The 57671-nt window shown below is 32.8% G+C and carries 61 protein-coding genes and 1 tRNA gene (1 of these 62 cut by a window edge); 32 read left to right on the forward strand and 30 right to left on the reverse strand.

All coding sequences use genetic code 11. The features are described 5' to 3' along the window. On the forward strand, window positions 1-64 hold the 3' portion of the coding sequence (isaB, locus tag P7F85_RS00725) for an immunodominant staphylococcal antigen IsaB family protein (RefSeq protein WP_002466691.1). The gene continues 479 nt to the left of window position 1, outside the view; the window shows 64 of its 543 coding nt (coding positions 480-543); its start codon lies beyond the left edge, outside the window; the stop codon is at window positions 62-64. Window positions 65-240: 176 nt separating this feature from the next. Here isaB and P7F85_RS00730 read toward each other — a convergent pair whose 3' ends face one another. The 6 genes from P7F85_RS00730 to P7F85_RS00755 all read right to left on the reverse strand — a co-directional run bounded on the left by P7F85_RS00730 (window position 241) and on the right by P7F85_RS00755 (window position 6317). Further along, window positions 241-1164: a hypothetical protein gene (locus P7F85_RS00730; protein ID WP_002466696.1), complete on the reverse strand. Its 924-nt coding sequence runs from the start codon at window positions 1162-1164 to the stop codon at window positions 241-243. A gap of 24 nt (window positions 1165-1188) precedes the next feature. After that, the gene (locus P7F85_RS00735) at window positions 1189-1863 is read right to left on the reverse strand and encodes an ABC transporter ATP-binding protein (RefSeq protein ID WP_015364620.1); all 675 of its coding nucleotides are present in this window, start codon (window positions 1861-1863) and stop codon (window positions 1189-1191) included. Between the two features lie 15 nt (window positions 1864-1878). Then, window positions 1879-2799: an ABC transporter permease gene (locus tag P7F85_RS00740; RefSeq protein ID WP_002466701.1), complete on the reverse strand. Its 921-nt coding sequence runs from the start codon at window positions 2797-2799 to the stop codon at window positions 1879-1881. Continuing rightward, window positions 2796-3962: an ABC transporter permease gene (locus P7F85_RS00745; RefSeq protein WP_015364621.1), complete on the reverse strand. Its 1167-nt coding sequence runs from the start codon at window positions 3960-3962 to the stop codon at window positions 2796-2798. Before P7F85_RS00745 ends, P7F85_RS00740 begins: the two co-directional genes overlap by 4 nt. Window positions 3963-4116: 154 nt before the next feature. Further along, on the reverse strand, window positions 4117-5601 hold the full coding sequence (locus P7F85_RS00750; protein WP_015364622.1) for a DUF6583 family protein: 1485 nt from the start codon (window positions 5599-5601) through the stop codon (window positions 4117-4119). Between the two features lie 104 nt (window positions 5602-5705). Further along, on the reverse strand, window positions 5706-6317 hold the full coding sequence (locus P7F85_RS00755; protein WP_002466693.1) for a DUF5067 domain-containing protein: 612 nt from the start codon (window positions 6315-6317) through the stop codon (window positions 5706-5708). Window positions 6318-6626: 309 nt separating this feature from the next. Between P7F85_RS00755 and P7F85_RS00760 the strand changes: the two genes are divergently transcribed. The 4 genes from P7F85_RS00760 to P7F85_RS00775 are packed head-to-tail and all read left to right on the forward strand — an operon-like array spanning window position 6627 to window position 8473. Beyond that, window positions 6627-6956, forward strand: coding sequence for a cystatin-like fold lipoprotein (locus tag P7F85_RS00760; RefSeq protein ID WP_270251645.1), 330 nt, complete (start codon window positions 6627-6629; stop codon window positions 6954-6956). A 17-nt stretch (window positions 6957-6973) separates the two neighbouring features. Further along, window positions 6974-7363 carry a DUF4064 domain-containing protein gene (locus P7F85_RS00765; RefSeq protein WP_002466690.1) on the forward strand — a complete coding sequence of 130 codons (390 nt, stop codon included), beginning with the start codon at window positions 6974-6976 and terminating at the stop codon, window positions 7361-7363. Between the two features lies 1 nt (window position 7364). Beyond that, a complete protein-coding gene (locus P7F85_RS00770) occupies window positions 7365-7757 on the forward strand; it encodes a DUF5084 family protein (RefSeq protein ID WP_002466689.1) in 393 nt (130 codons plus the stop codon). A gap of 50 nt (window positions 7758-7807) precedes the next feature. Then, entirely contained in the window at window positions 7808-8473 is a 666-nt protein-coding gene (locus P7F85_RS00775) for a DUF5079 family protein (protein ID WP_019236139.1), read from the forward strand. Between the two features lie 209 nt (window positions 8474-8682). Here the strand turns inward: P7F85_RS00775 and P7F85_RS00780 are convergent, their stop codons facing one another. Beyond that, a complete protein-coding gene (locus P7F85_RS00780) occupies window positions 8683-10146 on the reverse strand; it encodes an alkaline phosphatase (protein ID WP_046464460.1) in 1464 nt (487 codons plus the stop codon). A gap of 353 nt (window positions 10147-10499) precedes the next feature. Here P7F85_RS00780 and P7F85_RS00785 point away from each other — a divergent pair, with 353 nt between their 5' ends. The 4 genes from P7F85_RS00785 to P7F85_RS00800 all read left to right on the forward strand — a co-directional run bounded on the left by P7F85_RS00785 (window position 10500) and on the right by P7F85_RS00800 (window position 14265). Beyond that, window positions 10500-11480 carry an amidohydrolase family protein gene (locus P7F85_RS00785; RefSeq protein ID WP_015364625.1) on the forward strand — a complete coding sequence of 327 codons (981 nt, stop codon included), beginning with the start codon at window positions 10500-10502 and terminating at the stop codon, window positions 11478-11480. 15 nt (window positions 11481-11495) lie between these two features. Next, window positions 11496-12092 (forward strand): isochorismatase family protein, encoded by a 597-nt coding sequence (locus P7F85_RS00790; protein WP_002466692.1) that lies wholly within the window; start codon window positions 11496-11498, stop codon window positions 12090-12092. 143 nt (window positions 12093-12235) lie between these two features. After that, the gene (locus P7F85_RS00795) at window positions 12236-13930 is read left to right on the forward strand and encodes an ABC-ATPase domain-containing protein (protein ID WP_002466703.1); all 1695 of its coding nucleotides are present in this window, start codon (window positions 12236-12238) and stop codon (window positions 13928-13930) included. A gap of 71 nt (window positions 13931-14001) precedes the next feature. Further along, complete coding sequence (locus P7F85_RS00800; protein WP_002466695.1) at window positions 14002-14265, forward strand: hypothetical protein; 264 nt, start codon at window positions 14002-14004, stop codon at window positions 14263-14265. A 68-nt stretch (window positions 14266-14333) separates the two neighbouring features. On the opposite strand, the gene P7F85_RS00805 is transcribed toward P7F85_RS00800, so the two are convergent. The 3 genes from P7F85_RS00805 to P7F85_RS00815 form a co-directional block, all read right to left on the reverse strand. Next, a complete protein-coding gene (locus P7F85_RS00805; RefSeq protein ID WP_002466697.1) occupies window positions 14334-14693 on the reverse strand; it encodes a hypothetical protein in 360 nt (119 codons plus the stop codon). 203 nt (window positions 14694-14896) lie between these two features. Beyond that, on the reverse strand, window positions 14897-15247 hold the full coding sequence (locus tag P7F85_RS00810) for a DUF4064 domain-containing protein (protein WP_002466687.1): 351 nt from the start codon (window positions 15245-15247) through the stop codon (window positions 14897-14899). A gap of 179 nt (window positions 15248-15426) precedes the next feature. Beyond that, on the reverse strand, window positions 15427-15600 hold the full coding sequence (locus P7F85_RS00815) for a hypothetical protein (RefSeq protein ID WP_023374294.1): 174 nt from the start codon (window positions 15598-15600) through the stop codon (window positions 15427-15429). Between the two features lie 151 nt (window positions 15601-15751). Between P7F85_RS00815 and P7F85_RS00820 the strand changes: the two genes are divergently transcribed. From P7F85_RS00820 to P7F85_RS00835, 4 genes are all read left to right on the forward strand, one after another. Further along, entirely contained in the window at window positions 15752-16420 is a 669-nt protein-coding gene (locus tag P7F85_RS00820) for a response regulator transcription factor (protein ID WP_002466597.1), read from the forward strand. An 89-nt stretch (window positions 16421-16509) separates the two neighbouring features. After that, window positions 16510-17418, forward strand: a complete 909-nt coding sequence (locus P7F85_RS00825) for an ABC transporter ATP-binding protein (protein ID WP_002466591.1) — start codon at window positions 16510-16512, stop codon at window positions 17416-17418. A 1-nt stretch (window position 17419) separates the two neighbouring features. After that, entirely contained in the window at window positions 17420-18175 is a 756-nt protein-coding gene (locus P7F85_RS00830) for an ABC transporter permease (RefSeq protein WP_002466576.1), read from the forward strand. 17 nt (window positions 18176-18192) lie between these two features. After that, window positions 18193-19101, forward strand: a complete 909-nt coding sequence (locus P7F85_RS00835) for a sensor histidine kinase (protein ID WP_002466577.1) — start codon at window positions 18193-18195, stop codon at window positions 19099-19101. A gap of 67 nt (window positions 19102-19168) precedes the next feature. Here the strand turns inward: P7F85_RS00835 and P7F85_RS00840 are convergent, their stop codons facing one another. Beyond that, complete coding sequence (locus P7F85_RS00840) at window positions 19169-19846, reverse strand: hypothetical protein (RefSeq protein WP_002466588.1); 678 nt, start codon at window positions 19844-19846, stop codon at window positions 19169-19171. A 190-nt stretch (window positions 19847-20036) separates the two neighbouring features. Here P7F85_RS00840 and P7F85_RS00845 point away from each other — a divergent pair, with 190 nt between their 5' ends. After that, complete coding sequence (locus P7F85_RS00845) at window positions 20037-21404, forward strand: YqeG family HAD IIIA-type phosphatase (RefSeq protein ID WP_002466592.1); 1368 nt, start codon at window positions 20037-20039, stop codon at window positions 21402-21404. Between the two features lie 56 nt (window positions 21405-21460). Here P7F85_RS00845 and P7F85_RS00850 read toward each other — a convergent pair whose 3' ends face one another. Both P7F85_RS00850 and P7F85_RS00855 read right to left on the reverse strand, forming a co-directional pair. After that, window positions 21461-22123 (reverse strand): ABC transporter ATP-binding protein, encoded by a 663-nt coding sequence (locus tag P7F85_RS00850; protein ID WP_023374288.1) that lies wholly within the window; start codon window positions 22121-22123, stop codon window positions 21461-21463. A 14-nt stretch (window positions 22124-22137) separates the two neighbouring features. Continuing rightward, the gene (locus P7F85_RS00855) at window positions 22138-23187 is read right to left on the reverse strand and encodes an ABC transporter permease (RefSeq protein WP_002466593.1); all 1050 of its coding nucleotides are present in this window, start codon (window positions 23185-23187) and stop codon (window positions 22138-22140) included. 210 nt (window positions 23188-23397) lie between these two features. On the opposite strand from P7F85_RS00855, the gene P7F85_RS00860 reads away from it, so the two are divergent. After that, window positions 23398-24426 (forward strand): SDR family oxidoreductase, encoded by a 1029-nt coding sequence (locus P7F85_RS00860; RefSeq protein ID WP_002466584.1) that lies wholly within the window; start codon window positions 23398-23400, stop codon window positions 24424-24426. 62 nt (window positions 24427-24488) lie between these two features. Here the strand turns inward: P7F85_RS00860 and P7F85_RS00865 are convergent, their stop codons facing one another. Beyond that, window positions 24489-25346, reverse strand: a complete 858-nt coding sequence (locus tag P7F85_RS00865; protein ID WP_447158552.1) for an SDR family oxidoreductase — start codon at window positions 25344-25346, stop codon at window positions 24489-24491. Window positions 25347-25424: 78 nt separating this feature from the next. After that, entirely contained in the window at window positions 25425-26480 is a 1056-nt protein-coding gene (locus P7F85_RS00870; RefSeq protein ID WP_026088946.1) for a HoxN/HupN/NixA family nickel/cobalt transporter, read from the reverse strand. 190 nt (window positions 26481-26670) lie between these two features. Here P7F85_RS00870 and P7F85_RS00875 point away from each other — a divergent pair, with 190 nt between their 5' ends. Both P7F85_RS00875 and rarD read left to right on the forward strand, forming a co-directional pair. Next, window positions 26671-26880: a zinc ribbon domain-containing protein gene (locus P7F85_RS00875; protein ID WP_002466596.1), complete on the forward strand. Its 210-nt coding sequence runs from the start codon at window positions 26671-26673 to the stop codon at window positions 26878-26880. Window positions 26881-27073: 193 nt separating this feature from the next. Next, window positions 27074-27976, forward strand: a complete 903-nt coding sequence (gene rarD / locus P7F85_RS00880; protein WP_002451384.1) for an EamA family transporter RarD — start codon at window positions 27074-27076, stop codon at window positions 27974-27976. Between the two features lie 67 nt (window positions 27977-28043). Here the strand turns inward: rarD and P7F85_RS00885 are convergent, their stop codons facing one another. Together P7F85_RS00885 and P7F85_RS00890 are read right to left on the reverse strand one after the other, a co-directional pair. After that, window positions 28044-29462 carry an anion permease gene (locus P7F85_RS00885; protein WP_002466590.1) on the reverse strand — a complete coding sequence of 473 codons (1419 nt, stop codon included), beginning with the start codon at window positions 29460-29462 and terminating at the stop codon, window positions 28044-28046. 219 nt (window positions 29463-29681) lie between these two features. Beyond that, window positions 29682-30152, reverse strand: a complete 471-nt coding sequence (locus P7F85_RS00890) for a DinB family protein (RefSeq protein ID WP_002466600.1) — start codon at window positions 30150-30152, stop codon at window positions 29682-29684. A 197-nt stretch (window positions 30153-30349) separates the two neighbouring features. Between P7F85_RS00890 and P7F85_RS00895 the strand changes: the two genes are divergently transcribed. Genes P7F85_RS00895 through P7F85_RS00905 form a run of 3 tightly spaced genes read left to right on the forward strand, consistent with a single transcriptional unit; the run spans window position 30350 to window position 32047 of the window. Then, entirely contained in the window at window positions 30350-30676 is a 327-nt protein-coding gene (locus P7F85_RS00895; protein ID WP_002466587.1) for a PadR family transcriptional regulator, read from the forward strand. 2 nt (window positions 30677-30678) lie between these two features. After that, a complete protein-coding gene (locus tag P7F85_RS00900; protein ID WP_002466582.1) occupies window positions 30679-31458 on the forward strand; it encodes a hypothetical protein in 780 nt (259 codons plus the stop codon). Between the two features lie 25 nt (window positions 31459-31483). Next, entirely contained in the window at window positions 31484-32047 is a 564-nt protein-coding gene (locus tag P7F85_RS00905) for a tubby C-terminal domain-like protein (RefSeq protein WP_002466589.1), read from the forward strand. Window positions 32048-32099: 52 nt separating this feature from the next. Here the strand turns inward: P7F85_RS00905 and pcp are convergent, their stop codons facing one another. Next, the gene (gene pcp, locus P7F85_RS00910; protein ID WP_002466586.1) at window positions 32100-32738 is read right to left on the reverse strand and encodes a pyroglutamyl-peptidase I; all 639 of its coding nucleotides are present in this window, start codon (window positions 32736-32738) and stop codon (window positions 32100-32102) included. A 111-nt stretch (window positions 32739-32849) separates the two neighbouring features. Beyond that, a complete protein-coding gene (gene trhO, locus P7F85_RS00915) occupies window positions 32850-33812 on the reverse strand; it encodes an oxygen-dependent tRNA uridine(34) hydroxylase TrhO (protein WP_002466585.1) in 963 nt (320 codons plus the stop codon). Window positions 33813-34145: 333 nt separating this feature from the next. On the opposite strand from trhO, the gene P7F85_RS00920 reads away from it, so the two are divergent. Continuing rightward, the gene (locus P7F85_RS00920) at window positions 34146-35117 is read left to right on the forward strand and encodes an SMP-30/gluconolactonase/LRE family protein (protein ID WP_002466583.1); all 972 of its coding nucleotides are present in this window, start codon (window positions 34146-34148) and stop codon (window positions 35115-35117) included. 59 nt (window positions 35118-35176) lie between these two features. On the opposite strand, the gene P7F85_RS00925 is transcribed toward P7F85_RS00920, so the two are convergent. Continuing rightward, on the reverse strand, window positions 35177-35692 hold the full coding sequence (locus P7F85_RS00925) for a YceI family protein (protein WP_002451375.1): 516 nt from the start codon (window positions 35690-35692) through the stop codon (window positions 35177-35179). Between the two features lie 225 nt (window positions 35693-35917). Between P7F85_RS00925 and P7F85_RS00930 the strand changes: the two genes are divergently transcribed. Beyond that, complete coding sequence (locus P7F85_RS00930) at window positions 35918-36448, forward strand: VOC family protein (protein ID WP_002466578.1); 531 nt, start codon at window positions 35918-35920, stop codon at window positions 36446-36448. Between the two features lie 49 nt (window positions 36449-36497). Beyond that, on the forward strand, window positions 36498-37310 hold the full coding sequence (locus P7F85_RS00935) for an alpha/beta hydrolase (protein ID WP_046464459.1): 813 nt from the start codon (window positions 36498-36500) through the stop codon (window positions 37308-37310). A 59-nt stretch (window positions 37311-37369) separates the two neighbouring features. On the opposite strand, the gene P7F85_RS00940 is transcribed toward P7F85_RS00935, so the two are convergent. Continuing rightward, on the reverse strand, window positions 37370-38935 hold the full coding sequence (locus P7F85_RS00940) for a YfcC family protein (protein WP_002466598.1): 1566 nt from the start codon (window positions 38933-38935) through the stop codon (window positions 37370-37372). A 246-nt stretch (window positions 38936-39181) separates the two neighbouring features. Then, complete coding sequence (locus tag P7F85_RS00945) at window positions 39182-41440, reverse strand: ATP-binding cassette domain-containing protein (RefSeq protein ID WP_002466595.1); 2259 nt, start codon at window positions 41438-41440, stop codon at window positions 39182-39184. Between the two features lie 383 nt (window positions 41441-41823). On the opposite strand from P7F85_RS00945, the gene lip reads away from it, so the two are divergent. Next, window positions 41824-44064 carry a YSIRK-targeted triacylglycerol lipase gene (gene lip / locus P7F85_RS00950; RefSeq protein ID WP_031464099.1) on the forward strand — a complete coding sequence of 747 codons (2241 nt, stop codon included), beginning with the start codon at window positions 41824-41826 and terminating at the stop codon, window positions 44062-44064. A gap of 302 nt (window positions 44065-44366) precedes the next feature. Then, window positions 44367-44693: a hypothetical protein gene (locus P7F85_RS00955; RefSeq protein ID WP_002466171.1), complete on the forward strand. Its 327-nt coding sequence runs from the start codon at window positions 44367-44369 to the stop codon at window positions 44691-44693. 109 nt (window positions 44694-44802) lie between these two features. Here P7F85_RS00955 and P7F85_RS00960 read toward each other — a convergent pair. From P7F85_RS00960 to P7F85_RS00970, 3 genes are all read right to left on the reverse strand, one after another. Then, window positions 44803-44892, reverse strand: a tRNA-Ile gene (locus tag P7F85_RS00960). 120 nt (window positions 44893-45012) lie between these two features. After that, the gene (locus P7F85_RS00965) at window positions 45013-45144 is read right to left on the reverse strand and encodes a hypothetical protein (RefSeq protein WP_002466168.1); all 132 of its coding nucleotides are present in this window, start codon (window positions 45142-45144) and stop codon (window positions 45013-45015) included. Window positions 45145-45194: 50 nt separating this feature from the next. Beyond that, window positions 45195-45338, reverse strand: coding sequence for a hypothetical protein (locus P7F85_RS00970; RefSeq protein WP_002466174.1), 144 nt, complete (start codon window positions 45336-45338; stop codon window positions 45195-45197). Between the two features lie 381 nt (window positions 45339-45719). Here P7F85_RS00970 and P7F85_RS00975 point away from each other — a divergent pair, with 381 nt between their 5' ends. Beyond that, the gene (locus P7F85_RS00975; RefSeq protein WP_015364632.1) at window positions 45720-46889 is read left to right on the forward strand and encodes an MFS transporter; all 1170 of its coding nucleotides are present in this window, start codon (window positions 45720-45722) and stop codon (window positions 46887-46889) included. A gap of 51 nt (window positions 46890-46940) precedes the next feature. Here P7F85_RS00975 and P7F85_RS00980 read toward each other — a convergent pair whose 3' ends face one another. Beyond that, entirely contained in the window at window positions 46941-48476 is a 1536-nt protein-coding gene (locus P7F85_RS00980) for a bifunctional metallophosphatase/5'-nucleotidase (protein ID WP_015364633.1), read from the reverse strand. A 219-nt stretch (window positions 48477-48695) separates the two neighbouring features. On the opposite strand from P7F85_RS00980, the gene P7F85_RS00985 reads away from it, so the two are divergent. The 6 genes from P7F85_RS00985 to P7F85_RS01010 all read left to right on the forward strand — a co-directional run bounded on the left by P7F85_RS00985 (window position 48696) and on the right by P7F85_RS01010 (window position 53666). Then, window positions 48696-49652: a phosphate/phosphite/phosphonate ABC transporter substrate-binding protein gene (locus tag P7F85_RS00985; RefSeq protein WP_002466175.1), complete on the forward strand. Its 957-nt coding sequence runs from the start codon at window positions 48696-48698 to the stop codon at window positions 49650-49652. Between the two features lie 147 nt (window positions 49653-49799). Continuing rightward, a complete protein-coding gene (gene phnC / locus P7F85_RS00990) occupies window positions 49800-50573 on the forward strand; it encodes a phosphonate ABC transporter ATP-binding protein (RefSeq protein ID WP_002466170.1) in 774 nt (257 codons plus the stop codon). Between the two features lies 1 nt (window position 50574). Further along, a complete protein-coding gene (gene phnE, locus P7F85_RS00995; protein WP_447158553.1) occupies window positions 50575-51375 on the forward strand; it encodes a phosphonate ABC transporter, permease protein PhnE in 801 nt (266 codons plus the stop codon). Next, a complete protein-coding gene (gene phnE, locus P7F85_RS01000; protein ID WP_002466167.1) occupies window positions 51372-52187 on the forward strand; it encodes a phosphonate ABC transporter, permease protein PhnE in 816 nt (271 codons plus the stop codon). Before phnE (P7F85_RS00995) ends, phnE (P7F85_RS01000) begins: the two co-directional genes overlap by 4 nt. A gap of 238 nt (window positions 52188-52425) precedes the next feature. Continuing rightward, window positions 52426-53193, forward strand: coding sequence for a tyrosine-protein phosphatase (locus P7F85_RS01005; protein WP_002466169.1), 768 nt, complete (start codon window positions 52426-52428; stop codon window positions 53191-53193). Between the two features lie 131 nt (window positions 53194-53324). After that, window positions 53325-53666, forward strand: coding sequence for a hypothetical protein (locus P7F85_RS01010; RefSeq protein ID WP_002466177.1), 342 nt, complete (start codon window positions 53325-53327; stop codon window positions 53664-53666). A gap of 55 nt (window positions 53667-53721) precedes the next feature. On the opposite strand, the gene P7F85_RS01015 is transcribed toward P7F85_RS01010, so the two are convergent. The 4 genes from P7F85_RS01015 to P7F85_RS01030 all read right to left on the reverse strand — a co-directional run bounded on the left by P7F85_RS01015 (window position 53722) and on the right by P7F85_RS01030 (window position 57527). Beyond that, window positions 53722-54048, reverse strand: coding sequence for a cysteine protease inhibitor staphostatin B (locus P7F85_RS01015; RefSeq protein ID WP_002466176.1), 327 nt, complete (start codon window positions 54046-54048; stop codon window positions 53722-53724). A gap of 36 nt (window positions 54049-54084) precedes the next feature. Beyond that, entirely contained in the window at window positions 54085-55275 is a 1191-nt protein-coding gene (locus P7F85_RS01020) for a C47 family peptidase (RefSeq protein ID WP_015364634.1), read from the reverse strand. Between the two features lie 88 nt (window positions 55276-55363). Continuing rightward, window positions 55364-56314, reverse strand: a complete 951-nt coding sequence (locus P7F85_RS01025; protein ID WP_002466998.1) for a trypsin-like serine peptidase — start codon at window positions 56312-56314, stop codon at window positions 55364-55366. Window positions 56315-56597: 283 nt separating this feature from the next. Further along, the gene (locus P7F85_RS01030) at window positions 56598-57527 is read right to left on the reverse strand and encodes a hypothetical protein (protein WP_031464097.1); all 930 of its coding nucleotides are present in this window, start codon (window positions 57525-57527) and stop codon (window positions 56598-56600) included. Window positions 57528-57671 lie beyond the last annotated feature (144 nt).

Here is a 57671-nt window from a genome sequence, read left to right on the forward strand (position 1 = left end):
ATTTGTAGTTAAAAAGGGCTATGTATCAACTGTAACAGTCGGTCAAGTGAATACAGAAGGATAAAGTAAGGGTAAGTGTGCGGTTTGTCTAAGGGTAGATAATTATACTTTTAAAAGAAATCTAAATGAAGAAACATAAATATAAAATCCTCAACTTGTGGTATCAACACTATTGAAAAGTGTGAATCAATCATCACTCTATATTCAATGGTGTTCATCCATTTAAGTTGAGGATATTTTTTATAATGCTTCTTTGAGTGCTTCTTTCATAGCGACATAAGCATAGTTACCAAAGTCTGCTTGTGCACTTTCAAACGGAGCGCCATTAACACTCACTACTTCATGATTTTTATCTTTATCATACTTAACAGGTGAGAAATTAAAATAAGCTAAATAGTTAGAATCGGCTTTTTCGTCTTTTTCCTTTTCACCTTTAACTAATATTGACACATTAGTAACTGGAAGTGCTTCATAATTCATTTGAGCTACACTATATGGTACAGGTTTTGATTGGTTAAGTTTTAATAATTGGTTTAAATTTTTAACTTTAGTGAAATCTTTATTTTCTACAGCATCACTGAAACTTACATGATATAGACCTGGTTCAACAGAAGCATAAATAAGTTTACCGTCTTTATATTTAGTCATGATTTCAGTATAATATTCTGGGTAATTAGTGTTGCCGACTTTTTTACCAGAGCCAGTGACATACCAATAATTAACTTGCTTAATACCATCTTCGCCTGCATCCATTTTTTGACGTTTTACATCTTTTTTATCTTTGAAAAATGCATCAACATCGTCTAATGAAGAACCCTTAGATTCTTTAGTATATTTATAATCAGCAAGCTTTACTTTATCCATTAATTTCTTATAATCTTTCCAACCTTGTATTCCTTTTTGATTAGTAAAAGTTTTATCTGTCATTATTGGATCTAATTTATTAAGCATAGAGATTGGTTTTTGTTTATTATACTTTTTCTTAGCTTCTTCATACGCTTCACTATTGTCATCGTATTCTTTAAAACGTTCACTTTTACTTTTAGCTTTAGATTCTGATTTTTTCTCATCATTTTTATGTGAATCTTTATCATTATTACTATTGCTACAACCTGCTAAACATAATACTAAGGCTAAAATAAATACACTAATTAATTTTTTCATAATAAATTCTCCTTTAACTATGTTTTAAGTTAATGCATTATTATATTTTTCATAAGCCATCCCTTTGTCTTCAAGAACATGACGATAAAAAGGATTTTGACCGATAATTTTAATGTGGTCAGCTAACACTTCAACCTCATCCAAGTGATGTGTGGTCATAATAATTAAACATTGAGATTTTAATTGTTCTAATAAATGATGGATATCATATCTAGATTCGAGATCGATACCTACAGTTGGTTCGTCTAGAATTAAAATCTTAGGTTGGCTAAGTAGTCCGATTAATATATTGATTTTTCTTTTATTACCACCAGATAGCTTCGAAACTTTAGCTTTGGTTTCATCAAAATTAAGTTGTTTTAAATAACTTTGAATCGTCTCTTCTGATATTGGATGTTCACATAATGATTTGAAAAATTGAATATTCTCTTCAACAGTCATATGTTCAAATAATGCGATGTCTTGTGGTACATAACCCACTAATTGTCTGATTTGACGCTTAGTTAATGACTTTCCAAAATATTGAATACTACCTGCATCGACTTTTTCAATACCAGCAATTAAGCGCAATAACGTAGACTTACCGGCACCATTTTCACCTAATAGAATCGTGATGAGATTGTTCTGAAATGACATATTTAGTGAATCGAAAATGTGTTTCTTCTTATAATGTTTTGCTACGTCTTGAATGTCTATCATGTATATCACACTCCTTTATAATTGAATCCATATATAAATCACACTTACTACCATGGCATACACAATCGCCATAAATAGACGATGACTTAAGACATTTACTTTAAATAGAAGTAATGCCATACCGAACTCGTAAACTACTAATATAATGATTGATTTCAAGTAAAACCATATACTCAAAGGTTGGTGCATGCCTATACTAATGAGCACTAATATACAAAATAGAATAATGACATGTGTAATGATATAGGTACTATAAAGTTTGAGTTGACTATGATGAGTCAGAAATAATCGATGAAGTGGTGCATCTTGCTTAAGACGTTGATGTAATAGAATTTGAATCACACTGACCCATATCACAACGGCAAATACAATGCCGATAGAGATAGATTGATTGGCATTATGATTGATTGCATGCGTAGTCATTTGTGATTTGGGTGTGTCTTTGTTGTATTGCTTTTGAATGTCTGACATTGTTTTAGGTTGTTTTATATCACTTAAATGTTCATATATAATATTTGGAATTTGTTGTTCATATAAGGAGCGACTTATGATTTCAATGGCTATACTACCTATGAAATCATCACGTCCATATAATGGCAGGGCAGCCTTTAAATTGTTGTCTTTAAGTTTACGATCAAAGTCTTTAGGAATTTGTAGGCTTGCCATGACTTCCTTTTTCTTTACTAAATCATCGATATAAAAGTCGTCTTCAGATAATTGACGAACATCAACATATTTACTTTGATTAATTTGATGTATGAGTTGCTTAGAGGATTGGGTATGACTCATATCTTGTACTGCTATTGGAATTTTAAACGTTTGGTTTGCAGATTTTTGACCTAACCATAAGGCAGTTAATGTTAAGACAATCGTCAATATCAAGATCAAATAAGCTAGCCATTGATTTTTAATCACAAGTTGAATATAAGGTTTCATCGGCGGTACCTCCAAACAAGTACAAGTATTAACATCACAATCAATACAACCAAACTAGAATAAAAAGCAGGGTGTGTATCTAAAATATAATTATTTAATGTAATTTCTAGCATTTGATTAGTGACTAAACTAAATGGTTGACCGACTATCATATTGTTAAATATATGTTGGAAGAAAATGGTTGGGACAGTGATACCAGAAAATCCAATAATTATGATGCTTAAACCGACTTTTAATAGTAGATTCAACCATGATTTAGCTAATAAATCGATTATGATTAAGCATAAGATCATCATTGTTACAAAGTATAGTAATTCAATAGTTACGGTAGGCCAATTGTAATTTCTAAAGGGACTATCTAGTGCATGATGAATCCAAATAAATCCTATAGCTGACCATAGTAACGTGTAAAACCAAGCGATAAACCCACGGACAAGTGTGAGTTTCTCATAGGAAAAGTGAAACATTTGTAATCGCTCTTTTAATGCAGATTCTTGGTTCATTTTAAGTACAGTATAGAGTGATAGACATAGGATATATATTGAAAGTAAATAACCAGTCACCACATAATAACTACCAGTGTCATAGATATTGATAGGTTCATAATCGAAGGCACCAGTACGATTGAGACCTGTAAATAGCATGTCAGTCATTGTCATTAATGTCTCATTGTCAGAAGGTTTATCCGCAAGATGACTGAAACTCAAAATGCCACCCATCGACAACATTAAGCGATCATACACAGAATGAGTGAGTTGGTTAATGACTACACTTTTAGTGGACTGTTTGTCATATGTATAAACTGAAATAGGAAGACTACCGTTTTTATAAAAAGCCTTTGTCATACCTTTATCAAAGACGAAATAGCCCTGTAATTTCTGTTGTTGCAACAATTGATGCGCTTGATGTTCATCATATTTTTTCAAAGAGACGTTTTTTCCTAAGTGACTCCCTTTACCGACAGACCCTAAAATAAGTTGAGTTTCTTTGGAGTGATCCTTGTCGACGATACCTATCTTGAAAGATGATTGATCTTGGTTAAGTTGTTGTAGAATTGTTAGTGTCGTGATTAAAGCCATAATCATCAGTAATAAATATAAAAATAAATACCACTTCTTCAATAAAAAAGAGTGGTAGATGTGAAACAATTTTAGTATTTTCAAATAACCACTCCTATTAAATGATATGAAAAATGGGGTGGAAATTATGTCCCACCCCATATGGTTGTAATGGCTACGATATCCTATATTGAAATGGATAGGGGTATGAGCCAATCAATAGTTTGAAAATGTATTTGATATATCATTCTCTAGCTACTTAATCTTCTAATTTTTTAGTTATTTTTTTGAAATTATCTTTATAACTTTTATTGATTTCTTTGGCTAGTTTTTCTTTGTCTTTTTCAGATAAATCATTAAAATCTTTAGCACCTTTTGTATCAAAGTCAATTTTTTCTTTTAATTTGGTATCTGCATTTAAAATGATGTTAATAGGTTCATTTTCTATTTTAAACTCTACATTAAGCTTCTGTTTTTGTTGATTATTCTTTGTATCAGTATCTAAATTATTTTCATAGTCAATATCATAGTTATCTGTACCATCATCTATAGTTACAGTACCAGCATCTTTTCGTTTTGAATCGCTTTGACTTTCCTTATTATCGATATCAACTGTATAACGATCATAATCTATACTGCTTGTTAATGTGTATTTATCTTTGTAGTTATCATCTTTCTTTTTAGATGTACCATTAATCTCAAATGTATTATCATTACCAGACACTTTGTAATCCACTTTTAAATCATCATCAATTTTATTTGTACCTTTGATAGTGATTTTTTTGTCATCTGAATCAGTAATAGTAATATCTCGTTTTAATATTTGGTGCTTTTCTTGATAAATTTTAGATTCGATTTTAGGGAAATCTTTATCTTGAGCATCCTGTACATCTTTGAGTGCATCTTTAATTGATTTGTTATAATCTTTTTCATTCATATTTGAAAGACGCAAAAGTTCATTGTCATTTTTAGCTTTTTTTAATGCTGCTACTGTTATTTTCTTAGCTTTTTCTCTACTGATAGTTAATGTAACAGGTTTAATCTTTTTAGATTCGCCGTCAATTTTGACCTTTTTTTTATCGCCTTTTTTAAAGTCATCATCATCTAATTGATCTGTGATTAAATCAGTATAACGTTCAGTTACTTTATCCATATCATCTTGACGTGTGTGTAATACGCCTAGTTGATTGTTCAAATTGAAATTAACATTTGAATAGCCTTTATCTTTAAGTTCAGATGGGTCAACACCTTGCAATTCAGCTAATCCATCAATAATTTCATTATTTTTGATACTATAAATACCTTTGAAGTAAGGTGATTGGTAATATTGATTTTGATCATCGGCACTGGCTTGGAATTTACCGATTTCTTCATCTACGATTGTAGGTGACATATTGACGATACTTTTCTTACTTTTAGGATCGTGGCCAATGGTACCTTCAAGTTTTGTACCATCTACTACAGATTTAGGTAAGCCAAGATCTTCGATAAAATCTTTAGAGGCATCTGCACTAATTTCGAATTTAGATAAGAATGAATTATCGTTATATTTTTCTTGGAATTTCATTTCATTTTCAAAACGATCATTTACATATGAATTTAAGTTTTTAGCTGTTTTCTTTTCACTTAATAAATATGTATTTTTGGGTGTGTTAGTAATAAATGCATATACACCCCAAGCTATTCCCAGTACAAGTAATAATCCGACCACGATAGGTAAGATGATTTTAAGTTTTTTCGACATATCGTATCCTCCCAAAATTTGCTATAATCCCCCAATTAGAATTGAACTATTTAACAAAAGTGACTAAATAATTGCGAACAATTTATTCAGCCACTTTACTTGTATTATTTTAACTTGATTTCTTTTTTAGCAAGATTATCGTTGCTATAATCGTTAGGATCTTTAACCTGTAATGTTACTGGTGTTTTAGTATCTTTTAATTTAAAGAATTTAACTGCTTTAACTTTACCACCTTTATTGATTTCGTCAGTATCGTTATCGCCGTATTTTCTATCTAATTTACTATCATAAGCATCCCCAGTTTCTAATTTTCTTTTTACATCTTTAGAATCTTGGTATGCTTCAAAGCTTTGACTGAATGCTGATGATGCTGTTACATCTTCTTTATCAGTTTTCTTTTTAACACCATAAACAATGGCAATATTTGGTTTATCATCATCTGCATATTTACTTGCATCAACGATTTCAGTATCTAAAATTTCAATGTCAAAATCTTTACTCGTTAATTTATCATTTTCGAATTTAGAGTCAGATTTCTTTTTATCATCGTCAGAAGAATCAACTTTAACAGAATCAGTATTACCAGAATCTTTCTTGCTTTCAGATGATTTGTTTGATGAATCACTATCTGATGAGTCTTTAGAAGAATCATCTTTACTACCACAAGCGCCTAAGATTAAAACTGACGCAAATAGTAAAGCTAATAATTTTTTCATAGTCACAACCTCCAAAATTTTATAAAAGTAAAAGTATGTAATAAAACATTCAAGTTTTAATATTAAATGTATATTAAAATAATGAATATTTATGGTAAATAGTATAGCATTTATTAGATATAATAGTAATACTTTTATTTGAAAATATTTAGTTTAAAATATATAGATGAACAGTATATTTACATGGATTATGATTAATTAAATTTTTGCATAGTTGTAATACCAAATTGTTTTAAAAGCACAATTATCTAATAGAGTTAAATTGAATTTTGTCTAATAATATTAAGAGTTAGTAAAAAATAAAAAGTAATGCAGAGGAGAAGTAATGAAAAACATAAAGAAAATAAATATCAAAGTCACATTGATAAAGTAATGGAAATACAACAAGAAACACATAAAGAAATGGTAAAAAAAGATGATGAATTCATACCAGAATTTGATAAAGATAAAGTAAACACATACGTATTTGATGAAGGTAAACTTATTATAATAAGTTATAAAGCATTCAAAAATAGTGGTAATCTGTTTTTTATACCTTATGTATTTAAAGATGACAAAATATACTATAAAGAGCACTTCGACGCAGAAACATATGTTAAAGAACATAAAGCTGATTATAAAGATATCAAAGTAAACTGAATTATAGGAGAGAGAAAATGGAAAAATTAATTAAAGTGACGTCTTTAATTGGCGTTATCATTCAAAGCTTTTTAACATTATTGTTTTTATTATTTTTAATTTTATCAGCTACAGGCATTATACAACCGGATTTAACTACAACAGTTAATGGAAAGGTAACAGTACAAAGTCCAGAAACAGCTCAAGCAACATTCGTTACGGTATTTGCCATTTTCTTTGTAATTTCATTAGTTTCAGATTTATTAGGTATTTTCGCTATGAAAAAGTTATTTGTGAATAATAAAATGAGTGGTATTTTGCATATTATTGGGGCAGTTATCAGTGCTAATTTATTAACATTTATTGCTTGGTTAATCAGTGGTATTTCTATTTTAAGATATAATAAAACAGGAAAAGAAGTGTCGTAGAATGAAATATGTTTGGTGGATACTTTTAACAATTGCTGGAATTTTAAGTTTAATAAGTGTTTATGGATTTATTCTATGTGTAGGTAGCTTTGGAATGGTAGCACTGAATGTCATGTGGTTATTTGTCTACACACCACATAAAAATTCAAAAGCACTTGAATCTGTTTCAAAACCAACAATATATTTGTCAATCATTGGAACATACGCTGTCATAACGTTGATGTCTATTCTATTTTACTTTGTAATGAAAACTGATTTTATGGAAATAGGTTTAAAATTATATGGAGAAACATTTAATATAATAGGATTACCATTATTTATCATTGGCATTGTTTTATTTACTATTGGTACATGGTTTGTATATAAAATACAACAATCACGATTAAGACAATAAAATGAATAGAATGTGAATTAGGACGTTACATAGCATAGGGATGGAGAGAGATGGAAATGAATTTACAAAAAAGATCAATAGAATCAATTCAACATTCACATTTAATAGGATTATCATTAGTGAATTTCATTATTTTTGCATTGTATTATTTTATATATGCAGGTCCAGGTATAAAAGGGAATATACCTTTATATATGAAAATATATTTAATAGGTTCGTTATTATTATGGTTGATTCTTTATTTACAAGAGCGAGAATATATTTTTAAAAATTTTAACCGGAGTAATTATAAAATCAGAGTCGTAACATATATGACCATCAACCTTCTTTCAGGGTACAACATTCCATTTTTAATTAGTTCCGCTTATGCTTTTTATTTTGGAGATTCTCGAGAAGACACTTTTACTTATTGGTTATTAATTTGCGGACTCATAATAGTTTCTGCTATAGGTCTATTCTTCTTTTGTTTAGGAGAATTTGAAATGTTTGGTATCCAAAGCGGTAGTTTTATTAGAATGTTTGGAATTCTAGTTATCTTATTATCATTTGGACTATTGTTATATGTATCATTAATTGTTCCGGTTGATTCTGAAGAAAATAGAACGATTTGGATGGGGATGATAATGCTCTTTTGTAGTCATTTGTTAATTGGACGAACATATTTTTATCTTGGTCTGTTAGAATATGATATTAAGGAAGAAGGATTAAATTTATAGGTATTATAATTATTAAATTTTGAATTCTCAAAGCTTTAAAGGTTAAAAATAGAGTTTTTTAATTAATACATTAACCCTCATACAATAAGAACGCCAACTACCTCAATAAATCAATGGTAGTTGGCTTTTTTGATATTTAGCAATAGTAATTAAGACAGATTTCTCAATGATATGATGGCATATGGGGATGACATGTTGCTTTATATTATTTATGATGATGTGACGTCGCTGCTAAAGAAGGCGAATAGGTTTTTAGGTTGATCTGTGTTATCGACATTGCCTTCTAAGAAGTCTGAACCTGGTCCGTATGCGTATGTGTTAACGTCTTCGCCAGTATGACCGTATGTTGTCCAACCTGTTCTTGATTTATCGTTAATAGGTTTTTGGATAGCGTCTTGAAGTTTGCCTTGTTGTTTTTCAATTTTAGGATCGTCTTCATTTTTGGCTTTATCTTTTACATCTTTTAATTTATCTGCTTCGTCTTTGATTTTATCTATTTGTTTAGACTTCACGTCAAAGCCATATCCGTTCTTAATGACTTTTTCTACATCTTCACCCTTTGCAATTTGTTCTGTCATATGTGCACCTGATTTTTTCATTTTATGGATAGCATCTGGGTTCCATTTATATTCCTCGCCACTACCAATTGTCATACCACCAGTTGAATGGTCTGCCGTTGCGATAACTAAAGTATCATCACGATTTTCAGCGTATGACATCGCATTTTCAAATGCTTTGTTGAAACCGTCCATTTCTGACATGACACCTGTGACATCATTAGCGTGGGCTGTTTTATCGATTGAAGCACCTTCTACCATTAAGAAGAAGCCGTTATTATTTTTCTCAAGTTTATTTAATGCACTTTGTTGCATATCAGCTAACATTGGATTTTTCTTAGGTGCATCAATTTGTAGTGGCATATTTTCTTCCGCAAATAGACCTAATACTTGGTCGCTCTTAGAATTAGCTAATTCATTTTTATTTGATACGACGTCATAACCGTCTTTTTTGAATTTTTTATCTAGGTTTCCATTTTCTTTACCAAAGTATTTAGAGCCACCACCAAGAAGTACATCTACTTTATGTTGGCCGTTGATTTTATCATTGTAAAATTGTTTAGCAATTTCATCTTTTTTATCACGGTCGTCAACATGTGCAGCATATGCAGCGGGTGTAGCGTCAGTAATTTCCGCAGTCGAAACTAATCCCGTAGACTTACCGCTTTCTTTTGCTTGTTCTAATACTGTTTTTTGAGCTTGTTTGTTATTATCTACACCGATAGCACCATTAAATGTTTTCTTACCAGTACTAAGTGCTGTACCAGCAGCTGCTGAGTCGGTAATATTTTCTTTATCATCATCGTTATGTACGCGCATTGTTCCTTTAAGATAGTTGTCGAAAGCTGTTTTATCCATCTCTTTAGTTTTAGGATTATCAGCGTAGTAACGGTAGGCTGTATTAAATGATGGTCCCATGCCATCCCCAATTAAGAAGATTACATTCTTAGGATTTTTAGTATTACCCATGGCAATGGCTTCGCTATTGTTAGTATTTTGACTATCGGGTGCTTGACCACCTGCTGAAGCTAGTGTTGGATGACTTGTGCTAAATAAAGTCGTCGTTAAAATTGAACCTGCGATAGTCATCTTTCCCCATTTTGAATTTAAAAACATATAAACGTTCCTCCCAATATTATATATAATTGTTACATTAATAGAATAAAATAATTAAATTGATTTGAAGTAATTATTAAGTTAATGTTTTGTAAATTTATATTAAATTCTAGGAGTGTAAATATACATTTATATTAATGCATCATTTTATATTTGGTTGTTTTATAAATGATATCAATTGTTATAAATATGATTTGACCAATAATATGAATTACTATCATTTAGTAAAGTATTGAAAATTAAATCAACCCAATTATTCGCGTTATCATTGGGTAAGCGTTATAATTCATTTGATTTAAATATAAATGTAGTTTGAGATGCTTTATATCTCTTGCTGTAAGGAGGCTTTTTATATGACTCAATCTAAACCAGTCATTGCTGTTGAAGAACATTTTGTTATAGAGGAATTAGATTCTTTTAAAGATGAAGATCCTAATGGTCCACATGCGAAAGCGGTAGCACCTATCATGAACCGTTTGAAGAACTTAGGTGACAATCGTATTGCTGAAATGGATGAAGCGGGAGTGGCAAAGCAAATTGTGTCTCTAACTGCACCTGGCACACAACAATTAGAGAGAGATGAGGCAATCCAACTGTCTACTAAGGCAAATAATTTACTTGGTGAAGCAGTTCAAAAGCATCCTGAAAGACTTGCTGGATTCGCAACGCTACCCACCATTGAGCCAGAATTAGCCGCACAAGAATTAGAGCGTACTGTGAATGAATTTGGATTTAAAGGTGCGATTATAAATGGTCATACGTTAGGAGAATATTTAGACCATCCTAAATTTGAAATAATCTTTGAAAAGGCTGAACAATTAAATGTACCTATCTATTTACATCCAGCCATTCCGCCTGACAATGTAATCGATACGTATTACAAAGGTAATTATTCAAGTGATGTGGCAATGCAATTTGCTTCTGCTGGATGGGGTTGGCATATTGAAACAGCTATTCACTTAATTCGCATCGTGTTGAGTGGTACATTTGATAAGTATCCCGATTTAAAAATAGTGACAGGACATAATGGGGAAGGTGTATTATACGCACTTCAAAGATTGGATACTTTAATTCCACCACAATTGTCTCATCTAAAGAAAAAAGTCAGTGATTATCTTAAAGAGAATATTTATTATTCAATTTCTGGTTATACTTATGCACCACCATTTATGCAAATGTATGAACAAATAGGTGCTGATCATATTTTATATTCTAGTGACTATCCATATGTTTCTATGAAGGATACATTAGATTTTGTTAATCAATTAGATATCAGTGAGGAAGATAAAGATAAGATTTTATACAAAAATGCACAGCAATTATTTAATTTATAGAGGAGTATGATATTAATGGATAATCAATTAGAACCACTTAATCCTAAAAAAGTAGCATTTATAGCTGTAGATTTACAGAAAGATTTACCGATGACGTATCATCCCTATCCATACGCTACAATCACTGAAAATGCGGGTAAATTAGCACGTGCATTTGAACAAGCAGGTGCATTGAATGTCTTTTTCAAAGTTGGTACTACAGATGGTAAGGATATGTTAAATCCAATTGCCGATAGAAGTATGGTGGCTAAAGGAGCTGCTGATATGGGTGACCGTCAAAAATTTGATCAGTTAACACCTGAATTAGATTGTATTAAGCATGCACTCCGTATTACAAAACATCAATGGGGTAGCTTTTATGGTACGGAATTAGATTTACAATTAAGACGTCGTGGTATAGATACCATTGTCTTAAGTGGTGTTGCGACAGGTTTCGGTGTAGATACAACAGCTAGAGAAGCGTATCAACATGGGTATCATATTATTTTTGCTGAAGATGCGATGGGCGCATTATCAGCACAAGAATATGAGTATGAAGTAAACTATATATTCCCGTTCATGGGGCGTGTACGTAAAACAGACGACATTATTAACGCAGGTTGGTCAGAATAACGTCAGTCTAAAATAGAATAATGGAGTCAAAACAAAAGTCATTTTTAGTTTTATAGCTAAAGATGGCTTTTATGTGTTTAGTGGAAAATGGCTATCGGGTAGTATGAATGAATAGATGATTCAAATACTAAGGAGAATGATTAATGAAACAAGCACAAGACTTAAAAAAGACATTATTTCAATTAGATGGTCAAAAGTACGGTGCTTATAAACGTATTAAAAATGTCTATGATTTAAATGACTTTCAATTAGCCATTGATCATATACAAGTGGATCCATATGCGCCGCCATCTAAAATAAGATTAATCATTGATAGAGATATTGTAGAGATACCAGATAAATATTTAGATACTGAAGAAAAGCGTGTAGCTGTTGCTGACTTTTTAACAAGAAATGTCACACATGTATTGAAATCGTTAGTTTCTAAATCAAAGGGACAACACAAGCTATTGATCGATCGTTGTGGTCAAGAAATGTTGAAAAGAACATCAGTAGTAATTAACAACAATAATATAGAGGTGCGTCTCGAGGTAGGTCTTCCAGCTGCAGGACGCAAAATATTAGGCAAAGCTGCAGCAATAACACTGACCGAACTATTACCTCAGCTTGTATCTCAAGCACTTAACTATCAACAAATTGATCAAGCATCTTTAAAACAACAGGTTGAATTAAAATTAAATCAAACTTATATTAGAGCGCAACTCGAGCAACAAGGACTTATCGCATTTGTAGCTAATGGTGCCATATTACCGAGGAAAAGTGGTATATCTGATGGACCAATGTCCAAGGCTAAATCATTTATAAGTCCTAAGTCATTTGAGACGACTATGCATGTGCCGTTTGGTGAAGCGGTGAAGGGTATGGGAATACCTAAAGGCATTACTCTTATTGTGGGTGGTGGCTATCATGGTAAGTCAACATTATTACGAGCATTAGAGAGAGGTGTCTATGACCATATTGCAGGTGATGGACGAGAATATGTTATTACCAACGACAGTGCAATGAAGATTCGCGCTGAAGACGGTCGTAGCGTTGAAAAAGTGAATATACAACCATTTATTGATCACCTACCAGGTAAAAAAGACACAAGTCAATTTTCAACAGATAATGCAAGTGGTAGTACATCACAAGCCACCAATGTCATGGAAGCACTTGAAGCACAATCAAAAGTAATGTTAATTGACGAAGATACCTCGGCTACGAATTTTATGATTCGTGATGGCCGTATGCAAAAGTTAATAGCACCCGAGAAAGAACCGATTACACCATTTTCAAATAAAGTGAAGCCATTATATGATGACTATAATGTATCGACTATTTTAATTGTAGGTGGGTCAGGCGATTACTTTGAAGTGGCTGATCAAGTACTGATGATGGATGAATATGTACTCAAAGATGTCACTGAAGAAGCTAAGGCAATAGCACATTCCACCGGATATGAACGTGATGTGATTTCACAACAATCATTTGGTAACATCCCGTCAAGAGTCCCACTTACGTCAAGTTTTACTAAAAAGGGTAAAGACGGTCGATTAAAAGCAAAAGGCCAACATGCAGTGATGTATGGTAAAGAGGCGATTGATATATCTGGGTTAGAACAATTAGTAGATGATAGTCAGACTAATTGTTTGGCAATGATGTTAGATTATATGCAACGTTATAAGGTGAAAAACGAGCAGACGATTGTAGAGATAGTCGATGCAGTTTATCAATTGATAGACGAGCAAGGCTTAGAGGCGATGTCACATCATCAAGGTCATCCAGGTAATTTAGCTTTACCACGTAAACAAGAATTGATAGGTACGTTGAATCGCTATAGAGGGTTGCATGTGAAATGATATAAATGTAATGATGAATAAAGAGATGAATGAAGTATTTTTAAATTTTAACGAAAGGTCGGAATAACACGTTGAAATTTTTGAGTATTTTCTTTCCTGTTATTATTTATGTCATCATTTTAGCGTTGCAATATTTTTTATCTCGAACAGGTAGTAAAATATTAGGTTTAATTATGCCAGTTGTATTAGTTGTAGGTGTCACATATGGTTATATGATGAATTATTTTGAATTAGGATTAATGCCTATCATCTTCTTAACAATTATGGGATTATTTATGTTATTAGGAGAATGGCAACGTGCACAACAAGCTAGAAAATCAAAAATGAAAGAATAATGAGATGCGCATGTATCTAGGAATACGTGAAGTACTTAGATAACATGCGCATTAATGTATGATAGATGTTATTTAATAAAAGGTTTGTTGTCATTATATTCTGCTTCAGTCATCAATCTACTTTTTCGTTGTATACCGTAATCTTCTTTAAAACAGTGCTCTCCTACTTTTAAATAGGGTACTACAGTTGCTCTAAATTTTACTTTTTTATAAAGCAGTGAAAAACTAATGTCATAATATTTTTGCCTCTCAAAAAGCCATATATGGTCAATCATAGCGCCATTAATTTGGACATCTTTTAATAAGATTTTGACATTGCGCAAATATGGAATATCGCGATTCAATTTATTTTTATAACCTACATATTCAACTCTACCAGTGACTACGACATTTTTATTACGAAATGGTCTTAATTGTTCCCTGATCATCTATGTTCCCCTTAAAATATCACTTATTAATGAAATAATATCACAAAATTATAAAAAGTGACCAAATATCATTTGGTATAAATAAAAAAGTAGTGCTATTGAAGTGATTTGTGCTATTGATTACATTTGATGTTGTAGGGGATATTAATTTAATATAAAAAATAAAACCTTCATCCGATAGAATGATGAAGGTCAGTGCGTTGCTATTTTCGAATTAAAGCCAGAATACCAGCAACTAAAATTAAAATACCTGATAAGATACCAAAGAAACCGATAAAGATGAAGTTTAACAGGCCACCAATAACTAATAAAACACCCATTAAAACTCTTTTCTTATTGATGATACAACTTAAGATTAAAGTGATAATACATGTAAGGATGACAGCGACACCTAGTCCGAAAACTTGTCCACTATCTGATGCCTCAAATTCATTACCGATACTACCCACCATAATCGCAAATAATCCACCAAGCATACCGAAAATACTTCCCATAATGCCTAGAATCATTTCCGCAACTCGGTTTGTTGGTCTTTCAAACTGATAATTATTCATTATGTCACCTCGTTATTATTCATAACTTTAATATATACTATTAAACAAATTAAATAAATAGTTTTGTAGCAACTTATTAAAATAATAATACTTAATTGATGTAAAAACATTTAATATACAAAAAGAAGTTGAACACACTTTAATGATGTGTCCAACTTTTATATGAAAAATGATTCGTTTTAATTATGATTGTCCTTAAACGCTCTAACAAAATAATAAATACTAATACATGCGATAATAAGAAATGGAATAAATACAGATAAACTAAAACCATGGATGATATTCCAAACAATCATGACAATTGCTAATAAACAAACGACCACACACGCTAACATTTCAATTGTACGTAGCATGATGTATAACCTCCTATGTATTTAAAACATGGTATTGTAAATATATAATGATTCTAATAGTTTAATTATAAAGTAATTTATAATGTTGTTAAAATAATTTAATATGAAAGATTGCTTATTAAAAAGTTATAAAGAAAAGGAAGGTCTTATTATGTCATATTACGCATTAATCGTTGAAGATGATATAGATATAGCACATATTTTATCTTTAACTCTTACAAAGATGACGGTACATACAACAATTAATTATTCCGGTCAAGAAGCGCTTCAAACATTAAAAAATAATCAATTTGATTTAGTGATTTTAGATTTGATGTTACCAGAATTAAGTGGTGAAGAAATACTTCCTTTTATAAAAGATAATACATATAGCAAAGTTATAGTTATATCTGCTAAAACTGATGTAGAAGAAAAAGTAAAATTATTAAATTTAGGTGCAGATGATTATATGACTAAACCCTTCGATGCTAAAGAAGTAACAGCTCGTGTTTCAGTTCAACTGAGAAATTTAGATAGCAAACCTCAAATGGAGCAACTTAAATGGAAAGATCTTACTTTGGATATTAGTAAATATCAAATGTTCTATAAAAATACTGAAATTAATTTAACTAATTCAGAGTTCGAGATTATGAAGTTGTTAATGCAATATCCTGAGAAGGCATTTTCAAAGCAAAAGATTTATGAATCCATACAAGGTATTTATTTAGGTGATGACAATACCATCAATGTACATATATCTAATATTAGAAAGAAGATAGCGCTGCAGACAACTGAAACATATATACAAACAGTGTGGGGGATTGGGTTTATGTTGATCTGAAATCTTTATGATTTCTTTATATTTTACTTAAAGGAACTTAAGGAATATTTCGTTATGTTAAGTGTAAGAATAGCGAAGGAGATGATTAAATGAATCCAGTCATACAAACAAAGCAATTATCTAAAAAGTTTAAACATGACTATGGGTTACAACCTACCGATTTTAATCTTTATGAAGGAGAAATATGCGCGATTATCGGACGAAATGGCGCAGGTAAATCGACGTTATTTAAATTAATTGCGAATCAAATTCATCCTACGAGTGGTAGTATCAAATTGTTTGGAGAAGATGGCTATAATATTAATAATCAGGGGCGAAAAAGAGTAGGATTTATGATTGAAACACCAGAATTTATATCTAATTTTACGGCTTATCAAAATCTATATTATTTTAGTATTCAACGTGGTGTTACGAACAGTGAAAAAATAGAAGAAGTATTAACTCTAGTAGATTTGAAGAATATCACTAAAAAGGTAAAGCAATATTCATTAGGAATGAAGCAAAGGCTTGGTATAGCGTTGGCTTTATTGACAGGGCCAGATATATTAGTACTAGATGAACCGATTAATGGATTAGATGCTCAAGGTATTAAAAGTTTTCGAGATTTAATTTTAAAATTAAATGAAGAAAATGGAATTACAATATTAATATCTAGCCATATTTTAAATGAACTACAACAACTTGCTTATCGATTTGTATTCATTGAAAATGGTGAAATTATTGAAGATATAAGCAAAGAACAAATGCTTAGTAAAGGAAAGCGTCAACTGATAATCAAAGTTGATAAGCCTGAAAGCGCAGTAAGAATATTAGAAGAACATATTGAAAATATTAACTATAAAGTATTGCATAATAAAGAAATTGTTATAGAACCACTCAATATAGAAAGTAGTGATATTAATAAGTTACTACTTAATAATAATATCGAAGTTGAAGAATTCAAGATTGAAACAACGAATTTGGAAGATTATTTCTTAAATAAGGGAGTGGGAAATTAACATGATTAATTATATGAAAAGTGAACTTTATAGAATATTTCATAGTAAAGGATTATATATATACTTAATTGTTTGTAATGTTCTAATGATACTTGCGGCACTCACATTATTTTATTTTGATAAAACGGAAAATAATTTTCCTTATGGTAATGCTAAGTTTTTCTATACAAATGTAATTACAGCTGGATTACTCATCTTGGTTATTGGTGCATCCATGAATATGTTAGTGAATAGTAAACAAAACAAAGCATTAAACAAAATTTCAATTTCTTTTGATACAGCAGTTTCATCTATTTATTGGGGCAAATTTATAGTTTATATCTTGAGTTTCTTAGTTTTATCTCTAATTAGTACTGCAATAACAGTTATATTAGGTATCACATTATTTGATTTTGATCAAACAGCACTCACGAATTATTTAATAGCTTTAGTTAATATGGCCCCTATTGTATTTGGTGGTCTCGCTCTAGCCCATGCTATTAATAGTTTTAAAGCTAATCTTGCAATAGTTATCATTATTATTAGTATTTTTTACTATCAATCGGCAATGATATTACAAGTATTGACGATGATCAGTCATAAATTTGATGTTATTTATGATAATTCTCCAACAGAGCTATTTAATCAAAATTTCAAAGAATTTATGCAGGAGTCAAGTCAGTTTGGGATTCATTATTGGTTGATAGGTGTATTATTAGGATTGATGTTTTTAATAGTAGGTTATTTAATTTATAGAAATAAAGAGTTTATAGACTAATTTAAGGAAGTTATTAAATGATAATCAGTATGATATTAGCACTCATTCTTGTTGTTATAATTTATAAATATTTATTGTTGAAATATGATATGACTCAATTAACGAAACAATTAAAATATATAAAACATCATATTACTTCGAATCAAATTATTCGAACTAATACTCATCATAAACACTCAGTTAACCTGATTAATGAAATCAATGATGTGTTAAATGCAAAGAGAAAAGAAGTTGTGAAATATAAGCAACAGGAATTACTGTTAAATCAAGAAATTACCAATATATCTCATGATATTCGAACACCTTTAACAGCTATTAAAGGATATGCTAACTTAATGCAAGAGATTGAAACAATAGACGAAATCAATCGTTATGCTAAGGTGATTAATAGTAAAACAGATAACCTTATCAATATGGTGGATCTATTTCATGAAATGACCAAATTAAATTCAGGTGATTATGCTTTAAATATACAAGAAATTAATATTGATGAATGTTTAAAAGAACAATTTTTATCGTATTTCAACCAATTTGATAACAAGTCTATTAATGTATTATTTAATGAGGATGGTACACACTTAGTCAAAGCTGATCGAGTATGTTTAGAACGGATTATCAATAATTTAATATCGAATATTCTTAAATATGGTAAGACATATGCGAAAATTAAAGTTTTCGATAACAAAGACAGGGTGCTTATTGAAATACAAAATGATACTGATGAACCATTAAGTGATGGTGATCAAACTAACTTATTCAAAAGATCTCAAACACTTGATGCCAGTAGACATAATGGTAGTACGGGATTAGGTTTATACATGGTTAAGCGATTAGTAGAAGTACAGAATGGTAGAATTACAGCTGCTTACCAAAATAATCAGTTCAATATATCTATTGAATTGCCAAGAGTAAATAGACAAAAATAATGATAAGATGTCAAAATAAATTAAAACCTGTTCTCAACAGCGTCGGTGGGAACAGGTTTGTTATTGTTTAAATAATTTTTTCTTTATCCATGTATTCATGTACTTTGTTGATTTGTTCTAAAAATGAGCCATCAAATTTGTTATCGAAGAAAGCACTGCCTATAGTGAAGGACCATGGTGACGCATTTTTAATAAGATCTAATTTATCGTAATTATCAATACTACCAGCTACGCATACAGGTCCGCTTACATTTTTAACAAACGTTGTAATTAATTCATCAGCATCACCAATATATCGATAACCTAATAAATCTATGCCATATACACCTTTGTTTAAATAATCATTGGCTTCTTGTACCATATCATCAATGTCTCCCTCTAATAGGGAAGGTCTGCCACTAATTTTTCCAACGAATGGCATATATTTTAAATTATTTAATTTACAGAAATTATGAATAGAATCAAAATATGTTGTCCCCATTAAAATATCACAACCACATTCAGCTGCAATCTGTGCCCCTTGTAATCCCTTTTCTTCATCGTATTCTACAACTTCTAAAAATGTAGTCTTACCACATGATTTCATATAAGAATAAAGTTGTTTCATTTCTTCTTTAGGTATGCCTTGTTCTTTAAATCCCCAAAATTTAGCTTGTGAATATTTACATGATTCAAAAATATCTGATGCATTTTTTACTGTAAAATCATTGTGAGTCAACATAACTGTAAGTTCGCTTCTATTCATTTTATTTCTCCCACCATTTATTTATTAACTATATTAATATTTGTTATTTTAATGTTAATACTAGTAAATAACAATATTTACATATAATATTAGATTGACTTACAAAAGAGTATCAATTATCATTTGTTGTGTTATTATTAAAATGTATTGCAATATAAAAACAAAATGATTATTAGTGAGGTTGAAAATATTGAATATTTTATTTCCATCAGTATATTTAGATAGTGTTTATGCGATAGATTATGAAAAAGTTAAAGAATTAGGCTATAAAGCTATAATTTTTGATATAGACAGTACTTTAGTCCCTCATGGTGATGACACATCTGACCAAGTAGATGAATTATTTGCACACATTCATGATGTAGGATTAAAAACATTGTTATTATCTAACAATAGCGATGAACGAATTGCGCTTTTTAACAGAAATATTCAAACTTTGTATATCCCTATGGCGAATAAACCTCACAAACCTAATTTTTTTAAAGCTATCGATATGTTAGGTGTTAATCGCTCAGAAGTTTTACTTGTTGGCGATCAAATCTTTACAGATGTTTTAGGGGCAAATTTATGTGGCATTGACAATGTATTGGTTAATTTCTTAAAACATAAAGAAGATATCAATATAGGTAAAAAACGCCAAGTAGAAAAACTTATTTTACAAGTTTATACACTTTTATATAAAAAGAGAAAGCATAGACTATCAGATATAGTAGTAGGAGATTATAAAAAAATGGATAAAAAGAAAAAATTGTTCTGTGAAATTCATCCCGCTTTTTATGCGATTTCAGTACGCAAAGGTATATTGAAAAGACACGTTGATAATCTAAGACAAAAAACAAAGTTTGCTCGTACATTTAAAAAAGAACAATTGCCAAATGTGGTTCATAGTTATTCGACACACTTGATTAAAAAAGGTAAAGATATTGATCCTGAATTACAATACAATAAAGCATATAATATTCAACTAGCTTCTTCTAAAATGGATGGGATTATAATAAAACCTGGTGAAGAATTTTCATTTTGGAAGCTAGTGGGTAAGATTAATAAGAAAAATGGTTATAAAGATGGCAGAGTCATTATAAATAACAAAGTACAACCAGGTATGGGGGGTGGACTTTGTAATTTAGCCAATTCAATCAATTTACTTATACAACATAGTCCATTAGTAGTTACTGAATTACATACGCATTCCGATGCTTTATCACCAGACCATGGCAAGCGAGTACCATTCGGAACAGGCACGTCTATCACGTATAACTACATTGATTATCGTTTTAAAAATACAACGGATCAAACGGTTCAGATTAATTTATGGGTTGAAAATGAAACCTCTTATGCAGAGTTAAGAAGTGAAAAGCCGTTTCCAGTCAAATTTAATTTGATTGAAAGAGATCATCATTTTACTAAAGTGGATGGTAAATTTTACCGTAAGTCTAATATTTATAAAGAAACAATTGATAAGAAAACGAATAAAGTCATAAAAGAAGAGTTAGTATATAAAAACAATTCTGAAGTATTGTTTGATTATGATTTAATACCGAAAGATTTAGTAGTATAAATTAAACAAATTAAAACCTGTTCTCAACAGCGTCGTTGGGAACAGGTTTGTTATTGTTATTGCTCTTTCAACACACCGTCTTGCATGTGATAGACTTTGTCGCAGAATTGGGTTAATCGTTCGTCGTGGGTAACGATGATGCATGTTTTGTTTCGTTGCTTTGTTTGATGTTCTAAGATTTTCATAACGGCCATCGCGTTGTCTGTATCTAACGAAGCAGTGGGTTCATCGGCTAATATAATAGATGGATTAGTGTAGATTGCTTTGGCAATGGCAACACGTTGCTTTTGACCACCTGATATTTCGCTAGGAAGTTGGTTCTCTATTTCGGTCAGGCCTAATTGATTTAGTAAATCTTTATATTCATCTTTATTGAGTACATCTTTTTTATACTTTTTAAGTAACTGAAATTGTTGTTTAACCGTTAAAAATGGCACTAAATTAGTGGATTGTAGAATAAATCCAATTTCTTGAATTCTAATACGGGCAAGGGCCTTTTGTTTTAATTGGGTAATATTTTGATGATTAATCCATATGTCACCCGTAGTAGGTGTTTGTAATGCGCCTGCCATTGTTAAAAAAGTGCTTTTCCCAGAACCAGATGGCCCTACAATGGCGATGAGTTCGCCTTGATTAAACGACAAATCAGTTGATTTAACAGCTTCTATGGTTTGGTTACCATCTTTAAATGATTTCGTGACAGCTTTAAATTGTAACATTTGCATACTCCTTTCTATCCAATTGCTTTCAATGGATCAATTTTTCTAATAGATAAGACTGAAAATAGACTTCCTAATAATGAAATAATGATGAGTACTATACCAAATATAAGTAGTGTGATGATATTAAACTGTATTGGAACAGCGTCAGGCAGGATAGTGCTCGTTAATAATGTTAGTCCCAGTCCAATTGCCGTACCAATCAGTGACAATATAAAGGTTTGTGCTAATACCATTTTAGCTAGATAGGTATTAGTGAAGCCTTGTGCTTTTAAGACGCCGAATAGATTAGTCTTTTGTAGCGTCATGACGTATAAGAACACACCGATAACCGTTGCTGAAATTACAAATAAGAAAGAAATCATAAAGTTTAAAGTTAGATTTTGCGCTTTATAACCCGGTAAATTTTCAATAAATGCATTGATAGATACGCCTTCTAAATCACTATCGAGCTTATGATCCTTCCAATTTTTATCTTTCACGACAATGGCATTGGTTTTATCTTTTGATAGCGCTGGATTGATCTTTTCAATCGTTTTGTTATTAGAAAAAATCACTGGTGATGCATTGTACTTCGCACTTTCTGTAATACCAACGACCTTCAATTTCTCATCTGATTGTGACAATGATAATGTATCGCCAACTTTGAATCCTTTATCTTTGAGGGTTTGGTCGATTACTACATCATTGGTCTTTTTTACTTGATGCCCGTCAACTAATTTTGGCACTAAAAATGAATGAGATGTCACACCGAAGAGTAGGGCATTTTCTTCTTTTTGTTTATTAGAAACGATGACACCTTGTTGTTTCAATGATGTTGCTTTTTTGAAGTTGTCTTTCACTTTGGATTGATCAAATACAGATTGTTCTACGGTTTGATTGGCATCTTTGTTTAAAATAATAGCGTCAGCATGCCACTTTTCAATGCCTTCTGTATTCATTTTGATTAACCCATTTGCAAGTCCAGATAATAAAAATAATAAATAGCTAATGAGTACCAAAATCCCAATAATTAAACTGAACTTAAGTTTGTTTCTTTTAATTTCATTCCAGGCTAAGAACATTAGGTTGTATCCTCCTTTGAAAATAGATAAGACCGTTATATAACTTATCGTGATTAGATTACTTTAAGATACCATTTTTTACGCTTATTTCATAAAATTTCGGTTGATTTAAAATGATAACAAAGCATTGGTAATATTCATATAATTAGTTGAATGTCATATAACCTGTTATAATCAAAGCTCAAATAAGTTAACCTGAGGAGGTTAAATATGAATGAACAAGTCTTGGTCACAGGTGGTAGCGGGTTTTTAGGAATGCGTATCATTAGTGAATTATTAAAAGATGGCTATGAGGTACGTACGACGTTACGTTCTTTAGATAAAAAGAAACAAGTAATTAAAACATTAAATGATCATCACATAAAAACTGAAAAATTATCATTTGTAGAAGCGGATTTATCGAAGGATGAACATTGGAATGAAGCGATGAAAGATTGTAAATATGTATTGAGTGTCGCTTCACCAGTATTTTTTGATATTCCGGAAGATGAAAAGGAAGTCATTAGACCAGCAATTGAAGGTATTCAACGAATTTTGAGAGCAGCGGAGAAAGCGAATGTGAAACGTGTAGTGATGACGTCAAACTTTGGTGCTGTTGGTTTTAGTAATAAAGATCAATCTAGTGTCACTACCGAAGAAAACTGGACAAACCAAGATGAACCGGGATTGTCAACTTATGAAAAATCTAAGTTATTAGCAGAGAAGGCGGCATGGGACTTCGTTAAGAATAAGGATAATGATTTAGAATTTGCGACGATTAATCCTGTAGCAATGTTAGGGCCATCATTAGATAGCCACGTATCGGGAAGTTTTAATATTATTAAAAATCTCGTGAATGGTTCATTGAAACGTGTGCCTAATATCCCATTAAATGTAGTTGATGTCAGAGATGTGGCGCGTTTACACATTTTAGCGATGACTACACCTGAGGCCAATAACCAACGATTTATCGCCACGGCAGACGGACAAATTTCAATGCCAGAAATTGCCCAATTAATTAAACATCAACGTCCTGAATTAGCTACTCATACATCTACAAAGAAATTGCCTAACTTTGTATTAGGTTTAGGTGCGAAGTTTAATAAAGAGGCTAAAGAAGGCAAATTGTTACTTGATATGAATAGAAATGTAAGTAACGAACACGCTAAATCAATACTTGGTTGGCGCCCAATTGGAACACAAGAAGAGGCAATTCTAGAAGCGCTTGATAGTATGGCTAAATATAACTTGATTAAATAAATTAAAAAAGCAGTAGTAGGTCAGTGTTTAAAATGACTTACTACTGCTTTTATGTTGTAAATCTATTTTCCTAATAATTTAACAACGCGACGTTGTTGTTCTTTACCCGTTGGATCAGCTTGTGTTTTAAGTTCAGTAAATGCTTCAGACCAGTCTGATGTACGAGTACGAATAGGTGGTTCTTCCATTTCTAACGTATTAAGTATGACGGTAGCGACTTCTTCAGAAGTTTGAGATGACCCCGCGCCATAATTCTCTTTAAGACCACCTAAGTATGAATCAAGGATTGGCTTGTACTCATCATCTTTAAGACCATCCGTAGACTGTAGTTGTGCCATCACATTGTTTGTGAATTCTGATTGAATGCCACCTGGTTCAATGAGAGTAAATTTAATATTGAATTCCGGTTGAACGTAACTAGCCATCGCTTCCGTATAACCTTCTACACCGAATTTAGTTGCACAATAAATTTCGTTAAATGGTTGACCTACAAGACCGCCAACAGAAGATATATTAATGATACGACCTTCTCTTTGATTTCTCATATATGGTAAGACTGCTTTTGTCATACGTATGACGCCCATTAAGTTTAAATTCAATTGCCACATGATTTCATCATCTGTTGCGAGTTCCGTTGTTTTAACAAAGCCAGCACCTGCGTTATTAATAAGGATATCAATACGACCTTCAGTATTGATAATGTCAGTAACGACTTGATTGATATGATTTAAGTTTGTAACATCTAGTTGTTTGACTTCTAAGTCTATACCGTCTTGCTGTGTTAATTGTATGAGTGCATCTTGCTTTTCTAAATGACGCATCGTTGCGTATACTTTATATCCATTTTTAGCAAGTAGTGAAGCAGTTTCTAAGCCTAAGCCTGTTGAAGACCCAGTAATTAATGCGATTTTTTTATTCATGAACGAATACCCCGATTATAATTATTTAAATCATTAGTTGCGATAAGTTTACGTGGTTATCAATGGAATAGCAAAGATTTAAGACCAACGTTGCTCAACTTTTCCGAATTTCCAAATCAATGTTGAAATCAACCATGTGATTAAGAACAAACCAACCAAAATATAACCTAAATAGTCAAATTGAATGGATTGAATTAGTGACCAAAAGCCACCAGATAACGCCAATTTATCAGCCATAATTTGTAACAACTCTATTAGGCCAATAATTAAAGCTGCGATAACTGAAATGGTTGTAATTGTAATGTTGTAATAGATTTTACGAATAGGATTAAAGAATGCCCAGTTGTAGGCAGATTTCATCACTACACCATCTAAGGTATCTAATAAACTCATACCTGCTGCAAATAAAATAGGTAATGATAAGATACCTATAAATGAAATAGCTTGTTGAGAAGCACCAGATGACAACGCGAGCAATGCAATTTCGCTTGCTGTATCAAACCCTAAACCAAAGAGGAAACCTAATGGTAATACGTGCCAACTTCTACTGATGACTTTGAAGTAAGGTCCTACAAATCGAGTGATAAAGCCTCTAGATTCTAAAAGTTCATTCACTTCTTCATCATCAATGCCTTTTTGTTTACGTAATTTCATAAATAATTGAACTAGAGATACTAGAATAATTAAATTTAAGATACCAATTAAAACTAAGAAAAATCCGGAAACTAACGTGCCAATCGTACCACCTATGTCTTGGAAATGGGGTAATTCACTTTTAGCCCATTTGACTGATATGCCTAGTAATACAGCCATTAAAAATACGACGGTAGAGTGACCGATTGAAAAGTAGAAGCCGACACCTACAGGATCGCGACGTTGTTGTAATAACTTTCTAACTGTATTATCGATAGCAGCGATATGATCGGCATCGAAAGCGTGACGTAAACCTAACGTATATGCCAATATACCCATGCCAAATAAAATATGATGATCTTTACCTGCAAACCATAAAAAGCTAAATCCAATAATGTGTAGTAAGATGACAATGCTTATGTATGGTAACCAACTTAATGATTGTCGTTGCATTGATTTCAAAATAATACCCTCTTTCTGATAAACATAATAATTAATCATACTCCGATTGATGATAAACGCATAGAAAATTTTATTGGTGTAACAAAAATGTTATGCCGAAAATAAATTAGTTTTAATTATTATTTAATTAATATTGCAATTAAATAAGGTTAATAGATTAAACGTTTGAATGATTATATTGTCAGGTATAGATTAATGACAAGTTTTTAAATAAAGGGGGAGATGACAAATGGTTGAACATCAAGGGTGTGTTAAATGCGGACATACTGAAGTCGAAGAGGGCACACTTTCTGCAACTGGTTCAGGGCTCTCAAAAGTTTTTGATTTACAACATAATAATTTTATAACCATTACTTGTAAAAATTGTGGTTATACGGAATTTTATAAAGATGATAAGAATAGAAAATCAGATATCATTGATCTCTTTTTCGGTGGCTAGTGACTGACTATGAGTCCTTAAATATACTATCTTTAATCGTTGATAATGAGTATATGAATGAACATCCCAATTGTTGAATTAAGCGTTCAATATGTTGGGATGTATTTTTATAAACAAACTATTGTTTTTCTGATTCATTTATTAGTAGACTGATATTATTATAACGATTGAGACGTGTGAAGGGAGGACTTTGATGAATAATGAATATAAAAAAGGCATATTTTTCGCACTAGGTGCATATGTTTTATGGGGCATTTTACCTATATATTGGGAACTGATTCATCATATTGGTGCATTTGAAATTTTAGCATTTAGAATTATCTTTTCAGCGATATTCATGATTTTTATTTTAATCATTGGCAAGAATCAGAGGCAAGCATTTATTCGAGATGTGAATCAATTGGTGACACATCCTATACAACTTGTAGCCATCGTCGTTGCTGGTTATGTGATAACGATTAATTGGGGGACGTTTATATGGGCGGTGACGAATGGACATGTATTACAATCTAGCTTAGGTTATTATATTAATCCGTTAGTGAGTATCTTATTAGCACTCATTTTCCTAAAAGAAAGATTTAATAAATTTGAATGGTTAGCGATACTATTTGCATTTATTGGCGTACTTTACATGACATTGAAAGTAGGAGAATTCCCAATCGTGTCACTCATGTTGGCATTTTCATTTGGGATTTATGGATTATTGAAAAAGGTTGTCCATATCGATGCGATTAGTAGTATTACAGTAGAATGTATTGTCACGGCTCCTGCAGGTTTAATTTATGTAGGTTACTTATGGCAACAGCACCAACTTAGCTTTGGTATGAACATGTCATCGTTCTGGTTATTATTCTCTGGTGCGATTACAGCGATTCCTTTAATACTATTCTCAGCAGGCGCAAAACGTATTCCACTATCTTTAACAGGGTTCATCCAATATGTTGGACCGACCATTATGTTTGTTTTAGGTATCTTCTTATTTAACGAACCGTTTGATATCAATCAGTTGATAACGTTTATCTTTATCTGGATAGGTATCGTGTTATATAGTACATCTCAATATTTAAAAATGAAAAGAAGACCAATTACAGAATAAGAAAAATCATCACCTTTACCCAAGAATAAGTGGTATAGGTGATGATTTTTTATTGATATTGAATTGATTAAAATATACCGATTAATTTCATCCATAATGAGCCTAAGCCAATCCAGATGATAAAGTAGACGAATCCTAATACGATATTCATTGTCCACCAACGTTTTTGTGTGATGTAGCCTGAGCCATAAAGAATAGGCGCTGGACCACTACTATAGTGTGTTGTTGACGCTAATAAGTTACCGAAGAACCCAAGAATTAAAGCACTGAATAATGGAGGTGCTCCGGCTGCGACTGCCACACCTAATAATGCAGCATACATCGCACTGACATGTGCAGTTGCACTTGCGAATAAATAATGTGAATAGAAGAAAAATAGTATAAGTAGCACAATGACAATTGGCCAACTTAAACCATGTAAGCTATGTGCAATCAATTGACTCAACCATGGAATAAATCCTAGTTGGTTTAACTGATCTGCCATGAGTACAAGTACTGAGAACCAAACTAATGTATTCCATGCACCTGTTTCATTTAAAATATCTTTCCATGTTAAGACACCGGTAAGTAACAGTAATGCTAACGCAATAAACGCTGTTAATGTTGCATCAACATGGATAAAGCTACCTGTTACCCATAATGCTAATGCCACGATAAAGATACCTGTCATGAATTTTTCAGCAATGGATATAGGTCCCATATTGGCTAATTCATTTTCAGCCCACTGTTTGGCATTGGGTGTTTCCTTTACAGTAGGTGGATACATTTTATAAATAATAAATGGAACGACGATTAAGGATACTAGTCCAGGTACAAGTGCAGCTAAAAACCAATTCATCCACGTAATATGTACATGCGCAGTTTTTTCCGCTAAGTTTTGAGCTAGTGGATTACCTGCCATTGCAGTTAAGAACATTGCTGCTGTAATGAGGTTACCTTGGAATTCAGTGAAAATGAGAAAGGCACCCATTTTACGTTCTGTACCATCTTTAGGGCTTGAACCAAATGATTCAGACAATGATTTAATAATAGGGAACATAATACCACCAGCACGTGCAGTATTACTTGGTGTTGCAGGGGCTAATATTAAATCGACGCCTACTAATGAATAGGCTAAGCCCAAGGTCTTTTTCCCAAAAAGTTTGACGAATTGCAGTGCGATTCGACGACCTAAACCCGTTTTAACAAAGCCTCTTGAAATGAAGAATGCCATAGCGATAAGCCATATACTATTATTACCGAATCCTTGGACAGCGGTCTTAATATCTACAACACCAACCAAAACGGTTAATGTAAATCCAATAATAGATACGGCACCAATGGGCATAGGTTGCGTGATACAGGCGATGATTGTAGCGACAAATATCGCAAACATATACCACGCTTGAGTATCTAGTGCATCTGGTTTGAAAGGGGTTAATGCCCATATGAGTAAACCAACTACAATAGGAAGAATAAACTTTTTGTATTTTACATTATTTTCCAAGATGAGTTTCCTTCTTTCTTTCTATTAGGAGATTCATTAATACACCACTAGGATAATCCTATTTATAGTGAATGTACAGAGGGTTTGAGTAATTAATTGAGAATCATTTTCGATGATTTAGAACATAAAAAAGGACCTCACTTTACAAGTGAAATCCTTTAAATGATGATAGCTTAAGATACTGTTTTAACAACCAGACTATCAAAAAGCATTGTTGAATTATTGTTGTTTTATGACACGTGCCATTTCTTCAATTTTACCAGCGTGAAGCGGTATATGAATAGCATTTAACATTAATAATCCTTCCACTGTGGAGAATCCTGCAATGGGTTGATCTAGTGTTTGTGCTAACTGTTCATCTGTTAATTGTCTTGCACGTTCAGGAATAGTTTGAATATCTTTTAAAATCTCATCGATACTCGGCACACCACCTTCAAGTTGAGGCCAGTCAGCTGGTTTAGATCCAGGCGCAAATAGTTGTCTATAGCGTTCTAAATCAACCACATGTTGATTGCCTTTAGATAATGCATTTTCAAAAACAGTTAATACATGACCGAATTGCCAATGTATATTATTAGGAAATACATCACTATCTTGATCTAAAATATCTTCAACTTTCCAACTATCATACATATTTACTAAATAATGAACACCCGTATCAATAACATCATAAACCGTATTCGTCATCATCCATCTCTCCTCTGTATAAAAAATATACTTAATCGTTCTAATTGTGTTTACCCAGAATCATCGCATCTTAGACATTATCAAATGAGTGCGATTGATAGTGAATATTATGAAATGACTATCTTTTATTGTAAGATAGTTGACAAGAATAGATTTATTGACTATCTTATATTATAAGATAGTAGTCGGAGGCGTTGATGATGTCAGTATCAAATCAAATGATGAAAGGACTGCTAGATGGCGCAATATTAGGACTAATAGCTAAAGGTGAAACATATGGTTATGAAATATTAGAAAAATTGCATGCCCATCAATTTCCTGAAATTAGTGATGGAAGTATTTATCCTGTACTCTTACGTTTGAGTAAAAAAGGATACGTAGAAACAACAGTTCGTAAATCTGATAATGGTGGGCCTAAAAGAAAATATTATACGATTACAGAAAGCGGCAAAGTAGAGTTAGCAGCATTTCAAGAGAAGTGGAAGTATTTAAACTCAGGTATGAATAATTTATTCGGGAGTGAATAGTTATGTTGAGTAAAGAATCGGAAAATTTCTTGGACAAATTAAGAGTTGAACTTCTTTTTAGAGGAAAAGACGAAGATGAAGTGAATGAGATAGACGATGAATTGCGAGATCATTTACTAACTGCTGAACAAAATGGTGAAGATGTACGGCCAATTATCCAGACGCCTGTAAAATTATATGCAGATCGTTTCGCTAAAGAAATGACATTGACACAGGGACTATATAAATATGTGATGTACTTTATAGTATTCTTATTGGCTATTTTTATGATACCTAGAATGCTTGATCAAGGTACGTTTGATGTGTCAGTATCACTCCTGCTTTATATTATAGGTGTATTCGTTTTAGGTGTGGTTGTACAACTCGTAGTGATGAGGAAAGCGTTAGTTCGATGGGGAGATAAGAAAGAGTCTTACATTGTGATCATAGGATTTGGTATTGTTGTTTATTTATTGATGATAGCTGGCGAATATTTATTAAGGTATTATCCAATCTATACTATGATTAAATTATCTAATATACAAAGTTTAGCGATTGGAATCATTTTACTCATTTTGACAATGATTGGTTGCTTTATAGTTAAACAGAAGATTTTCGCATTTATTATTTTAATAGTGTCTGCACCTAACTTAATTGCACACCTTTTCACTGGAAGTATGAGTGGTAATCGTGAAACATTTATTATTATTTCCTCGGTAATACTGTTAGTGATTAGTTGGGGATTCATAGGTTATTATATTTATAAGCTCTGGAAATTAAGAAAAAGAGATAAACGTGAATAATTCTATTAAAAGAGGTGGCAGTAGGATGTATAAGTATAAAAAGAGGAATCCTTTTTCTACCCAATCATCTCCAGTTTATGATGAAGGGAATCGACATATTGTTGATATACAGAAAGTTTTTCGTAATCCATTTCAAAGAATCGTAAGTATTGTCACATTATCTTTAAGATTTAGAAGATATGAATTGAGGAATTCAGCAGGAGAAATCGTTGTCGAAGCTAGTGCGAAGTCTGTGTTAGAGGGTAAACATTTTGAATTGTATTATCATGACAAGGGCAGCACACAAAAGGTTTTATTTGATAAGAAAAGTAGTGGAACAAAGGATACGTATGGCATTATTAAATTAGATAATCGAATTTTAAATATATATGCCGATGAAAATAATCAGACGCACATTAAAGATGCTAAATTAGATCGTGACATTGCATATTGGAAACAAGTTGGGGACTACGCAGAAATACGTGGTGGAGAAGATCGCTTTTTTGAAGATCATAAGATCTTGTGCATTGCGATACTTCATATCTTTGCAGTGAATCATGTCTATACACGCCATAAAGGATGGTCAATGATAGGACCGCCTACGATATAAAAAATAGCCAAGAATGATAGGAGCAGGTCATTCTTGGCTATTTTTATATGAATTAATGTGTCTCACCTAAAGCAATTTTGATGTCATCATTTCTGTCAATTGCTTCGATTGCTGCAATTAACCCTTTAACAATTGTGTCCAGTGATAATGAGGGTGATTGTTCTGATGATTCGACTTGTTCTGGAATATAAGGCACATGAATGAATCCAAATAGCATGTTTGGAAAGCGTGTAGCATTTAAGTAACCGAGTTGATATAAAATATGATTACATACAAACGTACCTGCACTGTTTGATAGTTTTGCAGGGATGCCTTGTTGTTTGATATTTTCTGTCATTCGTTTAACAGGTAAATTTGAAAAATAAGCTGGTGCACCCTTAAGTTGTATAGGAATATCGATAGGTTGTTGTCCGTCATTATCAGCTATTCTGGCATCATCTATATTGATACCGATACGTTCAGGGGTGATTTCGGCACGCCCACCGGCTTGACCTACTGCAACGACAGCATCATATTGTTCAGAATCTAACGCTTGTTGTATGACATTCATCACTTTATGAAAGACTGTTGGCACTTCTAACTTTGTAATATCATGTTGTCCGATATGGTCAGGCAACTGCTTAACCGCCTCCCAAGAAGGATTAACTTGATTGCCCTCAAATGGATCAAATCCAGTAACTAGAATCTTCATACGCCCACCTCTTAATATGATTTATTTATATAGTATCATTTAAACCCAATGACTCAATAAAAAAACAGGTCGTAAAACGTATCGTTTTACGGCCTGTTTTAAATATTTTAATTATGCGTGTGCATGTTCTGGAACGTCTTTGAAGTTTTCTAAACGACGTTCCCATTCTTCATCACTAATATCATGTGTTGCAACGTAACGGTTGCGTTCATGTTTAGCGCAGTCGTATGAGCATGCGCCTAAATATTTTTCTTCATTTTCTTCTGAAACAAGGATTTGTTTGTTACATTCTGGGTTGGCACAATTGATATAACGTTCGCAAGGTGTGCCGTCGAAATGTTCTTTACCGACCACTGTTTTCTCAACTTGGTTAACATCTACGCTAATACGTTCATCGAAGACATACATTTTACCATCCCAGTATTGGCCTTTGGTTTCTGGGTCTTTACCATAAGTTGCGATACCGCCGTGTAATTGACCAACGTTTTCGAAGCCTTCTTTAACTAACCAGCCTGAGAATTTTTCACAACGAATACCACCTGTACAATAAGTGACAATGTTTTTACCGTCTAATTTGTCTTTGTTGTCGCGAATCCAATCTGGCAAGTCTCTGAAACGTGTAATGTCTGGACGCACAGCACCACGGAAATGACCTAAATCAAATTCGTAATCATTTCTAGCATCTAAGATGACTGTATTTTCATCTTCAAGTGCTTCTTTAAATTCTTTTGGTGAGTAGTATTTACCAGTTGTTTCACGTGGATCTACATCTTCTTCTAAATCAAGTGCAACGATTTCTTTTCTTGGACGTACGTGCATTTTTTTGAATGTGTGACCTTCAGCTTCATCAATTTTGAATGTCATGTCTTTAAAACGTTCGTCTGCATGCATATGTTCAATATATTTATCTGTATCTTCTTTAGTACCTGATAGTGTACCGTTGATACCTTCTGTTGATACTAAGATACGTCCTTTTAAGTTATTCTCTTTACAGAATGCTAAGTGTTCTGCAGCAAATGTTTCGGGGTCTTCAATCGTTGTATATTTGTAATATAAAAGTACTCTATAATCCATTTTCTATTCTCCTCTAATCTATTAATCTATGTGTTTTACATCATTATTTATGCATTGTTAAGCGTTTCGTTAATGTCTACGTATTTTTACACCATTATAATATTGTACCAAAATTAGCAAATGATTCAATATCTCAGCTTATAAATCATTCAAGTGACTGAGTATTTAAATGTATTTTACTAAGATATAAAACTGACAAAATAAGGCAATAATGATTTGAAAATGTGCTTATGTCACAGAATCAGTAAATTGGTTATATCCCTCAATGACTTTAAATTTAATTTCAGATAAAATAGTGATGATATCATTATATATGAAAGAAGGGGTATGAAAATGGAAAATAATGGTTTGCCAACATTAAAGTATGAAGGGCTATCGGCTAGTGTGGCGCCGATTGTTTCGGAAAGTGAATTGCAAACGATAATAGCTGAACCATGGGTGGAAATCTCGGATAAAGGATTACAACTTGAGGGCTTAAACTTTGATCGTGATGGGCAATTATTCTTACTCGATGTCTTTGAAGGTAATATCTTTAAAGTTAATCCTGATACTAAAGAAGTGACACGTCCATTTAAATCGAAAAAAGAAAATCCAGCAGCCATCAAAATTCATAAAGACGGTCGATTATTTATATGCTATTTAGGTGATTTCAAATCGACAGGTGGCATATTTGCTACAACTGACAAAGGGGACCAATTTGAAGAGATTATTTCAGAATTAAATACGGAATATTGTATTGACGATATGGTATTTGATCGTAAAGGTGGCTTTTATTTTACTGATTTTAGAGGTTATTCAACTCATCCTCTAGGCGGTGTGTATTATGTATCACCAGATTTTCAAAAGGTGACACCTGTGATTCAAAATATTAGTGTCGCAAATGGTGTGGCCTTAAGTACAGATGAACGTGTACTTTGGGTGACTGAAACGACTACGAACCGATTACATCGTATTGAATTAGAAGAAGATGGTGTGACAATTGCACCATTCGGCGCGACGATTCCTTATTATTTTACTGGTCATGAAGGTCCAGATTCTTGCTGTATTGATAGTGATGATAATTTGTATGTTGCAATGTATGGACAAGGGAGAGTCTTAGTATTTAATAAAAAAGGCTATCCTATTGGGCAAATTTTAATTCCAGGTCGAGATGAAGGTCATATGCTACGCTCTACGCATCCACAATTTATTCCTGATACAAATCAACTTATTATTTGTTCAAATGACATCGAAATGGGTGGAGGATCGATGTTATATACGGTAAATGGATTTGCTAAAGGTCATCATAGTTTCCAATTTCATTAAAAAAAGTATGAAAAAAACGGTTTTCTACGTATATGTAGAAAACCGCTTTTTAATATTTATTAGTCTTGGATTGAAAATTCTGCTGAAACTTCGAATTTTACTTCTCTACCTAACATTACGCCACCAGTTTCTAATGCTTGGTTAAAGCTAATGCCATATTTTTCTCTATCGATTTTACCAGTTACGATGAAACCAGTTACTTGTTCACCGTTCATAGGATTTTTACTTACGCCATTATATTCAACGTCGAATTTTTCTTCGTGTGTTTCGCCTTTGATTGTTAAGTCGCCAACAACACTATTTTCACTTACTTCTTTAGATACGAAAGTGATTTTATCAAATTCATCAGTACCGAAGAAATCGCCTGTTTTTAAGTGGTTGTCACGGTCTTCGTTACCAGTATTGATTGAAGCAGGATCAATTGTTGCAGTTGCTTTTAAAGTACTTAAATCGTTAATATCGCCTTCAACGTTAACGTCGAATTTTTCGAATGCACCTTTCACTTTTGAAACCATTAAATGTTTGATTTGGAAATCTAATGCACTGTGTACGCTATCGAATGTAAATTGAGTCATAATTAACTCCTCCGTTTTCTCTTTTTAAATATATCATTTATATTTGATATAAAGAATATACCACGTACATTTTAGAAAAGCAAACTTTTTATTATTAAATCTTCAAAAGTTTATATCTTTTCTACTCTAAAAGTAGATTTAATTTCTAAATGTGTCAAATGAAAACATATTGGGAATAGAAAATAAAAAGACAGGTAAATATTTTAATCAAAGGAGTTATCAAAGATGAGCATCACAAGAGGTATCAATCATATTGGATTGACTGTTCCAGACATTGAACTAGCGACAGAATTTTTCAAACAAGGATTAGACGGGAAAGTGGCTTATGAAAGTCAAACACAAAAAGATAGTCCTAGAGAGGGCGAATTTGTTGAAGAGGTATTAGGCCTTGAGAAAGGTGCCAAAATTATTAAAAAACGAATGATGGTTTTTGGTAATGGTCCAAATATTGAACTTTTTGAATTTAAAGATGCTACGCAACAACAAGCTGTATCATTACAAGATATAGGTTTCACGCATCTTTCATTCTATGTAGATTATTTTGAGAAAGCTTTGGCACAAATCAAACGTGCAGGTGGGCAACCCATATCTGAACCACATCTAAATACACGTTATGAAGATACGAAAGATAATCAAACGGTTTATGTTAAGACGCCGTGGGGAAGCTTAATTGAGTTACAAACGATACCAAATGGTTATTATTATCCTCCTGATAGTGAAGCTGATGTATTTATTCCGAATAAAGTTGATGAATGATGTCATTATTGTTCGAAAGTGGGTATAAGTGAACTAAAGGGGGATGACAATGAATTATATTAAATACATTCAATCAGCAGACGGTACTAACCTATATGCGAAGGTCAACGAGGTATCGGAACCAAAGGCCAATATCATTGTTGTTCACGGTTTAGCTGAACACCTTGAACGTTATGATCATATCACTACATTTTTAAATGATAATCAATTTAACGTCATTAGATACGATCAACGTGGACACGGTCGTTCAGAAGGAAAGCCTGTATTTTATAGTAATAAAGATGAAATTGTTGAAGATTTAGATGCGATGATTCAATTTGTGAAAGAAACCTACAAAGGTAATGTCTATCTTATTGGACATAGCATGGGCGGATACACAGTCACATTATATGGAACAAAACATCCTGGTCTTGTCGATGGTATGATCACTTCTGGGGCATTGACACGGTATAACCTGAAATTATTTGGAGAACCTGACCGTAGTCAACCAGAAGATAAATATTTACCGAATGAACTTGGTGACGGTGTATGTTCAGATGAAGATACGATTCGAAAGTATGAATTAGACGATTTAGTAGCGAAAGATATCTCTTTTGGATTAATTTATACATTGCTTGATGGCGTAGAATTATTAAAAGCACAAGCAGCATCGTTTACTGATCCTATATTAATATTACATGGTAAGGAAGATGGTCTTGTGAGTTATCAAGATTCACTTGAATTGTTCAATGACATTAGTTCCGAACATAAATCAATCCATATTTATGATGGACTAAAACATGAAATATTTAATGAGGTTTCATATAATCAAAGTATTTTCCAGGAAATAGTAGACTGGTTAAATCATAATGTATCTCAATAAAATGATAACCGGGATAGTGCTAGCTATGCACTTATCCCGGTTATTTTTATATCAAACGATTAATGTAATAAAACTTGTGTGACTAACATGCCACCACCAAATACAAGTACAAAGACGACAACAGGCCATACAAAACGGAACCAGTGAGAATAACGCATATTAAGCATTTGTAATGTTGCCATGACTAAACCTGTTGGTGCTAAGAATAGCATTGCATATTGTCCAAATTGATATGCAGATACAATAGTATATCTAGGAATACCAACTGTATCAGCTAGTGGTGCGAAAATAGGCATCGCTAACACAGCTAATCCAGATGATGATGGAATAATGAATCCTAGGAAGAAGAAGATAAATAATAAAGCGATTATAAATAATGGACCTTGAATATGTTCTACGAGTGAAGAAGAAAAATGTAAAATCGTATCTGAAATGCGACCATTATTTAATACTAAGTTAATGCCACGTGCTAATCCGATAATGAGTGATACCCCAACTAAACTGGAAGCACCTTTGACAAATTCATCTACGACACCTTGTTCACCTAAACCATTAGGACCAGTTGCAGTGAGTAGCATGATAATAATGGTAAAGATAAGGAATGCAGAAGCCATTGTTGGGAACCACCAACCTTGTGACATCACACCCCATACCATGACTGGGAAAGGTATCACAAAGAGTAGTAAAATTAACTTTTTACGCATTGTAAATGATTGTTGTGTGGTATCGTGCTGCATCACAGACCATTGTTGATCAAATTCGTCTTTGTCTTCGTAACTATAAGACGCGGTAGGGTCTTTTTTAATTTTTTTACTATACCAATAGAGGTAACCAATAACAAATAGTGCGCCGATAATACAACCAGCGATACGCCAATACAAACCTTCAGTAAATGTAGTGCCGGCTGCATTAGATGCGATAACTACTGAAAATGGATTGATCGTAGAGAATGTTGAGCCCATCGAACTTGCTAAAAAGATAGCCCCCACACAAACAATAGAGTCATATCCCATAGCTAAAAAGATAGGGACAAGTATAGGATAGAAAGCTACAGCTTCTTCCTCAATACCACATAAGGTACCACCAAGAACCATTAATATAGATACAAAGAAGATTAATAAAAATTCTCTGCCTTTGGTCTTTTTAGTTAGCGCCAGTAAGCCAGATTCAAAGGCACCACTAGCTTGAACGACACCAATTAAACCACCGAGTACTAAAATGAATACCATAATATCAGCAGCTTCAATCGTACCATTTACCATACTACTCGTAATATCAGACAAATGAGCAGGGTGTTGATCTAAGCGCTCATATGTATTGGGAATGGATACAGGTTTATTAATAGCACCTGAAGTAAATTGATCAATATCAATTTTGACACCCATCTTATCTAGTTCATGTTGTGTAGCTTTGTGTGTTTCAACTTTACCTTGCGGACTTTCGACCTTTAATACATGATCATCATAAGATAATTTAGAGTAAGAACCTGCAGGAATCATCCAAGTTGCTAAAACAGCTAAAATCGTTAAGATGAATAAAATTGCAAATGCACCAGGCATTTTTAACTTAAACTTTCTTTTTGGTGAAGATGTATGACCATCGTTCATTGTGTGTTCCGTTTCCATTCAATCTCCTCCCTATACATACTTTGTTAGTGAATAATTATAAATAAATATACATATAATTTCAAACAAATTAAGCATAACATTAATTATGAAAAATAATGAGGAAAAATTAACATTTTCAAAGAAAAAATAATTGAGAATTAATGAAGTTCAATCCCACTGACTAAGCTGTAATTAAATCATGTTGCCTAAAAATAACCAGTACGTTTTTGTCTTCACGTACTGGTTTCGTCTGCCATCAATATACTATTGTTCGATATATCTTCTTAGATGTTTGGCGGTTACAGATTGTTCAACATCAAGTAAGCCCTGTGGTTCGCCGCTATAAAGGAGTTGTCCGCCTTTATCACCTGCATAGGGACCGATATCAATAAACCAATCTGCTTGTGTCATCATTGTTAAGTTATGCTCGATTAGGATTACTGTGTTACCTTGATCAATTAAATGATTGAAACATTCGATGAGTATGGGAAGGTCGTCTTCATGAAGACCAGTCGTAGGTTCATCAAAAATAAATATGGCATCATGTACGGTTTCTGTTAAATATTTACTCAATTTAACACGTTGTATCTCCCCACCAGAAAGTGTATCTAGAGATTGTCCTAGTGTCATGTAATTTAAGCCAGTATTTGCTAAAGCTTGTAATGGTTGAACAATGTGCTTATCATTTTTGAATTTTTCGATGGCTTCTTGGACAGTTAATGATAAAATATCAGCAATTGAGTAGCCATCAACTTTGGCTTCAAGTACTTCGGGACGATACCTTGTACCGCCACACATTTCACATGTTTGAGAGAAGTCAGGCATAAATGCCAACTCCGTTTTAATAATGCCCTTACCGTGACATTCGGGGCAGGCACCTTCAGAATTATAACTGAACATACTTTTTTTAAGGCCAGTTTGTTGACTGAAGAACGCGCGCACGTCATCAAAGATATTTAAATAAGTTAGCAAGTTTGAACGGTTTGATGCGTGGGCAGGTTTTTGGTCTATGAAAATCGCATGGCTATCTTTTTCAAATGCTGATGTAATTAATGAACTTTTACCTGAACCTGCTACACCAGTTACGACAGTCATTGCATGTTTAGGCAATTGAGTAGTGATGTGTTGCAAATTATTTTTAGAAATATCATTAATCTCTAACATATCATTGTTTGATCTAATGTCATCTTTTAAAGTATGCGTACGATGAAGTGCTTGGCCGGTACTCGTTTGAGATTTGAGTAAATCTCTATAAGTGCCTTCAAATGTAATTTCGCCACCATCTTTACCAGCTAAAGGTCCAATATCTATAACATGATCGGCAGTCTTGATAACGTCAGGGTCATGTTCTACAACAAGTACTGTATTGCCTTTATCTTTTAAAGATTGCATTAAGTCATTAATCCGTTGAATATCCTCAGGATGAAGTCCCACACTCGGTTCATCGATAATATAGACAAGGTCACTGAGTGGACTATTCAAATGTCTGATGAGCTTAATTCGCTGTGATTCACCACCTGATAAAGATGTCGTTTCCCGTGATAAAGTTAGGTAGTTAAGACCAACATAGCTCAATGATTTAAGTTGTTGTTTGAGTGGTTCGATAATAACTTGTGCTTTGGTCGATTCAATTGTTTCTAAAAACGCTAAAGCATCATCGATTTGTAAATCGGTAAAATCAGCAACATTCATCCCATTGATTTTACAACTTAATACTTTGTCATTAAGTCGTTTACCATGGCATGACGGACAAGCATGTTTAGTTACAACACGTTCAATATCTTTCGCAAAGCGTTTTTTCTCAAAGTTATCATTTAATAAAAAGGAACGTCTAAATCTATGAATTAATCCTTCAAACTTTGCGGTTCTAGGCCAATTTGCTGGTGGATTTTTAAGCTTTGTTGGTTCTGTGTATAAAAACGTGTCTAATTCTTCTTTAGTATAATTTTTTAATTTTTTATCATTATCAAATAAACCTGTATATAAATAACGTTTTCCTCTCCAACTGTCAGGACGAAATGATGGAAAGTTAATCGCATCTTCATTTAAGGACTTATCAAAATCAAGCAGTTCATTTAAATCGATATCTTCGACATAGCCTAATCCTGAACATGTTTCGCACATGCCTCGTGTATTATTAAATGAAAAGACATCGGAGTATCCGACAAATGGTTCGCCAATACGCGACCATAATAAACGTACAGAAGCATAAATATCTGAAATCGTGCCTACTGTAGAACGCGAATTACCACCTAAACGTTTCTGATTAATAATCATCGCTACAGGTAGATGTTGAATTTGATCGACTTCTGGTTTGGAATATTGACTTAATTGATGTTGGATATAACTCGAGTAAGTTTCATTGAGTAAACGTTCAGATTCGGCTGCTAGCGTATTAAATACTAGGGAAGACTTACCTGAACCGGAGCGCCCTGTAAAAACAGTTAATTGATGTTTAGGAATGGTTACATCTATATTTTTTAAATTATTTTGCTTGGCACCAATAATTTTGATTTCTGACATGTGTTTCACCTCTTAATACGGTATTACCCTAATATGTATTTTCAATTCGTTATGAATAGTCATTTAATAGCGCTTATTCGCCATAAGATGAAGTGTGTATAATTACAAAAAATAAAAATTGTATAGAATTGGATTTGATTATTGACTTTTCAGACAAATTTTCGTAACATTTTAATCAATTACTAGTTAAAGTAAGTGTAAGTGATGATGTCGAAATTTTTTATTTTAATATTATTGTAAGCGCTTACTAACAAAAGAAAGGATGGTTCTTATGAAAGCTTGGTTTACAAAATTAATTGAGTTTTTACCACGTGCAATTGTCAATTTATTCATCTAGTCATTTAGGATTGATTTAAAAATAAAATAAAATAGAGGTGCCGAATATGAAAAATAGAGAAAATAAATATAGTATTCGTAAATTTAGTGTAGGAACATCTTCCATTTTAATCGCAGCATTATTATTTATTGGTGGAGGTTCTGCTCAAGCAGCTGAAAATCAAGATAAGGGAAATGTTGATTCAGAAGCACAACAAGCACAATCTATTGGGGAACAACAGGGAAATGATGTTAAAAATGAACAAACAAATCAATCTAGTGAATTAAAAGAACGTAACGATAGCGTTGAAGCACAAAATGACAATCAACAAGATGCAACACCAACAAGCTTACATAAAGAAACATCTGAGAAAGATACTACACAAACGTCACAAGACAATACTGAAGAGAAACAAACAAAAGATGCAACAGTAGAAACTGAGCAATCAGCTAATCAAGTGCAACAAGATGTTAAAACAACTAAAGAAAAAACAACAGAAGATCAAGCAACAAAGTCTGTTGAAAAATCTGATGCTACAACGCCAAATCAAAAGGACAAAGCTGATGGCAAAGCAACAAAAGAAGAAACGCCAACACCTAGTCCAAAGGCGCAAGATAAAGCATCATCAACTCAAACGCATCAACATGATGTAGATCCAGAATTTAATAGCAAACATAAAGCTTCACAAGTGGATCCAGAATTTAGTCATAAGCAAGCGCAAAAGAAAGCGGATGTAGATTCAGAGTTCAATAAAAATCATAAAGCGCAACAGGTCGATCCAGATTTCTCTCGACGTCATGCTACAGAAAAAGCGACTCATGCTACTGTGAATAAAGAAAAAGCAGATGCCACAATTAATCAAAAAGACCAACAAAAAGTGACAGCACAATCAGTTGATCAAAAAGCTACAGCTCCGAAGCAAACTGATTCATCTCAAAAATCAAAACAAAAGCAACCTGTCTCTCTTGAACAATTAGAAAAAGATTCACCATTATTATCAAAAGATAATCCAAGTAAAAAAGATAAAGAACAAAAAGACGGTTTACAAGCGCTAAAATCGAATTCAGTTGCCACATTAAATAATCAGTCTAAAAATAAAGTAGCTGTAGCAGATAAAGACCAAACAAATAAGAAAGCTAAACAACAACAGTATAAAAATCATGATCCTATCATTCTCGTTCATGGATTTAATGGATTCACTGATGATATTAACCCAGCTGTTTTATCACATTATTGGGGTGGCGATAAAATGAATATTCGCCAAGATTTAGAAGAAAACGGCTACAAATCATATGAAGCAAGTATCAGTGCCTTCGGTAGTAACTATGACAGAGCGGTAGAACTATACTACTATATCAAGGGTGGTCGTGTAGATTACGGTGCAGCACATGCTGCGAAATATGGTCATGAGCGATATGGTAAAACATATGAAGGTGTATATAAAGACTGGAAACCAGGTCAAAAAGTGCACTTAGTTGGTCATAGTATGGGTGGACAAACGATTCGCCAACTTGAAGAACTTTTAAGAAATGGTAACCAAGAGGAAATTGAGTATCAGAAGAAACATGGTGGTACAATTTCACCATTATTCAAAGGCAATAATGATAATATGGTTTCTTCAATTACGACACTTGGTACACCACATAATGGTACACACGCTTCAGATGTATTAGGTAATGAAGCGGTTGTAAGACAGGTTGTTTATGATATTGGTAAAGCCTTTGGTAATAAAGATTCAAGAGTCGACTTTGGTTTATCTCAATGGGGCTTAAAACAAAAACCAAATGAATCATATATCGATTATGCTAAACGTGTGAAAAACTCTAAGTTATGGAAATCACAAGACAATGGTTTCTATGATTTAACTCGAGATGGTGCAACAGACTTAAACCGTAAAACATCATTAAATCTAAATATTGTATATAAAACATATACTGGTGAGGCAACACATCCATCACTATTTGGTAGACAAAAAGCAGATTTAAACATGTTCTTACCATTTATTTTAACTGGAAATGTGATCGGTAAAGCTAACGAAAAAGAATGGAGAGAAAATGATGGACTTGTATCTGTGATTTCTTCACAACATCCATTTAATCAAAAATATACACAAGCAACAGATAAAAACCAAAAAGGTATTTGGCAAGTAACACCTACAAAACATGATTGGGATCATGTTGACTTTGTTGGACAAGATAGTTCTGATACAGTAAGAACTAGAGAAGAATTACAACAATTCTGGCATGGTCTAGCAGATGATTTAGTACAAAGTGAAAAGTTAACATCAGAGCAAAAAGCACAAGCATAATTAAGATACTATATCTTTAATAAAGAAAGGAGCATGCACTATGACTGCGGATTTCTTCCAATTAATCGGATCATTCTTCAAAGTATTAAAAGAATTATTTAAGTAATATATAAGTAAAGTACCTCACATGCTTTATGAGCATGTGAGGTACTTTTTTAATGTAAAAAAACAATTGAATTTAAATATCTAAATTTATAAAAGTAAAAAATATTTAAAGAAATATAAAAATAAATGATTTAATTATAAAAAGTTGTTATGATATAGATGTGTCAATGATTCACTTTTGGAAGGAGATTTTAAAAATGAAAAAAATGACAATGTTAGCAGGTTCAGTATTAGCAGGCACACTCGCAGTTGCAGGTGTATCTGGTGTGGCGGACGCAAGCTCAGTACATAAAACTGCCAAACACCAACATCAAACAACTCAAGGTGACCGTCCTTATGGTGGAATTGCACCTAAGGGTATGTCAGAGAAACAATATGCAGAATTAGAAAAGAGATTACCAAAAGCAAGTGAAGTATCAACTAAAGAATATAATCAATTAGTGGATAAAGAAACACAACGCATCGCTGATAAATATGACGTGACTATTCATGCACCGCAAAAAACATTCCATCCACATCAATAATTCATAAATAATAAGGCGTCTCGCACAATGCGGGACGCCTTTATTGGTGAATAAAAAGAACCTAAGACATAAAGAAATGTCTCAGGTTACAATAATAAATATTCAGTAGCGGAGGGAGAAGGATTTGAACCAACGCGAGCACGAAGCTCCTACCAATCATAAATGATTGGCCTCTTAAGCCAGACTTGAGTATCCCTCCAAATCAATTAACAAAGAACAGTATATAACTATCTATAGTAAATGTAAAGATAAATGGATTAAAAAATTAAAAATTTGTAAAGACGTGCAATATTCTAAAAGAATCAATTTAATTTTATAGTTAAATGAATCCTTTAACTATACGAATCAAGCCATAAATGATTTCAGGTATACTTTGAAATAAAATTTCATTGGTTGTCTCTTTTAGAATGTCCATTTTACTTCTTTTACGATTTTTATTTTTTGTTGCCAAAATCTATCCCTCCAGTTAAGCATCATCATAATAAAAGTTAAATGCACACTTTAAAACAATGAACGAATTAGACGCATAAGACCACCTACCATTTCAGGTAAAAAGTTAAATACGTCTGCCCAAAATGAGTCTTTAGTTTGTTTTTCATCTTCAGCAATTACTTTTTCGTCTTGCTGGTCTTGTTGAGATGTCATTGTAGTTACCTCCATATTCATGATCGTATTGCTCTTCCATTTCATTATAACGTTCATTTAGTATCTATCATAATATAATAGGGTTATGTGGGTTAGCCCAATCAATATCAAGTTTGTCACATGATTGTCAAAAATTAATCATATGCATGATGATGTATAGACATTCAATTTACAATGAAATGATATTAAGATGATAGTGCTCTAGAATGCCTAATCCAAAATTGTCTTAATTTTAATATAATGAAAATGAAATGAAAGCTTATGAAAACTCGTATTGAAGATTTCGAAAAATTTCTATATACCTCTTCACGTTGTTCAAAATCTTTTGTAGTATATCACTCATGTTGATTTTTTGAACGAAACGAAAAGGGGGAAGCAGTGATGAGAGAAAATAAAATGATGTTTTTTATTTTTATGTTAGGTACGTTTACTGTTGGTATGGCTGAGTATGTTGTCACAGGATTACTTACACAAATATCTGATGACATGCATGTATCTATTTCAAGTGCGGGACTGCTTGTGAGTGTCTATGCGATTAGTGTGGCAGTGATTGGTCCATTCATGCGTATATTTACGATGAAAGTCCATGCGCATCGCTTGTTACCTGTGCTTGTAGCTATATTTATCGTGAGTAACTTAGTAGGAATGTTAGCGCCTAATTTTAATGTGCTCTTATTATCAAGATTAATGTCTGCAGCTATGCATGCACCGTTCTTTGGCGTTTGTATGAGTGTAGCAGCGGCTGTTGCACCACCAGCTAAGAAACCGCAAGCAATTGCCTTAGTTCAAGCGGGTCTAACGATAGCAGTCATGATTGGTGTGCCGTTCGGATCATTTTTAGGTGGCTTGGCTAATTGGAGAGTTGTATTTGGTATCATGATTATCTTAGCAGTGATAACGATGTTAGGTATGATGAAGTTTACACCTCACGTTTCATTAAGCGCGGAAGCCAATATTTCTAAAGAATTAACCGTATTTAAGAACCCACACATTTTAATTGTGATTTCTATCATCGTATTTGGTTATTCAGGTGTGTTTACAACTTATACGTTTATGGAACCAATGATTCATGACTATGCACCTTTTAAAATAATTGGATTAACCGTATGTTTATTCTTATTTGGGCTAGGTGGTGTAATTGGTAATTTAGTGACAGGTAGTGTACCAGAACACGCTCTAACTAAATATTTATTCTATACGTTCTTCTTATTATTTATTACTATTATCTTATTCGTTACTTTTGTTCATTATGCAGTATTAGCATTACTCATTTGTTTCTTATTTGGATTTGGAACATTTGGTACAACACCGCTGTTAAATAGTAAAATTATATTAAGTGCACATGAAGCACCATTACTAGCAAGTACGCTAGCTGCTTCTATATTTAATGTAGCTAACTTTATTGGTGCTATACTGGGTTCAATATTATTATCAATTGGATTACCATATATGACGATTACATTCATATCTGGTGGTATTATTATTTTAGGTATCATACTCAATACAGTAAATAATGTTTACGAGAAAAAGCACATACAATTTCATAATTAATTAATAACCCTGTTCGACACGTGATCGAGCAGGGTTTCTCATATTTAATCATTACTTTTTAACTTTAAAATTGACGACCTGAGGAATATGAGAATTTGAATGTGCTTGAAGGTAATCGATAATTAATTGTGCGCCGTCAATTTGGATATCTTTAACAACTGGTGCGTTGGCGTACATATCATATTGACCGCCACCCACTGAACGATAGTTATTCACACAAATTGTATACATTTGATCAAAGTCTAATGGTTCACCATTGAATTGAATATGTGACACACGTTGTCCTCTAGGCTGACTAGCTTGAATCGTGTAACTTACACCGGCGAATATATCATAGTTAAAATGTTGAGGTTTCGGTTCCATAAAATCTTTACTGATGGTGATTTCTTCTTGAATAACATCAAAATATTCAGCAGAGCGTTCTATTGCAGCTTTAATATCTGCACCGCTAACACGTAATACTTTAAATGTATTTGGGAAAGGATAATTGTTAATGACATCACGCATTGTAACGTGTTTTGTAAAACCAGTTGCTGAATCAAATAAGGCTGTACATGCCATATCGGCACCACTCTTAGCTAATAAGACGTAATTTAAAAAATTGATAAATGGATGTGGTGCTATACGAGCTTCAAATGCATCATCCACAATCATTTCATTAGGTAGTTCAGCAATCTGAGTATCGAGCCAGTCTTCTAATTGACTTCTTAAATAGCGATCATCTTCATTAACAACAAAGTCATCATCATCGCTAACCGGTAATAAACTACATGACGCAATGCGTTCATGAGTGTCATCGTTCAAATTCAGAACAACTTTGCCTATAGATCGACCTCGTGTACCAGGTTGTATGACTGCCGTTTGGTTGAATAACGTTGCGATATCTCTATGTTGATGACCTGTAATGAATATATCAATATCATCACAGAAGTGTTCTAAAATTGCATAACCTTCATTTTCACCTGTTTGTGCTTCGGTAGCGTCTCCAGTTTCTAAATCTTTTTCAAAGCCACCGTGATAGCTCACAACAACAAAGTCTGATTGGCGGCGTACTTCGGGTAGCCAACGTTGTAATGTTGTTACGGCACTTTCAAAGGTGAGTGACTGGATGTGTTCAGGTTGCTCCCAATGAGGGATATACTGCGTCGTTAATCCAATCACGCCAATTGTTTTACCATTAACATCGAAATAGTGAATGCCCTGATGCGTGAGTAATTCACCATTCTCAAAGATATTGGCACATAACACCGGATAGTTTAGACGATTCAATGTATCTTTCAAATAAGGTAACCCGTAATTGAATTCATGATTACCTAGCGTACCAAAGTCAAAGGACATACGATTATAGAAATTGACTAGAGGCTGACTATTCTTGATATGAGAGACGAGATAATTACAAAATGGTGAGCCTTGTAAAAAATCACCATTATCTATTTTAATATGATAAGCGTAATGTTGTTGGTCTTTTTCAATCAAATGATTAGCCAACAATAAGCCCATAGGTAGGTATTGGTCTCTTTTGGAGAAATCTGTTGGAAATATGTAACCATGTATATCGCTCACTACGTAAAACGCAAGTTGTTCCATAAAATATCACTCCTCTTTACTCATCATGAATTATAGAACAATATTGTTACATTGTGTATTATTAAATAAAATTTACAAAACCTTCAACTGTATTTAAAAATAAGTTATTAAAATTCATTTTAATATAATAAAAAATAACTTTAATATGTGGTAATCTATAAGTGTAATTTTATTATATACATATTACACCAAATACGTATTAGAAGGGACAGTTATTAGATGAAAAAGTTGAAGTGTTTATTGATTCTTGTTTTATCAGTCATTATGTTTACGGCAGCATGTGGAAATTCAAGCTCTTTAGATAATCAAAAGAGTTCTGACAAAGGTTCAGATTCTAAATCTGGAGATTATAAACCAAAAGAACTAACGGTACAATTTGTACCATCACAAAATGCAGATAAATTAGAAGCGAAAGCGAAGCCACTTGAAAAACTTCTGTCTAAAGAATTGGATATGCCAGTTAAAGTATCCGTTTCTACCAACTACAATACAATTGTCGAAGCCATGAAATCTAAAAAAGTAGATGTCGGCTTCTTACCTCCTACAGCTTACACATTAGCACATGATCAAAAAGCAGCAGATTTATTATTACAAGCACAACGTTATGGTGTGAACAAAGATGGTTCACCTAATAAGCAACTTGTGGATGACTACAAATCAGAAATTTTAGTGAAGAAAGACTCAGATATTAAAAGCTTAAAAGATTTAAAAGGTAAGAAAATTGCCTTACAAGATGTAACTTCAACAGCAGGTTACACATTCCCATTAGCTACATTAAAAGAAGAAGCGGGTATTAATGCAACTAAAGATATGAAAATCGTCAACGTTAAAGGGCATGACCAAGCAATCATTTCATTATTAAATGGTGATGTAGATGCAGCAGCCGTATTTAACGATGCACGTAATATTGTTAAGAAAGATCAACCAGATGTATTCAAAGATACTAAAATTTTAAAACTTACGGATGCGATTCCTAATGATACGATTTCTGTAAGACCCGATATGGATAAAAAATTCCAAGATAAATTGAAAAAAGCATTTAAAGATATTTCAAAAACCAAAGAGGGACATAAAATAATTAAAGAAGTATACTCACATGAAGGTTATACTGATACAGATGATTCTAAATTTGATGTTGTCAGAGAAAATGAAAAAGCAGTTAAAGATATGAAGTAATGCAAAAAACAACTACTTAAATAAAGTTCAAATGACTTAAACAAAGTACATGACTTTGAAATGCTAAGTGTTGAATTGGATGAAATATTGGGAGATTTTGATATTCAATTCGCCTTAGTATTTCTTTGTAAAAGAAAGGTGTCAAACATGAGTCAAATAGAATTTAAAGATGTCAGTAAGGTTTATCCTAACGGACATGTAGGATTAAAAAATATTAATTTAGAAATAGAAAAGGGAGAATTTGCGGTTATAGTTGGCTTATCTGGGGCAGGTAAATCAACATTACTAAGATCAGTCAATCGTCTCCATGATATTACATCTGGTGAGATTTTCATTCAAGGCCAATCGATAACGAAAGCACGAGGAAAAGAATTACTCGAAATGCGCCGTAACATTGGTATGATTTTCCAACATTTTAATTTAGTTAAACGTTCTAGTGTTTTGAGGAATGTATTAAGTGGGAGAGTGGGCTATCATCCTACTTGGAAAATGGTGCTTGGGTTATTTCCTAAAGAAGATAAAATTAAAGCAATGCATGCACTAGAACGCGTAAATATTTTAGATAAGTATGATCAACGTTCGGATGAACTTTCAGGCGGACAACAACAGCGTATTTCAATTGCACGTGCATTATGCCAAGAGTCTGAAATCATATTGGCAGATGAACCTGTAGCATCGTTAGACCCATTAACAACGAAACAGGTTATGGATGATTTAAAGAACATCAATCAAGAATTAGGCATTACGATTTTAATTAACTTACACTTTGTCGATTTAGCAAGAGAATATGGTACTCGTATTATTGGATTACGCGATGGTGAAGTAGTCTATGATGGACCTGCTTCTGAAGCGACTGATGATGTGTTTAGTGACATTTATGGACGCTCAATTAGCGAAGACGAAAAGCTGGGAGTGAATTAATATGACCGCACCAGTACAACAAAAATATGATACATATTTAAAGCGGAAAATGTCGCTCAAGACAAGTTTTACATTTGTATTACTCATCGCGTTAATTGTTTGGAGTTTTATTTATACAGGCTTTAATGTTGGGGACTTAATGGTTGGCTTACCTCAAATAGGTGATTTGTTTGCCCAAATGATTCCACCTGATATGAGCTACTTAAGTCAAATTACACAACCCATGTTAGACACAATTAGAATGGCGATTGTCAGTACTGTATTAGGAAGCATCGTGTCTATTCCAGTCGCATTATTATGCGCCAGTAATATAGTACAGAAGAAATGGATTAATATACCTGCACGATTTGTATTGAATATTGTCCGTACGATTCCAGATCTACTACTTGCGGCGATATTTGTTGCTGTGTTTGGTATTGGTCAAATTCCAGGTATTTTAGCGTTATTTATTTTAACGATTTGTATCATAGGTAAGCTATTATACGAATCGTTAGAAACGATAGATCCAGGACCTATGGAAGCGATGACGGCGGTAGGTGCAAATAAGGTGACATGGATAGTTTATGGTGTAGTGCCACAAGCGATATCATCATTTGCCTCATATGTACTTTATGCATTCGAAGTAAATATACGTGCTTCAGCCGTGCTAGGTTTAGTAGGAGCGGGTGGCATTGGATTGTTTTACGATCAAACATTAGGTCTATTTCAATATCCGAAAACCGCTACCATTATTTTATTCACGTTGGTTATCGTATTCATCATTGATTACGTTAGTACGAAAGTGAGGGAACAACTCGCATGACGACTAAAGAAACGCAATATCCATTACACACTAAAAATCATCGCAAAAAGTTGATTAAACAATGGCTCATTGCAATTGTAGTAGTGAGTATAATTATTTGGGCTTTTTCAGGTGTGCCAAGTTTAGAACTTAAAAGTAAATCTATTGAAATTTTAAAAGCTATTTTTAACGGTTTGTTTCACCCAGATTTAAAATATATTTATATTCCTGAAGGTGAAGACTTATTAAGAGGGCTATTAGAAACATTTGCTATAGCAGTCATTGGTACTTTTATAGCAGCTATTATTTGTATTCCACTTGCATTTTTAGGTGCTCAAAATATGGTGAAATTACGACCTGTTTCAGGTATAAGCAAATTTATATTAAGTGTTATTCGAGTATTTCCAGAAATCGTGATGGCATTAATTTTTATTAAAGCGGTAGGTCCTGGTTCATTTTCAGGTGTTTTAGCACTCGGTATTCATTCAGTTGGTATGTTAGGGAAATTATTGGCAGAAGATATCGAGAGTTTGGATTTTAGCGCCGTAGAATCATTAAAAGCCAGTGGTGCTAATAAAATGAAAACATTAGTGTTTGCAGTTATTCCACAGATTTTACCATCATTTTTATCATTAATCCTTTATCGATTTGAATTGAATTTACGTTCTGCTTCGATTCTTGGATTAATAGGTGCTGGTGGTATTGGGACACCACTTATCTTTGCAATTCAAACTCGTTCTTGGGACCGTGTAGGTATAATATTAATTGGACTTGTAGTCATGGTAGCAATCGTTGATTTGATTTCTGGCGCAATACGTAAACGCATCGTTTAATTAAGCGGATAGGCTAGAGTTTCTCATTATGGGAAACTCTTTTTTTATTAGGAAGCATTTTTTAATAGAAAATCTCATTTTAAGGATGAAAATATAGTTAGCAATCGAATATATATTCACAAGTCATCGTGGTATAATAATATTAAATAAATATTTTATATAATATGTTTGGCATTGTACGAGTATCCTAAATGTTTAAACACTATTATATATGATTCAATGATGGAGATGACAAATCATGATCGATATTCATAACCATATATTGGTTAATATGGATGATGGACCAAAAACGAAACAAGCCATGATTCAGTTGCTTACTCAAGCTAAAAAAGAAGGTATCACAGGCATTATAGCTACACCACACCATCTAAATCCTAAATTTAAGAATAGCTTTCAAGATGTTTCTTTGACATTAGCAGAAATGAGAAAAGTACCAGAAATTAAAGACTTAGGTATCGAATTATTTCCAGGTCAAGAAGTAAGGCTAACAGAAGCAATGATTAAGGAAATTGAATATGGCAGCATACAAGGATTAAATAAATCACGTTATTTATTGATTGAACTACCATTTGGTGATGTACCAGACAATGCTAATCGACTGTGTAATGAATTACAAACTCTAGGATATATACCAATCATAGCGCATCCAGAACGTAATAAAGCAATTGCCAAAAATCCGTATCTATTGTATGAGTTGATTAGTAACGGAGCAATGAGTCAATTGACAGCAAGTTCTTTGTTAGGTGATTTCGGAAGAAGTGCTCAAAAATTATCATTACGTTTTATTGAATGCCATTTAGCACACTTTATAGCATCCGATGCACATTCTGTAGAGCATAGACCTTTTGTATTAAACCAATTATTTGATGAACGTAAGTTAATGCCTTATAGAAATAAAATAGAAGAAATGATTGAAAATGCTAAAGCTATCGTGAACAATGAAGCTGTTTATTCGGATAAACCATGTGAGCCGGAGATGATGAGACGATTTCTAAGATGGTTTTAAAATGAATTTGAATGAATAATGAAAATAATTTAGACAATAGTTGTAAAAGTAATGTGTAAGGTCAAGTGAAGAGAGGTATGGATGAATAACCTGGGAAATGAATTAACCTTTAAAATGAAGAGGTGATAAAGTTGGAAGATAATCAAAAAGTAGTTAATGACAGAACAAATAATGTGTTGGGGGCATTAAGTTATTTAAGTATATTCTTTGCACCTGTACTTTTTCCAATTATTGTTTGGATCGTTGCGGAGCCACCTGCATCTACGTATTCTAAAAAAGCGTTATTAAACCATGTCATGTCTTGGGTTTGTATGGTTTTAGCCATTATTTGTTTTGCAATGGCGCCAGCATTATACAATCAAAGTACAGTGTTAATGGTAATTTTGTTTATTTTGGGTATCGCATTTATCTTAGGATCTGGAGCACTTTTTATTATTAATATCGTTAGAGGGATTCAATTATTAATTGATTAATTACTCATAAGGGAAGCGTCGTTCAATGACTTTGAACGACGCTTTAAATGTAGTATTAGAATTTTTCGTATCTTATGGGTCTTGACGTGCCATACGAATTCTTAACTGATGTTTGTATGAATATATGGTTTGTATCTTCGTAGTCTAAAATATACATGAGTTGAGGATCTTCTTCAGAAGTCAGTTTAATACGTTGATGTTCGGTATCAATTTGAAGAATTTGATATTGATTGTGATTCGTATCAACGCCAGTTCGAATGCTAATAGATTTTTGGGCTGATGGGTTAATCCAATTGCCTATAAATAAGTGAATGGTGTCTTGCTTTGACTTTGTGAGTGTAAGTGCGTCGTCATTAATATGAATAAAGTGGAGTTGATACATAGCGTCGCCTGCCTTCAATCAATATCTATATTATGTTTAATAACCTATCATTGTGTCGTCCCATGTATAGTCTCTGTTGAATGATAAATGAAGTAAATTAGAGTCTGCATCTTGAATAGATAAATCAGTATCCCATGGATTCCAGAAAATCAGTTTGTCTTCATTATTAATTTTAGCATTACCGACAACTGCCATAGCGTGACCAAGATGAGGATCATTAGGATTATTCTCAACACTATGAGCTAATATCATAGCACCTTTATTATCTTTAGTTAATTGATCAATTTGATTATAAGAAGGCATGCCACTTTGATGTTGAATGTCTCTACCTTGTGAATTACCGTATTTAATCATTTGATGTGGGTTAGTTGAGAATTGTGGTAATTCTTCTTCGCTAACATTTGGGTATAGTGTTCTCATAATATCGTGTGCATTATATTTATCTGTATTCTTAGTGGCATTCAGTAGGGCTGCCATACTAAAACCAGCACACCATGAATTATCAAATTGTTGTTCTCTTATTTTGAAGTTTTTTAACGTGTTTTCATATTGAACTTGATTGTCTTGGTTGGCTTCAGCTGCTTGATTTTCATTTATTTTTGTTGGCTCAGATGTGGCTTTAAGTTGTTGTTTAAGATGAGATGACATATGTTGGCTATTTTCTTTATTTTTGATGTTTGTAGGAAGCGGTGTGGCTTTAACTAATCTAACTTGTCCATTTTCTTCGAAGTAGAAGCCTTTTTCATCAGTTAAAATCGTTATATTTGTGTGTTTGTCTTTAATTTCTTCTAAATCTTTAGCGATGAAATTTGAGATTTTAACACTATAGTTTGCATTTTCTTTAGATTGTTTTAAATCAGTTTCATTTTTAGGGCTAATCGTTAATGTATAAATAATTTCGCCATCTTTTAATACTGGATAATAATAACTATTATCTTCTTCACCATTAAATTTATAGATTTTAAATGCTTCGCCTAATTGATAGTCACCAGTTTGGCTATTTTTTTGTTTATCTAGTGCTTGAGCATAGCCTTTATATTGTTGTTGTGCTAGATTCTGAACTTTTTGAGGGACTTTATCATTTTTAACATTAATTTCTAGTTGATTGGACTTCTGTGCAGCATAAGATTTGTTAAGGTCAGTAAAAGCAATGGTTGATAATAAGAGTATGGCAAATAAGAGAATACTTATTAATTTAAACGATATATGTTTATATGAATGATGCATTTAACAACCTCCGATAATGTTTGATGATTGATTTATAAGTATACGTTGTCTGTTTATTCTGAATTTTTATATTAATATGTTTGGCAAGTTACGCTGCGTCTGGATTATCGTAGTTATTATCATCATCGTTGTTATTATTGTTATTATCGTCTGTGCCATTATTGTTATCATTGTCGTCATTATTGTCGCTATTTGAGAAATGAATATCTTCAATATTTTGTTTTAAGAAGTTTTGAACATTGTTGTTGATAAAGACAGCGCCATTATAGCTATTAGCTGCGCCACCCCAATGAATACCAATGACTTCGTTACGGCTATTGAATACAGGTGAACCTGAATTACCACCAGTTGTACTTAAGTCATAGTGCATGTCTTCACCTTGAATTTGAGTAATTTTACCTCTACTTTCCCACATAGTAGCAAGTGGTTTATCTCCTGGATAACCAGTTACAGTAATAGGTTGATTTTGACTTGTGTCCGCATTGTCACTTAAAGTGGCTGGTGTAACAACTTCACCAATATTTTGATTTTTGTCATTAGGTGAGAATTTAACGATGGCTAAGTCCGCATTGCCTGGATATTTAGTGATTTGTTCTCCAGTAAAGCCACCATTTGGATAATTATTTTGATTAACTGCAGAAGGGAAGGCTTTTAAAGCGCGTGGATTTCCGTGAGTCGCATCTACAACATGCTTGTTAGTTAAAAGTTTGTCTTTACCTACAACAACGCCTGATGCGATAAATGTACCTTCGTTTGATTGAACTTGAACGAAAGTAACAGGAGCATAGTGACCTAACGTTGTATCATTAATTTGATGTCGATCATTGTTAGGTAGTATGACATTTGCGCGTTCTTTCTTTTCAACAGGTTTGACGTTATTACCTTTATCAATCTTCGGCGTCTTTTGTTGTTGAGATTGTGTGGTTTGTTGGTGATTATCGGTTGATGATGTCGTTTCTGCATGTGCCGGATTAATTAATGTCGCTGATGTCAAAGTTGCAATTAACAAAGAACTTGCTGTAAAAAACTTAACTTTCATTTTAAAACCTCCTAAAAATTATATTTCCAACACAAATATAACACCAAAAATTTTTAAGTCAATACAAATATATAAAATAATTAAAAAAGGTTTGTAGAAAATAGTGTTTTATGAAATGTTTTCTATAATATTGAATTAAATATCATTTTATATTATTTAATTGTACAAAAATGGATTTTAACTATATAAAAAGCACCGACTAAAACTATAAAAATAGTAATTAGCTGGTGCTTCTTAGTATTATATCAATTATAATGAAATTAATAGTGTTTTAATGATAAGTCTATTTTTTAGCAGATGATTTTCTTAATAAAATAAAAGCTACGCCTAAAACGAGTGTGATTACAAAGCCAATGTATGGCGCACGTGTTCTGTCTTGACCTGTTGCAGGTAATGAATTTGATTGGTGATGAGTTGTTATAGCTGATTGCGGTGTTGTAGTATCATGTGATTGTTGCATTGAACGACTTATCATTGCTTGGTTGTTAGCATGAATAGGTTGTCCAACTGCATCATGGTTAAAGTCAACATCCGCATTTTTATTAGCAACAATCGCATCGCCGTCTTGGTCATGATTGAAGTTGTTATTGATGTTATTGTCAGAAGCAATAGGGTTGCCGTCTTGGTCGTGATTAAAGTTGTTATCGATGTTATTGTCAGAAGCAATAGGGTTGCCGTCTTGGTCGTGATTAAAGTTGTTATCGATGTTATTGTCAGAAGCAATAGGGTTACCATTTTGGTCATGATTAAAGTTGTTATCGATATTGTTGTCTGAGGCAATAGGGTTGCCATCTTGGTCATGATTGAAGTCGCTATCTACGCTATTAGCTGTCATTAGAGGATTACCGTCTTCATCATGGTTGAAGCTAGCATCCACATTATCATTACCAACGATAGCATCACCATTTTGATTATGATTAAAGTTGTTATCGATGTTGTTTTCCGCAGTAATAGGGTTGCCGTCTTGGTCGTGATTGAAGCTGCTATCGATGTTATTTTCCGCAGTAATAGGGTTACCATTTTCGTCGTGATTATAAGTTGAATCTGTTTGATTAACTTGAGTGATGGCATTACCATTCGACTGATGGTTAAAACCTTGGTCTACTTGATTATTTTCTATAGTTGCAGCTGAAGCCTCGTGATGTGATGTAAGAAATAAAGCAGAAGTAGTGATAGTTGCGCCGATTAAGTATTTGATAGAATGATGAGTCAAAAAATCTCCCCTTGAATATATTTATTTATACAGTAAAGAAATTTTATCTAAGTTATTGTAGTTAACTCATAAAGTTAAATGTTTAGTTATCAAAACTTCGTTATGTACAATCTAAATATAGCATCAAATCATTTGAAAGCCCTA

The organism is Staphylococcus sp. aM, from assembly GCF_052975125.1.

Coding starts and splice junctions, on each gene's coding strand:
- P7F85_RS00815 (WP_023374294.1), bottom strand. CDS start 15,600: ATGCTACGTACAATTGAAATGTTAGCGTGTGTGGTCGTTTGTTTATTA.
- P7F85_RS00780 (WP_046464460.1), bottom strand. CDS start 10,146: ATGTTTTTAAATTCAAAATGGGGAAAGATGACTATCGCAGGTTCAATT.
- P7F85_RS00930 (WP_002466578.1), top strand. CDS start 35,918: ATGAGCATCACAAGAGGTATCAATCATATTGGATTGACTGTTCCAGAC.
- P7F85_RS00770 (WP_002466689.1), top strand. CDS start 7,365: ATGAAATATGTTTGGTGGATACTTTTAACAATTGCTGGAATTTTAAGT.
- P7F85_RS00955 (WP_002466171.1), top strand. CDS start 44,367: ATGAAAAAAATGACAATGTTAGCAGGTTCAGTATTAGCAGGCACACTC.
- P7F85_RS01025 (WP_002466998.1), bottom strand. CDS start 56,314: ATGAAAGTTAAGTTTTTTACAGCAAGTTCTTTGTTAATTGCAACTTTG.
- P7F85_RS00765 (WP_002466690.1), top strand. CDS start 6,974: ATGGAAAAATTAATTAAAGTGACGTCTTTAATTGGCGTTATCATTCAA.
- P7F85_RS00905 (WP_002466589.1), top strand. CDS start 31,484: ATGTATAAGTATAAAAAGAGGAATCCTTTTTCTACCCAATCATCTCCA.
- P7F85_RS00940 (WP_002466598.1), bottom strand. CDS start 38,935: ATGGAAACGGAACACACAATGAACGATGGTCATACATCTTCACCAAAA.
- P7F85_RS00855 (WP_002466593.1), bottom strand. CDS start 23,187: ATGTTCTTAGCCTGGAATGAAATTAAAAGAAACAAACTTAAGTTCAGT.
- P7F85_RS00945 (WP_002466595.1), bottom strand. CDS start 41,440: ATGTCAGAAATCAAAATTATTGGTGCCAAGCAAAATAATTTAAAAAAT.
- phnE (WP_447158553.1), top strand. CDS start 50,575: ATGACCGCACCAGTACAACAAAAATATGATACATATTTAAAGCGGAAA.
- P7F85_RS00900 (WP_002466582.1), top strand. CDS start 30,679: ATGTTGAGTAAAGAATCGGAAAATTTCTTGGACAAATTAAGAGTTGAA.
- P7F85_RS00735 (WP_015364620.1), bottom strand. CDS start 1,863: ATGATAGACATTCAAGACGTAGCAAAACATTATAAGAAGAAACACATT.
- P7F85_RS01015 (WP_002466176.1), bottom strand. CDS start 54,048: ATGTATCAACTCCACTTTATTCATATTAATGACGACGCACTTACACTC.
- P7F85_RS00805 (WP_002466697.1), bottom strand. CDS start 14,693: ATGATCAGGGAACAATTAAGACCATTTCGTAATAAAAATGTCGTAGTC.
- P7F85_RS00820 (WP_002466597.1), top strand. CDS start 15,752: ATGTCATATTACGCATTAATCGTTGAAGATGATATAGATATAGCACAT.
- trhO (WP_002466585.1), bottom strand. CDS start 33,812: ATGGATTATAGAGTACTTTTATATTACAAATATACAACGATTGAAGAC.
- P7F85_RS00740 (WP_002466701.1), bottom strand. CDS start 2,799: ATGAAACCTTATATTCAACTTGTGATTAAAAATCAATGGCTAGCTTAT.
- P7F85_RS00775 (WP_019236139.1), top strand. CDS start 7,808: ATGGAAATGAATTTACAAAAAAGATCAATAGAATCAATTCAACATTCA.
- P7F85_RS00985 (WP_002466175.1), top strand. CDS start 48,696: ATGAAAAAGTTGAAGTGTTTATTGATTCTTGTTTTATCAGTCATTATG.
- phnE (WP_002466167.1), top strand. CDS start 51,372: ATGACGACTAAAGAAACGCAATATCCATTACACACTAAAAATCATCGC.
- P7F85_RS00860 (WP_002466584.1), top strand. CDS start 23,398: ATGAATGAACAAGTCTTGGTCACAGGTGGTAGCGGGTTTTTAGGAATG.
- P7F85_RS00895 (WP_002466587.1), top strand. CDS start 30,350: ATGTCAGTATCAAATCAAATGATGAAAGGACTGCTAGATGGCGCAATA.
- P7F85_RS00825 (WP_002466591.1), top strand. CDS start 16,510: ATGAATCCAGTCATACAAACAAAGCAATTATCTAAAAAGTTTAAACAT.
- P7F85_RS00790 (WP_002466692.1), top strand. CDS start 11,496: ATGGATAATCAATTAGAACCACTTAATCCTAAAAAAGTAGCATTTATA.
- lip (WP_031464099.1), top strand. CDS start 41,824: ATGAAAAATAGAGAAAATAAATATAGTATTCGTAAATTTAGTGTAGGA.
- P7F85_RS00755 (WP_002466693.1), bottom strand. CDS start 6,317: ATGAAAAAATTATTAGCTTTACTATTTGCGTCAGTTTTAATCTTAGGC.
- P7F85_RS00840 (WP_002466588.1), bottom strand. CDS start 19,846: ATGAATAGAAGCGAACTTACAGTTATGTTGACTCACAATGATTTTACA.
- P7F85_RS00920 (WP_002466583.1), top strand. CDS start 34,146: ATGGAAAATAATGGTTTGCCAACATTAAAGTATGAAGGGCTATCGGCT.
- pcp (WP_002466586.1), bottom strand. CDS start 32,738: ATGAAGATTCTAGTTACTGGATTTGATCCATTTGAGGGCAATCAAGTT.
- P7F85_RS00795 (WP_002466703.1), top strand. CDS start 12,236: ATGAAACAAGCACAAGACTTAAAAAAGACATTATTTCAATTAGATGGT.
- P7F85_RS00980 (WP_015364633.1), bottom strand. CDS start 48,476: ATGGAACAACTTGCGTTTTACGTAGTGAGCGATATACATGGTTACATA.
- P7F85_RS00730 (WP_002466696.1), bottom strand. CDS start 1,164: ATGAAAAAATTAATTAGTGTATTTATTTTAGCCTTAGTATTATGTTTA.
- P7F85_RS00865 (WP_447158552.1), bottom strand. CDS start 25,346: ATGAATAAAAAAATCGCATTAATTACTGGGTCTTCAACAGGCTTAGGC.
- P7F85_RS00925 (WP_002451375.1), bottom strand. CDS start 35,692: ATGACTCAATTTACATTCGATAGCGTACACAGTGCATTAGATTTCCAA.
- P7F85_RS00835 (WP_002466577.1), top strand. CDS start 18,193: ATGATAATCAGTATGATATTAGCACTCATTCTTGTTGTTATAATTTAT.
- P7F85_RS00975 (WP_015364632.1), top strand. CDS start 45,720: ATGAGAGAAAATAAAATGATGTTTTTTATTTTTATGTTAGGTACGTTT.
- P7F85_RS01005 (WP_002466169.1), top strand. CDS start 52,426: ATGATCGATATTCATAACCATATATTGGTTAATATGGATGATGGACCA.
- P7F85_RS00785 (WP_015364625.1), top strand. CDS start 10,500: ATGACTCAATCTAAACCAGTCATTGCTGTTGAAGAACATTTTGTTATA.
- P7F85_RS00810 (WP_002466687.1), bottom strand. CDS start 15,247: ATGAATAATTATCAGTTTGAAAGACCAACAAACCGAGTTGCGGAAATG.
- P7F85_RS00870 (WP_026088946.1), bottom strand. CDS start 26,480: ATGATTAATTATTATGTTTATCAGAAAGAGGGTATTATTTTGAAATCA.
- P7F85_RS00875 (WP_002466596.1), top strand. CDS start 26,671: ATGGTTGAACATCAAGGGTGTGTTAAATGCGGACATACTGAAGTCGAA.
- P7F85_RS00750 (WP_015364622.1), bottom strand. CDS start 5,601: ATGTCGAAAAAACTTAAAATCATCTTACCTATCGTGGTCGGATTATTA.
- P7F85_RS01020 (WP_015364634.1), bottom strand. CDS start 55,275: ATGCATCATTCATATAAACATATATCGTTTAAATTAATAAGTATTCTC.
- rarD (WP_002451384.1), top strand. CDS start 27,074: ATGAATAATGAATATAAAAAAGGCATATTTTTCGCACTAGGTGCATAT.
- P7F85_RS00970 (WP_002466174.1), bottom strand. CDS start 45,338: ATGACATCTCAACAAGACCAGCAAGACGAAAAAGTAATTGCTGAAGAT.
- P7F85_RS00830 (WP_002466576.1), top strand. CDS start 17,420: ATGATTAATTATATGAAAAGTGAACTTTATAGAATATTTCATAGTAAA.
- P7F85_RS00935 (WP_046464459.1), top strand. CDS start 36,498: ATGAATTATATTAAATACATTCAATCAGCAGACGGTACTAACCTATAT.
- P7F85_RS00890 (WP_002466600.1), bottom strand. CDS start 30,152: ATGATGACGAATACGGTTTATGATGTTATTGATACGGGTGTTCATTAT.
- P7F85_RS00760 (WP_270251645.1), top strand. CDS start 6,627: ATGCAGAGGAGAAGTAATGAAAAACATAAAGAAAATAAATATCAAAGT.
- phnC (WP_002466170.1), top strand. CDS start 49,800: ATGAGTCAAATAGAATTTAAAGATGTCAGTAAGGTTTATCCTAACGGA.
- P7F85_RS00850 (WP_023374288.1), bottom strand. CDS start 22,123: ATGTTACAATTTAAAGCTGTCACGAAATCATTTAAAGATGGTAACCAA.